Raw genomic sequence first — 42,013 nt, 5'->3', positions numbered from 1 at the left:
CCCACACCACAAAACAACTCAAATAAAGACCAACACCACAAGCAAATCAAGAAAAGGCCAACACCCCAAGAAACCCACCCAAAGCGCCGCGCAAGCAAAAAAAAACCCTACCCCAAATTGGAGTCTCCACCGTGATAGACAGAATAACCGCCATGCGCACATTCATCCGAATCGTGGACACCAACAGCTTCACCCGCGCAGCGGAATCCCTGAACATTCCCCGCGCGACGGCGACCACCATCGTCCAGAATCTGGAAGCGCTGCTAGGCACGGCACTCCTCGCCCGCACCACGCGGCGTCTGAGCGTCACGCCGGAAGGCGCCGCCTACTACGAACGCTGCGCGCAAATTCTCGCCGATATCGACGAAATGGAAGCCAGCATCCGCCACGCCACCGACAACCTGACGGGGCGTCTGCGCATCGAAATGCCGGGCGCGGTGGCAAGCGCGATCGTCCTGCCAGCACTGGATGACTTCCACGCCCGCTATCCAAACCTCGATCTGGCGATCGGAGTAAGCAACCGCACAGTTGATTTGATCTCCGAAGCAATCGACTGCAGCATCCAACTCGGTGAATTGCCGGATTCGAACCTGGTCGCGCGACAGCTCGGCACGCTCGAACACGTGACCTGCGCAAGTCCAGCCTATCTGGCAAGGCACGGCACGCCCGTCGATCTCGACGATCTGCCGGCACACGTCGCGGTCAATTGCATGTCGCCGCATAATGGCCGCGAAGTGGACTTCGATTTCGAAGTGGACGGCGAAGCGCAAAACGTCAAGGTCAAAGGCTTCGTCAAGCTCAGCGACGAACAGGCGTATCTCACCTGCGGACTCCAGGGCCTCGGCCTGATTCAACCCGCGCGGATCGCCGCCCAGCCCTACCTCGATTTGGGTCTGCTGCGCGAAGTACTGCCGCAATGGAAACCCGTGCCCATGCCGGTCTCGGTCGCCTACGTGAAGAACCGCCGCGTATCACCGCGCGTGCGGGCCTTCGTCGACTGGCTGGCGGAGTTGTTCGAAAAAGCGGAGCACGTCGACCAGGATCTGTCGCGTGTGCGTCAGTTGCTGCGCGGCCTGCATCCCGCCTGAGGCGGGTTCGATGCAGGCGCGCGGCGAGTCGACACGTCAGTGGTCCGCGTTGCGAACGAAGGATGCATCGGATACGCGAGCGTCAGCGTACCCCGGCGCTTCGTCAGCCGAAAAATCGCTCACTGCGACTCTTCCGCCCACACAGCATTTTCGCGAACCATCAACGCGGTCGACGCCGTCGGCCCGAACGTGCCCGCCGTATAAGCGCGCGGCCGCTCGCCCGACTTGCTCCAGCCTGCCAGGATCGGCTCGGCCCACGCCCAGGCAGCCTCCAGTTCGTCGCGGCGCATGAAGTGCGTCAGACGTCCGCGAATCACGTCGATCAACAAACGCTCGTACGCTTCCGCGCGACGCTCGGTGAAGGCCTGCTGCAGATCCAGATTCAGGTTCACCGGCAGCATGTGCATGCCGCTGCCCGGCTCCTTCGCAAGCATCTGCAACTGGATCGATTCTTCCGGCTGCAACTGGATCACGAGACGGTTGCCGTAGTTGCGCCCACCGCTCGGAATGATCGAAAACGGCAGCTCGGAGAACTCGATGACGATCTCCGACAGCTTCTTCTGCATCCGCTTGCCGGTGCGCAGGAAAAACGGCACGTTGGCCCAGCGCCAGTTGTTGATTTGCGCGCGCAACGCCACGAACGTCTCGGCGCGGCTGCCAGCCGGCACGTTGTCTTCCTCCAGGTAGCCCTTCACCGCCTCGCCGTCCACCGCGCCGGCGGTGTACTGGCCGCGCACGGTATCGCGGGCGATGTCCTCGGGCGTCATCGGGCGCAGCGAACGCAGCACCTTGAGCTTTTCGTCGCGCACCGCATCCGGGTCGAGCGATACCGGCGGTTCCATCGCGACGATGCACAGCAATTGCAGCAGATGGTTCTGCACCATGTCGCGCAGTGCGCCGGTCTTGTCGTAAAAGCCTGCGCGGCTGCCCACACCGACCGTTTCCGCGACCGTGATCTGCACCCTCTTGATAAACGGCGCCTGCCACAGCGGACCGAAAATCGGATTGCCAAAGCGCAGCACCATCAGGTTCTGCACGGTTTCCTTGCCGAGGTAGTGGTCGATCCGGTAGATCTGCGCTTCGCTGAAGTGCTTGCCGACCGCCGTATTGATCTCCTGCGCGGACGCCAGATCGTGGCCGAGCGGCTTTTCCAGCACGACGCGCGAATTGCCGTCGACCAGCCCCGCCGACGCAAGGTGATCGCAGATGTGCGTGAACAGGTCCGGCGACGTCGCGAGATAGAACACGCGGTGCGCGCCGTCGCGCGATGCTTCCTTCAGACGCTGGTAGTCGTCGGCCGAGTCGACGTCCATCCGCACGTACTCGAAGATCGCGAGAAATTTGTCCCAGGCGGCGGCATCGAATGCCTTCTTTTCGATGAACGGCTTGGCCTTCTGCTCCATGAACTCGCTGATGTATTCGTCACGCGACCAGGGCTTGCGGCCGATCGTGACAATGCGGGTGTCGGGCGGCAGATTGCAGTGCAGGTGCGCCATGTAGAGCGCGGGCAGCAGCTTGCGAAACGACAGGTCGCCGGTGCCGCCGAAGATGATCATGTCGAGCGGCAGGTCGGGAGTGGCTAAAGCATGTTGGTTCGTCATAGCGCGGTCGCAGCGGTGTAATGGAGAAGGCGTCGATCAAAGGGCCAGAAAAGATCCGGGAGAACCCGCGCTGGCGGTGCCGGTACTTTTACTGGCGAACGCTTATGGTGCAACGTTTTGAGATTGTTTGCACGGCTACATCTGCCACAGGTTCGCGCAAGATGCCAAGCCGAGGCGGCGGGCGCGTTGCCTTTTTGAGGTTTATGCGGTTCAAGCGGGTGCTTTTTGTGAACCGCTATTTTTCCGGGTCAGTGTTGCGGGCCGTGGCCGCCCGCCTTTCCCGCAAGCTCGGCCCGCAAACCCGCTCTCCCAGCTTCACGGCAAGCGATTCGCCGACGCTTCAGCCGCCGACCAGCGCCGCGCGTGCCACCCGGCACGCCGCCAGATCCCACGCCGCGCAGCCGACGCTCTTGAAAACCACCGGCCTGTCCGACGGCCACGGCGCGGCATTCTCCAGCACCCCGGCAATCCCGCCGACTTCCGCCCAATCGACGCCGGCCTGAATGAAGTCGCCGGCCTCGTGTTGCGCGCCGGCCAGATCGTCGACGAACAGCGCGCTGCCCGCGATGGTGCGTGCGCCGATCTCGACCATCGCCGGCGTGAATGCGCCGACGCCGATCACGAGCCGCCCGGGTCGCGCCGCTTCGTCATAGACGGCCTGCTTGCTGGTGGTCAGCGCAACCACGACGTCGATCGATTCGGGAATTGCGGCGTCGGCTTGCGCCAGCGGCTGCAGATCGTGCGCGTGGCCGCGATGCGCGGCGCAGAACGCTTCGGCACGCGCGGGCGCACTGCCCTTGACCCGTATGCGCGCGTCGGGAAACAGTTCGCCGATCGCCTCCAGATGGTTGAGCGCCTGCGTGCCCGTGCCGATCAGCAGGAATTCGCGCGGTGCACGCGCGGCGAAGGTGCCGACCGCCAGCATCGACATGGCCGCGGTACGGCGACCCGTCACGGTCGGGCCGTCGAGGATGAAGAGCGGCTCGCCGGTATCGGCGTCGAAGGCCATCACCAGGCCATGGATCGTCGGCAGATCGCGCGGGCCATTGCTCGCGCATACGTTGACGAGCTTGTGGATCGCGAGATCGGGCGCGGTGGCCGGCATCGACAGCATGATGCCGCCAGCGTTGAGTGGCACGACGAGGCGCTCGGGACTCGCAATGCGCTGGCGCGCATAGTCGATGCTCGCGCGCTTCAGCGCATCGACGAGCGTCGTATACGGAATCAGCCGCGCGGTCGCGGCGGCATCGAAAATCGGCGTGGTCGGGTGGGTCATGAGCGGGGTCGTTCCAATCCTGATGACGGGTTGAGGTCCAATTCGGCGCGCGGCGCAAACGCCCAGCCGCGCAGCATGTTCGCGCAAGATGTCGGTGAACCGTGTGCGAGCCCTCGCGCGCACGACGTCACCGTAACCGACTGTGGCCACGATGACCAGCCGGACCGGCAATGCCGGGAACGCCGAACGCGCTGGCCACCCAGACGGCAAACGGTCGGTAGATCAAACCGTCGACGCCGCCGTCCTCGCGCATCCGGTACACGCCATGTCGCAGTGCTTCGTCGAGCAGCGCGGCACGCGGCGCGTGGCCAATGCGCCAGTAGTCCAGCGCGGATTCGAGGCACGTCAGACCGCACAGACGTTGCGCCCAGAAGCGGTAATGCTCCGGGTCCGCGAAGCCGCTGCGCTGCCAATGCGGATCGTCGCACGGGTCGCGCTGCTGCTCGACGATCGCGCGCACCCATGCGGGGCTGCCCCATTGCGTGTAGTACGGTACGCCGGCGTGGCGCAGTATTGGCTCGTTCGTCGGCTCGTTCATCGGTCGGACGTGGCGGTGGCAGGTGTCATTACAACATGCTGCGCGGTCGCTGCATCGTGCCGTCGAAGAAGCGCTGCAAACGGAACGCCGACAGATCGAGCGACGCCTGGCCGCCGTCGTTCATTTCCGCAAGCAGCTTGCCGACGATCGGCCCCATCGCGAAACCGTGACCGCAAAAACCGGTGGCGATGGTCAGTCCGCTGACCTGCGGCGGCGCGTCGATCACCGGAATGCCGTCGGGCAGCACGTCGATCAGACCGGCCCACGATTCGACCACCTGGGCGTCTTTCAACGCGGGGAACAGCGCGCGCAGCTTGTTCAGCGCTCGCGGCGCGTGACTCGCGTTCGGCTGCGGATGCGAATCGCGCGGATACAACCCGCGCTCGCCTGCGGGCACGCCGCCCGGCAAGCGCTCGCGCAGATCGCGCAAGCACGCGCCATTCAGATGGAAGCTGAACTTTCCGCGCTGCTTCCACAGCTCGGGCAAAAACCACTTGAGCGCGCGGAAATGGCCGAGCGTCATGTCGACGTCGACCTGCATATCGTCGGCGAGATTGATCGCGCCGTTCGCGCGTTGCCGCACGCCGAGGCCGTGGCCCCAGAACGTCGACGCGGTGATGCGCGGTAGCGGGTTGGTGCGCATGCAGGTGCCGCGCACGGCTTGCTGCGGCAGTGCCAGGCCGAGCGTGGCGAGCAGCCGCCAGCTGCTCGCACCGGCCGCGCAGATCAAACGCGAGGTGCGCAGCGTGCCGCGCTCGGTGATCACGCCGGCAATCGCGCCGCCCGCGCGCTCGACGCCGAGCACGCCGCAGCCTTCGAAAAACAGCGCGCCGGCTTGCGCGGCCCGCGCCGCGAAGGCGGCTGCGACACGGCGCGGTTCGGCCTGGCCGTCGCTCGGGGTATAGAGGCCGCCGGGCGCCGGGCCTTGCATGCCCATCACGACCGAGTCGATCTGCTTGCGATCGAGCGTGCGGGTGTCGAGCCCATATTGGCGCGCGACGTCCATCCATTGCTGGAACGAGGCCCAGTCCGCTTCGTCGGAAGCCACGTAGAGGCAGCCGCCCTGACGCCACTCCAGGTCGAAGTTCAGCTCGCGTTCGAGTTCTTTCCACAGTGGGATGCTCGCCATCATCAGCGGCACCTCGGCGGCTTCGCGCCCTTGCTGGCGCACGAAACCCCAGGCTCGCGACGACTGCTGCCCGGCTATCCGCGATTTATCGAGCACCACCACCGCGAGACCACGGCGCGCCAGATAGTAGGCGGCCGCGCAGCCCATGATGCCGGCGCCGGCGATCACTACGTCGGCCTGGGTCGGGAACGGTTGGTCGGCGGCGGTGAAGCTCGCGTGCAGCGGGTAAGTCGTGGTCATCGGTCAGGCGGTTTCAGGTGTGGGCGTCATCTTCGCAGGCAGGCGAGCTATCCGCAATGCCGCCATGCCTGCCGGCCGTAACGCGGACGATCAGGCCGCGCTGGCGTGCGGAAAAGCCCGCTCGGGCGCGCGGATCGAAGGGTGCAACTCGACGGATGCAACTCGACGAACGCGGCTAACGACCTGGCAAGGGACTGGCAAGCGACTGGCAAGGACAAGCGCGGACCGTCCCGGATCTGCGAGCACTGGCACCATTTATTCGTCTGGGAGATATTTGCAAATTATTCGCCACACAGATATTTGCAGATTATGCGTGACACGAATATTTGACAAATATTCGTGTCACGCATAAATTACGTTTATTCGTCTCACGGATAATCCGTCATGCTCCATCTCATCGCCACGTCCGACCAGACGGCTCAGTTGCTCGCGGCTAGCCGACGGCAAGCGGGCCTCACGCAGGCCGAGGCCGCGGCGCGCATTGGCGTCAGCCAAAGCCGCATTTCCGCCTTCGAGACCGATGCGGGCGCCCTCACCCTCACGCAATTGCTGGCGCTGTGCGGCATCTACGGCCTGCAATTGCAACTGCGCGACAAGAACCAGCCGGTGCGTGAACCGGCACCGATCGTCGAGTGGTGACCATGGCCCGGCAAACGCATTCACGGGCGCTGTCGGTATGGGCCAACGGCGAGCGCGTCGGCGCCTGGCGCCTGCCCGCCCGCGGCCCGATGGAGTTCGCCTACGATCCCGCGTGGGTCGGCTCGCCCGCGGGTCGGCCGCTGTCGCTGTCGCTGCCGTTCACGCCGGGCAACATGGCGCACAAAGGGCAGCGAGTGCTGAACTACTTCGACAACCTGCTGCCCGACAGCGAGTCGATCAGAAAGCGCATCGCGCAACGCTACCAGACCGACACGCTCGATGCGTTCGACCTGCTGCAGGCGATCGGCCGCGATTGCGTAGGCGCGGTCCAGTTGCTAGCCGCGGACGACGTGCCGACCGGTGTCGACCGGATCGAAGGCACGCCGCTCGCGGACGACGAGATCGAGACGACGCTGGCCCGCACGGTCAGCAATCCACCGCTCGGCACGCCCGACGAAACAGATGACTTCCGCATCTCGCTCGCCGGCGCGCAGGAAAAAACCGCACTGCTGTGGCACGACGGCAAATGGCAGCGGCCGCACGGCGCGACGCCCACTTCGCACATCTTCAAGCTGCCGCTCGGACTGGTCGGCAACAGGCTCGCCGACCTCAGCACCTCGGTCGAAAACGAGTGGCTGTGTCTGCGAATCCTGCGCGCCTATGGGCTGCCGACCGCGAACGCGCAGATTATGACGTTCGGCAAGCAGCGGGTATTGAGCGTCGAGCGCTTCGACCGGCGCTTGCATTCAAGCGGGCAATGGCTGTTGCGGCTGCCGCAGGAAGATTTCTGTCAGGTGTACGGCGTGCCGTCGCATCGCAAATACGAAAACGAAGGCGGCCCGGGCGTGCGCGATCTCGCGCGAATTCTCCAGCAATCGGTGACGGCCCGCGAGGACCTCGAAACCTTGCTGGCGAGCCAGATCCTGTTCTGGATGCTGGCGGCGCCGGACGGCCACGCGAAGAACTTCAGCATCCGCCTGCTGGCCGGCGGCCAGTTTCGTCTGACGCCGCTTTACGACGTGATGTCGATCTGGCCAGTGGAAGGCAACGGCCCCAACCAGTGGTCATGGTTCAAGGCCAGACTTGCGATGGGCATGTGGTCGCGCAGCAAACACGACGCGTTTCGCGATGTGCAGCGGCGCCACTTCAACACGATGGCGCTGAAGTGCGGGTATGGAGCGGACGCCGAGCCGCTGATCCAGCGGCTGATCGAACAGACGCCCGCGGTGATCGAGCGGGTCTCCGCGGAATTGCCCGGGCGGTTTCCGGGCAAGGTCGCCGAACGGATCTTCAAAGGACTGAAAAGCTCGGCGGCCAAGCTCGACAAGATGCCAGCGGCGTAGGCCGGCGTACGCCGGCGTTGGGCTGGCTGCAGGCTGCAGGCTGCTGGCTGCGGGCGGGCGGCGGACGGCGGCAGGCGGCGACCGCTATGGCATGCGCCTCATACAGGAGTGCGCCGCCACGTCGAGCGCGCCGAACGGTCGCCGCCCCGCCGATACATTTCCCTACAGACGCGGCCCGGTTCATCGGTAAAATACGCTTTATGCTAAATAGATAAAAAATCACCGAATGTCCATTGCCTACCTCGCACCGACGGGCCCCACAACGGTCCAACCAAAATCACATCCGCGATATATTTTTACAGTAAGTTTGCTGTCCTCCTGCGTAGCCGCTCAACGCGCATCGAATGCGCATGACCGTGCTGCGCCTGACGTATCGCGCTCCTCCAGCACCCTTTAAGACGGCGGATTCTCACGCAGTATGGCCAACGAAACGAACTCACCTGACTCCATTGCAGTCGCCGAACGCGTGCGCGAGTTGATGAGCCGGCATGGAATCGGCAAGCGCCAGCAAACCACGGAACTGTGCCGCATCCTCGATCTGAGTTTTTCACAGGGGCACCGCAAGCTGCGCGGCAACAGCCCGTGGAGCCTGTCGCAAATCAAAAAGGTCGCCGAGGTGTTCGGCGAACCGGCCGCCCAGCTGTTCGGCGCGCAATCGCTCGATCCCGGCATGGTCGGGGCAATCGCCCAGGAGGCCGTTTTCTGCGTCGGCCCGGTCGAGCTGGCCTGCACCGCGTGGGTCGGCGCCGCACTCGAGCCGGGCAGCCGCCCGGAATTCGTCGCCTATTCGAAGCTGGGTCAATGGCGCGTGACACGTCATGACGGCACGCTGTATCAAAGCGCGTACGAGGTCCACAAGATCGAAATTTATCCGCGCCGCGCGGAGACTGACAAGCCGACCATCGCAGTGGTCGACGACGATCGGGCCAGCGCCGACAATCTGCGCGACTATCTGGAGCGCAGCGGCTTCGCCGCCGTGGCAATCTACGGACTCGCGGCCTTCGCTGAACAGTTGCAGACGCAAGTGTTCGACGGCATCGTGATCGACTGGCTGTTCGGCGCGCAGACCTCGGCGGCCGCGATTCGCGCGGTTCGCGCGTCGGAGAATCCGGACGCGCCGATCTTCGTGCTGACTGGGGAACTGCTGACCGGCAAGGCCAGCGAATCTGAGATCAGCCAGGTGATCCGCGATTACGACGTCGCATGCTATGAAAAGCCTGCGCGCATGGCGATCCTGGTCGCCGATCTGTCCAAGCGGCTCAACCGACCCTGACACGCCGACCCTGACGCGCCGACCCTGACGCGCCGACCCTGACGCGCCGGCCCTGACACGCCTACCCTGACGCGCCGACCCTGACGCGCCGGCCAGCGGCTGGCGGTGCGTGCCCAGCCTGGTGCCCACCGCCCGTCAGGTTCCGTCCGCGATCCGCGCGCCGCGATCCGCGTCATACCCCGCGTTTCACACTCTGCGTCACACGGTATGCCGCGAAGCCAGCGCCCGCTGCAACGCGTTGCGCAACTCCTCGTAATGAACCGGCTTTAACAACGCCTCGAAGAACGGCTGCGCGCCACTCTCCGCGTCCGCTGCCGCTTCGTGCTCCGGCGCATACGCGCTGACCACGATCACCGGCACCCCGGCCGATGGCCCGCCATGCTTTGCGAAGTCGGCGAGAAAGGTATAACCGTCTCGCCCGGGCATGTGCAGGTCGAGCAGAACCACGTCGCAACGGTGCGTGTCGAGCCACGCGAGCGCATCGTCGGCATCGGTGACGGTGTGTGCGCTGAAGTCCATATGGGCGACCATTTCACTGAACGATTCGCGAATCAGCCGGTTGTCGTCGACGATCAGCACGCACGGCCGCGCGCCGCCAGGCTCGGCCGCCGCTGTGACGCCGGGCGGCGCGGCGGCGGCGACCGGCGCAACCGGAATCGTCACGGTGAAGGTGGTGCCCTCGCCCACCGTGCTCGCCACATCGACCGTGCCACCGAACAGTTTCAACAGCCCCTGCACAATGGTCAGCCCCATCCCCGCGCCTTCGAAGCGGCGCGTGCGCGACGCGTCGAGTTGCGTGAACTCCTGGAAGATCAGCGGGATCTGCGCATGCGGCACGCCCGGCCCCGTATCGCTGACCACGAAGATCAGCGCTGCCGGCCGCTGCCGCAACTGCACCCGCACCGTGCCGGTCTCGGTGTAGCGGATCGCGTTGGTGACGAGGTTATTGACGATCTGGCGGATCCGGTGCGGATCGGAATCGACCGGCCCGCCCATGCCGCTCGCCTCGCTTTCCAGCTTGAGACCGCGCGCCGCGGCCGACATCGCGTGTTCATCGACGATCGACGCCAGCAACTCGCGCGGCTCGAATCGCTCGTGACGCAGCTCGAGCTTGCCGGCGCCCAAACGCGCGTAGTCGGTCAGGTCTTTCATCTGCGCTTCGAGATGCCGCGCCGCGGTTTCGAGCCGCTGGATCACCTTGCGGTCCGCCTCGGAGTGATAGTTGAAGCCCAGCAACTCGATCGACGACACGATCGCATGCAGCGGCGTGCGCAGCTCGTGGCTGATCATGCCGAGAAACGCGTCCTTGGCGAGACTCGCCTCGCGCGCCGCACGGCTCGCCTGGTGCTCGGCGGCGAGCGCCGCGTGCTGCTGATCCATCAGCCGCGCACGGCGCCGGCCGTTGAGCACCAGCAGCAGGGTCGCCGCCGCTGACAGCAACAGCAGCAACAGACCGCCCGCGAACAGCATGCGCCGCTTGTTGATGAAATCGCGGTTCATCGCTTCGCGGTCGGCGACGTCGGCGAAACGGCGGCTCAGCGCGAGATCGTTGATCTCGTTCCAATGCTCGCGCATTTGCCCGACGATCTGACCGGCGCGGCTGCGGTCCTGCCGCAATGCATCGACCTCAGGCTGAATTTCAACCAGCAGATGATCGAGCGAGCGGATCTCGTCCAGTTGCCGTTGTAGCAACGCGAGCTGCGCGGTCAGTTGATGCGTCGAACCGGCCATCACATGCAGCTTCGATTGCAGCAGCTGGAAGCGCAGCATCAGCCGCTGATAGTCGTCGTCGCCACCCGACTGGTACAGCAGCAACTGGTTCTCGAAGCGTGCAAAGGCGATCTGGAGTTGCGCGGCGTCCCAATAGAAGCCGTCGTACGTGCCGGTCAACTGCTCGGTGGCGCGCGGGTTCAGCAGGTTCGCATACAGCAGATAGCCGATCGCGCCGGCCGGCGCCGCGAGCGCGGTCAGCCAGATCAGCACGTAGAAGACACGACGCCACGGACGACGCGCTATTTGATGATGAGGGCCTTGATCTGCCATACGAATTTCGAATCGCCCGACGCGCCCGTCAGTTCGTCGGGGTACGCGTCGCGCGGGTAGATAAGGAACAGCGGCCCGAAGTCGCTGATCTTCAGGCGCCGGCCGTTCATGCTATACGCAACCACCACGCCGTAGCGATCGCAGTCCGACACCGGCACGCTGTACGTGTAGTCGTCGAGCGTATGGAATTCGACCTCGGTGCCGTATGCGCCGACCGCCTTCAGAATATCTGCGAGCAGCGGTCCTGTGAAGGTCGAGCGTGGCGTCCAGGTGGTGGATGTCGTGATCGAATGGACCGGCAGGGCCAGCAGTTGGGCCTCGGTGAAATGATACAAATGGTGCGCCGCATCGGTGGTCTTGCCGATCTTGCCCTGCACGTCGAGCTCCAGCGACGCAGCCTCCGACTGCGCCTGCGCGGCGCACGCGGCCACCGCCAGGATCAGGCCGGCGGCCCAGCGTGCGCGCCTGAGCGCGCCGTTTGTGCGATGCAGTGTTGCGATCAGCCAGGTCATCTGTTTTTTATCCTTGTGTGTTTTCCTGCGGGCAGCCCGGGACTGCGTCGATGCAGCCTGTGCGGCGCTATCGACCGTCTGTCCCCCCTGCCTGTCTCCACCCGGCGACGATGGCGCGCTCAATCAAGACTCGCCCCCGCCGACGACGCGCGCCACCCCGACACGCGATATCTGAACCGCATGCATAATATCGCCAAAAATTCCTTATCTCAAAATTGAGGAGGCCGCCGCACGCCCGCCCCGGACAGATCGCCCGACAAGCGCCACGCGACGCCCACAAGAGTCATGAACAAGCCGGTTTTGCCCCTGACGTACGAACAACTCGACCACTGGATCGAGTCGCTGCAACCCGCCTTGCTCGCCGAGCGCTTCGCGATGGCAATCGGTATTCTGCGCGGCGGCGCACCGCTCGCGCTGATGGTTTCGCATGCGGTCGGTACGCCGGTTGCGTTCCTGCGCTATGACCGGCACTCGCGTGCGGTCGCATGGGACTCGACGCTGCCGATCCCGCCCGCGGGCTCGACCGTGTTGCTGTGCGAGGACATTGCGGGACGCGGCTTCACGCTGACCGATTGCATCGCGTTCCTGCAGCGGCACGGACTTGCAGTCAGGACGCTGACCGCCGCGGTGGACGACCTGAGCCGCACGCAACCCGACTACGCGATCGACGCACGCGGCTACTTCGCGCTGTTCCCATGGGAGCGCCAGGCCTATACCGAGCGTTATCGGGAAGATTGGGAGCGCGTCGCAGCCGGCACCGCGCCCGCAATGGCAAACGATCACGAATACGCGACGTATGCGATCGACCTCGACGGCATTCTGCTGCCCGACGTGCCGCTCGCGCGCTACGACGAGGATCTTGCCGCCGCGCTCGCCGAGCGCGATGCACTGCTGCCGTTTGACGTGCTGCCGGGCATCGATCTGCAGCGGGTTCGCATGATCATCACCGGCCGCCCGGAACTGGATCGTGCGCGCACCGAAGCATGGCTCGCACGGCACGGCTTCGGCCATATGCAACTGACGATGCGCAGCCCCGACGCGCACGATGAAAGTCCCGCCGGCGCCGCCGCGCACAAGGCCACCGCCGCCTTGCGCGGCGGCGTCACGCATTTTGTCGAGAGCGATCCGGTGCAGGCGCTGCTGATTGCACAGCAGGCGCCGCTGTTGCGCGTGATCTGGTGGGACGCGCTCACACGAACCGGGATGCTGGTCGGCGCACGCGCCTGGCGCTGATGCGCCGCGAACGCGACGCCGCGAACGTCAGGTTTCTCGCGCGTCCCGCACTTGCTTGCTATCGCGCAAATGCAGATGCCGTGCGGCCCGTTGTGAGGCGACGACGATCAGCTTCATCGTCGCGCGTGTGGCGCCGACAAACAGCTTGCGTGCGATGCGCTCGTCGAAGGCATCGAAGTCGATCTCGGTGAAAATCACGCACGGCGCCGCCTGGCCCTTGAAGCGATAGATCGACTCGAACAGCACGTCTCCTTCGCGATACTCCGGGTTGCCGAACAGATCGTACTTACCGGTGAAGCTGCGCAGCCGATGCGGCCCGAGGTGATCCTGTGCCGTCATCGCCGAGCCTTCGCGGCCGCGAAACGACAGCACCACGATGTCCTGCTTGCGAAAGCCGAGCGACAGCGCCTGCGTGATCGCGCGCTTGGTGGCCTCGATGCTGCCTTCGGCGGCGTTCGCTTCGTCGTAGACCGACAGAGAGATATCGGAGCCGTCGAACGGACTGCCCGACGCGAGCGCCGCGGCGAGCGGCACCGACGCGCCGACCACGTCGCGCACATAGTCGAGAATGTCGCGCGGACTGCGATAGTTGGTGGTTTCCTTCAGCGTGGTCCAGCCTGGCAGCGCGACCGGTTCGCGCATGTACAGATTCTGCAGCGGGTCTTCGAGCCACCACCACGCGGCGCCGGGACGCAACAGCCGCTCGAGCGCGGCGACCCACGGCTGCTGAAAGTCCTGGCCTTCGTCGACGATCAGCACGTCGAACTGCCAGCGCGGTCCGATCGGCGTGTCGGCGAACCGGGTTTCCAGTTCCTCGAACACCTGAGCGGACCGGAAATCGGGCTCACGGCCCGCATCGCGCGCAATCCAGTCGCACAACTGGTGATAGTTCGCCACCTTCGCCTCGGGCGGCGCGACCCGTGCGATGTGATCGGCCAGCGGCCGGTTGAAGCACACATAAAGAGGCCGCTGGCCGCGCGCCGCCGCGTCCTTCATCACTTGCACCGCGAGCTGGGTCTTGCCAGACCCGGCCGTGCCGATCACCCGCAGCCGAAACGGCGTGAATTCGAGCCGCCGCGCCCAGCTGGCGAGACCGCCCGCGAGCCGGGTGACGAGCGTGCCCGCCTGGCCGACCAGCGCACTCGCGTCGGGTGTGAGCGCGAGTTCGTCGGCGAGAAAGTGATGGATCTTCGACGCACAGGCAAGGCGCGGCTCGTCGGCCGGCAGCGCTGCGCGGATCACCGCCGCGAGCCGGTCGCGCCGCGTCGCGTCGACGATGCGCGCAGGATTCACACCGGCAATCGCCGCATCCTTGACGATATGGTCGGGACAGTACAGCAGTTCCTCGATGAAGTAGGTGCCCGCGCCAAACGCCGCGGTGAAGCGCCGGTGCAAACCTTCGATGGTATGCGCGAGCGCGATCGCCACATTGCGCTCGGTCTGCAGGTAGACCTTGACGAGTCCCTTCGGCGTTTCGCGCAGAAAACCGGTTTTCTGTTCGACGATCATCAAGCGCCCGGCCGGGCTGACGATCACGAAGTCAGCCTCGCCGAATACCGAGAAGTTCTGGTTCAGGCGCGTCCAGTGCACGCCGTGATAGACCGTGTAGTCGGCGGGCAGCGCCTCTTCCAGCAACGCCAGCGTTTCGCGTTCGCGTGCCGCCGCGCCGGTGGCGGCGAGGCTCTTCCAGTCGTCGGGAACTATGCGGGCCATGCGGTGCCTCGTCGAATTCGGGTGCGGACATTGTACGCAACGCCATCGCATTGGCGTGGCGCGTCGGCGCCGGTTCGCCGGTTCGCCGGTTCGCCGGTTCGCCGGTTCGCACGTTCGCACGTTCGCCGTTTCGGTTGGCGCAACGCGCCCTGCGCGGCACGCAGCCCGCGCGCATCGTGTATCGTTGTTGGCTGAACGCCGCGCGCCGTGCCCGGCTTGCCAACCGTACAACTGTAAGGAAGGATTGACTGGATGATTACAATCTGGGGACGTGCCAATTCGGTTAATGTCCAGAAAGTCTTGTGGTGTTGCGACGAACTGGTGCTGCCGTACGAACGCATCGACGCCGGCTTGCAATTCGGCCGCAACAACGAACCCGACTATCTCGCGATGAATCCGACCGGCAAGATTCCGACGCTGGTCGACGACGATTTCGTGCTGTGGGAATCCAACTCGATCCTGCGTTATCTGGCGCTGCAATATGGCGAATCGAGTCCGCTGTATCCCGCCGAGCCGAAGCTGCGCGCCTCGATCGATCGCTGGATGGACTGGTCGCTCTCGACGCTGCAACCCACCGAACGTCCAGTGTTCTGGGCTCTCGTGCGCACGCCGCACGCGCAGCGCGATGCCGCGAAGCTCGCCGTCGATCTCAGCGCGGTCAGCCTGCTGTGGCGCTTGCTCGACACGCATCTGCAGGGACGCTTCTTTTTCGAAGGCGAGCACTTCACGCTGGCCGATATCGTGATCGGCTCATACGCGAAACGCTGGTTCGGACTGGACGGCGTGGAGCGCGCGCCGCTGCCGAATCTGGAGCGCTGGTATATGCGCATTGGGGCGCGCTCGGGTTTCAGGAAGTACGTCGATTTCCCGCTGACCTGAGAGCCGCCCAGTCCAGCTTTGCGACGCAAGCACGCGGCGCTTTCTGCCAAGCCGCGTGCGATCCGTCCTGCCGCGACTTGAGCGCGGCGCGTGCTGGTTCGTCACAGCACATACTCACGGCGGCCACACGCCTCGTGCGCTGGCGCGGCGCGCACCCCGCGCCGTGCACCCCTTTATAATCGACGCATGAAGACCGCCAAGCCCACCGCGACCACCGCGACCACCGACCAGGCCACTTCCGCCCATCCCGCTCATGCCGGGGAGCCGGTGCATACGCACGGCGATTCGCAGGAAGCCGCGCTGATGCTCGCGGAAGAATATTGCCGGGAACGCGGGGAGAAGCTCACGCCGATTCGACGCAAGGTGCTTGAATTGCTGCTGAATTCCGGGCGCGCGACCAAGGCGTATTCGCTGCTCGACGAGATGCGCCAGATTCACCCTGGCTCCGCGCCGCCCACGGTGTACCGGGCGCTGGACTTTCTGCTCTCGGCGGGGCTCGTGCACCGGATCGAATCGATCAATGCGTTTACCGTCTGCCACGATCTGACGCAATGCCAGCACGGAATCCTGGTGGTCTGCCAGCAATGCGGCAGCGTCACCGAGCTGCATCAGCCCAAGCTGCGACAGGCGCTCGTCGCACAAATCGAAGATGCGGGCTACCGCCTCGCCAGCGACGAAATCGAATTGAAGGGCTTATGTTCAGCCTGTCAGGCGGCCGAAGCGGCAACTGACGGATCACGCGCGTCGACCCCGGCGGTAGTGGCAAAGTGACGGCGAAGTAACCGCGAAGTAGAGGCGGCCCCGCCGACCCGGGTTGCGGGCCGCAGGAATTCCGGCGCGCGTCAAAGCGCCGAATGCTTGCGACTTTACGCCGGAGCACGCGGCTCACTATGTGGCGGCTACCGCCACCGCCCGGCTGTGACGCCGGTCAGCGCGCCGCGCGGGCGTCGATCGCGTCGTGCAGCAACGTTACGAGGTCGTCGGGCAAAGCCGGTTTGGTCATGAAGTGCTGAAAGCCTTCGCCGATGCTGCGCAAACGGTAGGCGTCCTCCGTGTGACCGGTGAGCGCCACCGCGACCGACGGCAAGTGATCGCTGCGAATTTCATGCTCGCGCAGCCGCTGGATCAGATAGAAGCCATCCATGGCCGGCAAATCCAGATCACAGACGACCGCGTCGGGCAACAACCGCACCGCCACTTCGACGCCCTCCTCCGCATCCGCGACGGCGCAGACCTTTGCGCCTTCCGCCTCGAGTAACAAGGTCAGCGATTCCCGGCTATCCGGGTCGTCTTCTACAAGCACGATCGTTGCCTGATCCAGTCTCAATGCTGCGTTCATTTCCTGTTGTTGCTCTAGAAAACCGGTTAGGCCGTCAGAGGTGGCCAACGTTTCTTCCCGCTGCTTGCCGCGGACTTGCGCGGCTGCGATGTTGCTGTTCATGGTTCCGACTCGATTTCATGCACCGAGTTGCACACTGGCCCAAGATTGTAAAACATGGCCCGGACGCAACACGTGCGCAGAGTAACGTAACGCGCCCAAATTGCGCGCCGATGAAAAACCGGCCACCGGCGCCCACCCCTGGTCGACCGATGCCGACACAGCATCCGCCACGGCGGCATGTGCAAACCCCGTTCACACGGTCTTTTTCCGCCCAGCGTCATGCGTGTTTTGCAATGTTCTGCGACAGCGGCAAGCTGGGTCAGCTTGCGTGGCGTTCGCGTTCATCCCGTTGGGTAGCACGTCACGTGCCTCGTCGGCCTGGTATTGCGCGGGTGTGGGGCCGGGTGCGGAGCGCGTGCGACAGCGTTGCCGTGTCGGCGGGCGATGTCATCGTGGGCGACGCAGGCGGTGCCGTGGTAATTCCGTTCGAGAGGGCCGCCGCTGTCGCGCCGGGCCGCCGCCGGGTTGCGAGCGCAGCGTCGGCCAGCCGCGCCCGGCGAGTCGAGGCGTCGGCCAACGTCCGCATAGGTCGACGCACACGCGGCCTCAGTCTGTTTTGTTCGGTCCGATTCCCTGAACCAGCAAAGCGACCGCATGCCGCGCGATTTCCGCGCCGCCGATCTTGCATCGTAGCGGATCGTTGCGCCACAGCTTCAGCGTGGCGAGCGGCAGAATCGTCAGCCCGAGCAAGGTGACGAACACCAGCGCGGGCTCCAACCCCGCGTTCAGACGCCCTTCCCGTTGCCAGCGCTCGATGTACGACAGCGACGCCTTCTGATGCGCGTCGCCGAACCGTTCATACATACGCTGACGCAGCAGGCCGCCGTCGCTGATGACTTCGCGCACCCACAGCGACGGAAACCACGGATGCTCGCTCGCCACCTGCACCAGCCGCTGCGTGAGCTGCGTGATCGCCGCCACCGGATCGTCGGGGTGCTCCTCAAACGGCGCGCCGAGGCCCGCGCGCAGCGGCGCGAAGCGCTCATCGATCAGTACATCGAGCAGCTGGTCGCGCGTCTTGAAGTAGTAGTGCATCATCGCCGGCGTGAAACCCGCCTCGCGGGCAATCTCGCCAAGCGTGGTATCGACGATTCCCTGCCGCGCGAACAGCGCGAGCGCAGCGTCGAGCAGACGGCTGCGCTGCTGTGGACCACGCGCTGCGCCCGTCGGCCTGCCCGGGCGGCGGGCTGGCGCGGTGGTCGCGGACGCGGTGGTCGCGGAACCAGCCTTCTGCGACGCGGCCTGGACAACGCGCTTCGGCGCGTCGCCTGCTTTTGCGGACGTCGCGACCGATGTCGCCTGTTTCGCCGCGGGTTCACCTGACGGAATCCTTGCCATAGCATTCAGTTTGACGAGTGAAGCGATGTCGAATATATTAATCTTCGAATTAATTAATTTCAATGCACTGGCGCCATGAAACATCCGACCACGACTCAATCCGCCGAGCCTGTCCAGGCGGACTCACGGGCAGACTCGCCAACCGCCGGCCACCCGCCTATCCGTCTGCTGTTTCCGGCGCTGCTGTTGGTCATGCTGCTCGCGGCACTCGATCAGACGATCGTTTCAACCGCGCTGCCGACCATCGTCGGCGAACTTGGCGGGCTCAACAATCTGTCCTGGGTGGTGACTGCCTACCTGCTCAGCTCGACCATCGTCGTGCCGCTATACGGCAAATTCGGCGACCTGTTCGGCCGCAAGATCGTGCTGCAGACGGCGATCATCGTGTTCCTGGTCGGCTCCGCATTGTGCGGAGCCGCGCAGAACATGACCCAGCTGATCGTGCTGCGCGCGCTGCAGGGGCTCGGCGGCGGCGGGCTGCTGGTCGTGACGATGGCCGCGATCGCCGACGTGATTCCGCCTGCCGAGCGTGGCCGCTACCAGGGCGTGTTCGGCGGCGTGTTTGGTCTCGCCACGGTGATCGGGCCGCTGCTCGGCGGCTTTCTCGTCGAACACCTCACGTGGCGCTGGATCTTCTACATCAACCTGCCGCTCGGCATCGTTTCGCTCGTCGTGATCGGCGCGGTCTTCAGGCCGCACGTTCGTCACGTGAAGCACACCATCGACTACATGGGCGCCGCGTTTCTCGCGGGCGCGCTCACCTGCATCATCCTGTTTACGAGCCAGGGCGGCACGATCCTGCCGTGGTCGTCGCCGCAACTGTGGTTCACGCTGGGCATGGGGCTGGTGTCGATCTGGGGTTTCATTCATGAAGAGCGCAGCGCGGTCGAACCGATCATGCCGCTCGAACTCTTCCGGCAACGCACGTTTTTGCTGAGCAGTCTGATCGGCTTCATCATCGGCGTGTCGCTGTTCGGCTCGGTCACGTTCGTGCCGCTCTATTTGCAGGTGGTGAAAAGCTCCACGCCAACGCAAGCCGGCATGCAGATGCTGCCGATGATGGGCGGTCTGTTCATGATGTCGATGGTGACCGGCCGTTTGATCAGCAAGATCGGCAGGTACCGCATGTTCCCGATCATGGGCACCTTCCTCGTGGCGGTCGCGATGCTGCTGCTCTCGCGTCTGCAGCTCAACACGCCGATTCATGTGATGTACCTATACATGGGTCTGCTCGGTTGCGGCCTCGGCATGGTGATGCAGGTGCTGATCCTCGCTGTGCAGAACACGGTCGAATTCAAATACGTGGGTGTGGCCACTTCGGGCGCGACGCTGTTCCGTTCGATCGGCGGCTCCATCGGCGTGGCCGGCTTCGGCGCGGTGTTTTCGAACGGGCTCGCGAGCCGCCTCGAGAAACTGCTCCCACCCGACACCGAGCTGCCGCACGCGCTGGGCCCCGCCGCGATCCATCAGTTACCCGAAGCATTGCGCGACGACTATCTGCACGCGTTCGCCGGCGCGCTGCACACGGTGTATCTCGCGGCCGCCTGCGTGGTGGTGCTGGCCTTCGTGCTCGCATGGTTGTTGAAAGATCATCCGCTGCGCAAGCACTGAGCGCCTGTGTGCTCACGAGGCGCTTGATGCAAGTGCTTAACGACGAGGTCGAACGCCGCATGCGTCGACCTCGTGTTGTTTCGATGCTCGCCCGATCGCGTGGCGCACCGCCGCCGCAACCTGTTCACGTTTCGCCGCTACATGAAGCGCGCGTGAAAAAATCTCGCACCGATTCGTCTTGCCGACATAGACCGCGTTTCGTCATACCGGTTTATGTGTGGTAGCGCACATAGAAATGGAGCGAATATCGTTCGACGTTGCGATTGGTAGGAACGTTGATTGACGTTGCGAACGAAACGCCACATATTGGAACCGACGCAAGCGTGGCTTGCGTCTCAAGACTCTCCGGCGCATGTGGATCGTGATTCCGCGGACAATGCTCCAGCATCAACGCGATCCGGAGCATGCCTTAACGGCATCGTTTTCCACAGGTGGGTCCACGACATGTCCACCCAGAACGCACTCGGGCATAGCTTTCCGATGCCCTGCAAACGGTGTGGCGGTGCGCTGTACCGACAAGTCGACTACTGTCCGTATTGCGGCGCGGTGCACCCGCTCGATACCGGATCGCACAAACACAGCGCGATTCCCGTCAGCCGCGCGAGCGCCACGAACAAGTCCGCGCGAAAGTCCGACGACGAGCCGAACCCGCCACACGAAAACGATTCCACGGCTCACGCAGTGCAAGCCGATGACGCTGCGCTTGCCGAACCCGCAATGCGTACGGCGCTCGTGTCGCCCCATGCGCCGATGTCACCCCTCGACGCCCCGCCGGTTGCGCCGCGCCCGGTACTGACGGTTCGCACAGTGCTGTTCGCAATGCTGGCTGGCGTCGCAATCGTGCTGGCCTATGTCGGTTATGCACTATGGAGCGACAACAACGATTCGGCGGACGTGAGTCTCGAACAGCCCACCAACACTAATCAGGACGCCAGAACAACGACCGGCACGATCGCACCGTTCGCAGCGACTCAATCGACTCGATCGACTCAATCGCAGCCTCCATCTGCCGCAGTCAGGCCCGCCGTTCCGGCTACCGCGCCGAAGCCCGCGCCCGTCACGCCGCCGCCGGTAGCCGCCGCGCCGGCCAAACCCGCAACGCAATTCCACGATGCCGCGCAAGCGTTGCAGGCCGCACGCCTCGCGTTTCACGCCAACGATCTGTCCACCGCGCAAGTCGCGCTCGGCGCCGCGCAAACATTGCAACCGGGCAACGCCGACGCGCAGAATCTCGCCGCCGAGCTGCGGCCGCTGACCGCGCGTCGCGACGCCGCGTTGCAGGCTGCGCAACTGTGCGTCGCTCAGCAAGCGTGGCCCTGCGCGCGCCAGCATGCCAACGAGGCGCTCACGCTCGACACCGGCAACGACACGGCGAAGAGCATTCTCGCACGCGTGATTCGTGAGACCGGCTGGGCGCCACTCAGCCCGCACGCCTCGAACGTCGATCCAGCGCAAGACAAGCCGCTTGCGCAAGCGCAGCCTGTACCGGCATCGCAACAGGCGCAACTGCAAGCGCCCTTGCCCGCAGTGATGCCGGCCACCGCCGAACTCGTCCCGGCCGCGCCGCCCGCCGACGCAAAAGGCACCGCGGGCACGGCCGGGCGCGGCGCGAATGGTCGCACAGCGCACGCACATGCGTTGAGGCACACCGGTTGGAAGCACGCGGCACCGAACAGCACCAGTGGTTCCACCGAGACATCGCCCGACGAGTAGATAATTTGTTTGGATACCGAATTAGTTCGCCGCTATCCGCACTAATCGCACGCGCTATTGCGTATCCTTTGAGCGGCAACACACGGACATAGCCGTGAAAGCGCATCGAACATGACATGGCAACCGGCTCACTGGTGCTTCACGCCCATCGACGCGTGAAGCTGGACAAATCCGACCGATAGGTAGATAGACCATGCTGAAGAGACTTCTGACGGGATGGCTGGGGCTGGTGCTGATAGTCGTATCTTCGCTGGCCGGCGCGGAACCGGCGCACTACAAGATCGTCACGGGTCCGGAGCGCGGCACTTACATCCAGATCGGCCAGGATCTGTCGAAATGGGTCGCGCAGCCGGCGGGCATCGACCTTGAAGTGGTGGCCTCCAAGGGCTCGGCTGAAAACGTGCAGCGCATGCGCTTCGAGCCTGGCGTGAAGCTCGCGCTGGTGCAGTCCGACGTGTACCAGGCCTACATCGACATGGCCAATGCGGGCAACCCCGACGCGGGCACGACGATCCGGCCGCTACGGCTCATCATGCCGCTCTATGACGAGGAAATTAACGTCGTGGTGCGCGCGGACTCGCCGATGAAGACCCTCGCCGACATCAAGGACAAGAACATCAGCATCGGCCTGTTCGGCAGTGGCACGGCACAGTCGGCCACGACGCTGTATCACCTGATGTTCGGCCAGCCGATTCCCGAGCAGAACGTCCAGCACCTGAGCAACGAAGACGCGCTGGCCGCGCTGATCGTGAAGAAGGTGGACGTGGCGATCATCGTTGTCGGGCAACCCGCGAAACTATTCAATGACATGAATCCCGATCTGCAGCAGCAGATCCGCCTTTTGCGGGCCGATCCGGCCGCGCCCGAAACCACGCGCGCCAAACAGATCTACTTCCCGGCAACGATTCGCGCGAGCAGCTACCCGAACTGGCTGAAAGAGGATGTTCCCACGCTGACCGTGAAGGCCTTTCTGGTCACCTACGATTATGGCCTGCGCGACACCGTCGGCAATCTGAATCACTTCGCCGACTCGCTGTGCGCCAACTTCGACAATCTGCAGGAACACGGGCATCCGAAGTGGAAGCAGGTGAAGCTCGAATTGCCGACACTCGTGCGCGGCTGGAAATATTATGGGCCGATGGAAAAGCATCTGCGCCAATGCCTCGCCAACCGCAGCGCGGCGGTCAGCGCGACCGCCACGCAAGCCACGCCGAAACCCCGCTCCACCTGTACGGATCAGGAGCGCCTGCTCCTGCTGTGCAAATAGCGTCGCCCGGATAGCGGGACGCACGCGGTCACGCGCGCTCCCGCTGCGTTGCGCTCGATGCGGCCGCCAGCTCCATCGCCCGTTGAAGCGCCTCGTACACCTTCGGGCGATTGGATTGCGATACGTTAAAGCGCAGAAAGCCAGCGGGCGATTGCGACGCGCTGAACACATTGCCCGGCGCGAACACCACGTTCGCAGCGAGTGCGTGACGTGCGACGTCGGCGGCATCGAGCGAATCCGGCAGACTTGCCCACACGAACATGCCAGCACGCGGCCGCGTCCAGATGTCGAGGCCCGCATGGCCGAGACGTCTTATCGTGTCGCCCATCGCGTCGGCGAGCTTCGAGCGCATCGTTTCCAGATGCCGCCGGTAAGTGCCGTCCACCAACATTCGATGCACGACGCTCGCCGCGAGCTGGCCATTGCCGAACGACGTGGCCAGCTTCAGATCGATTAGCGGCTCGATCCACTCCGCTCGCGCGGCGATGTAGCCGCAGCGCACCGCCGCCGATAGCGTCTTCGAGAAGCTGCCGATCGACACCACCCGCGCGAGGCCGTCGAACGCGGCGAGACGCGGCGCGGCCTCGTCTTCGAAGTCGGCGAAGATATCGTCCTCGACGATCAGCAGATCGTGTTCGCCCGCGAGCTTCAGCAGCCGATGCGCGACGGCCGGCGCCAGCGTCGCGCCAGTCGGGTTGTGGAGCGTCGAATTGGTCACGTAAAGGCGCGGACGATGCTCGATCAGCACCCGTTCGAAGGCCGCCAGATCCGGCCCGCTGCGCGTGTAGGGCACGCTCACGATGCGCGCACGATGCGCGCGCAGCAGCGCCTGGAAGTTGAAGTAGCACGGATCGTCGATCAGCACCGTATCGCCCGGCTCGAGCAGAAAACGGCACACCAGATCGAGCGCGTGCGTGCCGCCGTCGGTCAACACGATCTGCTCGGGCGGCGCTTGCACACCGTGCTGCGCGAGCCGCCATGCGAGCTGCTGGCGCAGCGCCGGCAATCCACTCGGGCTCGCGTAGTCGGCAAGCGGCGCCTGCGCATCGCGCGCCACCGCGCGCAATGCGCGGCGCACGCCGTCTTCGGGCAGCCAGGATGCAGGCATCCAGCCGCAGCCAGGTTTTAAAACTTTCGCGCCCGCCTCCAGCGACTGACGCGTCAACCACAGCGGATCGACCTCACGATCGAGACGCGGTCCGAGGTCAGCGAGCGCGAGCGGCGGTGCATGACCCGACACGAAAAACCCGGAGCCGCGGCGCGCAACGATCGTCCCTTCCGCGACCAGCCGGTCGTACGCTTCCACCACGGTCGATTTGGATACGCCCAAGGTGTCGGTCATCGCGCGAATCGATGGCACGCGCGCACCCGGCATCAGCGAGCGGCTCGCGATGCGCTCGCGCAGACTGTCCATCACGGCGCCGACGCGCGTGCCCGAGCTCATCCGACTGCTGTCACCTTCCGCCATCTGTACTGCTCCATGTTCGGTACAGTTCGTGTGAATTGTACTGGACTGTAGCTTACCGTTTACGGCCAGAACACGGATGCTAGACGTTCCCCTTGATAAGCATGGACTCTTCCGATGGACAAGACGACCAACGGCTGGCTTAGCGGCCTCGCCGGCGTATTGATTTTCAGCGGTTCGCTGCCGGCCACGCGTCTTGCCGTGCAGGGCCTCGACCCGGTATTCCTGACCGTCGCCCGGGCGACGATCGCCGGCACGCTCGGTCTGTTGCTGTTGCTGCTGTTTCGCCAGACACGTCCTGCCCGGCGCGATCTGACTCCGCTGCTCGTGGTTGCACTCGGCGTGGTCGTCGGCTTTCCGCTTCTAACGGCGCTGGCGCTGCGCCATGTGAGCGCGGCGCATGCGGTGGTGTTTGTCGGCCTCCTGCCGCTCGCCACCGCGATCTTCGGCGTGCTGCGCGGCGGCGAGCGTCCGCAACCGGCGTTCTGGCTCTTCTCGGCGCTCGGCAGCGGCGCGGTGGTCGGCTTTGCATTGCGGCACGGGATCGACGCATCGCCAGTCGGCGACGCGTTGATGCTGGCCGCGATCGTCGCATGTGGTCTGGGCTATGCGGAAGGCGCGCGCCTGTCGCGGCATCTGGGCGGCTGGCAGGTGATTTCGTGGGCTCTCGTGCTGTCGCTGCCGGTGATGCTCCCGCTCGCATGGTGGACCCGGCCCGCTTCTTTCGACGGTGTCAGTCATGCCGCGCTTTGGGGGCTCGCCTACGTGTCGCTGTTCAGCATGCTGATCGGCTTCGTGTTCTGGTATCGCGGGCTGGCGCTCGGCGGCATTGCCGCAGTCGGGCAACTGCAGTTGCTGCAGCCTTTTTTCGGACTGCTACTCGCCGGGCTGCTGCTGCATGAACAGGTGCCACCCGCGATGATTCTGGTCACTGTCGTGGTAGTCGCCTGCGTGGCGGGTGCACGGCACTTTTCGCGAGCCGCGCCGGTGCGCCGGGCCGCATGACCGGTGCGCGGGTCGCATGACCGGCGCGCGGGTCGCGGGCACGCTGGCGGCAACTGCAATGCGAATTAGATCAATTTGACCCTTGACGCGCGCACCAGCGGTGACCGCACGCGGCGCCGATTTTTTGACTCACTTCAAATCGGCGCGCGTGGCAGGCATAGTGAAACTCTCGCCAGATTCACAGGCCATCACAGGACCACCTATGAGCACCGCCCGCCCCGCGCCTTCCGCCTCCCAGCCGGCCGATCCTGCCAGCAGCGCCCCACTCGGCGCCCCACTGATCCGCGACGCCACTGAAGCCGACCTCCCGGCGATCCAGTCGATCTATGCGCACCACGTATTGACCGGCGTCGCCTCGTTCGAAGAAACGCCACCTTCGGTCGACGATCTGCGCGTGCGGCTCGCATCGGTACGCAGTCACGGCCTGCCGTACATGGTCGCGGAGATCGACGGCGCGGTCGCCGGTTATTGCTACGCGACGCTTTATCGCCCGCGCGCCGCGTATCGCAACACCATCGAAGATTCGATCTACGTGGGCGATGCCTATCGCGGACGAGGCCTGGGGCGCGTGTTGCTGCAGGCCCTGATCGAGCGCTGCGAGATCGGGCCGTGGCGCCAGATGGTCGCCGTGATCGCCGATGGCGGCAGCGGCGGGTCGCTGTCGCTGCATAAGCAGCTGGGCTTCGAGTTGACCGGCACATTGAAGGCGGTAGGCTTCAAGCACGGCCGCTGGATCGACACGACGCTGATGCAGCGCACGCTGGGTGCCGGGGACTCGGCCGCACCTGACTATGTGACCGAGGATCATGACGAGGGACCTGACTAAGCGACATCACTGAGGCACGCGAGCAGGCGCCGCGACCGCGGAATGCGGCTGCGGCACGCAGGAATTCCGCCATGCCCAAGCTGCCGCCCGCCATTGCGTCCGCAATCGCTCTGACCAACGAACCGGCACGCGCCGCGCCTTGCAACGGACACGGCGCCGGCATGCGTGCATACCCACGTGGCGTAAGTCGCGCGCCGATACGGCGCTCTGCGCACTGTCCACTCGCACGTCATATCCAAATCTGCATTGCTTCGTTTGAGAGGCGGGACGTCCATGCGACGATCCCCGAACGTCGCCGCAACCTGTTTCCAGCCACGTCCGCCCCAATACACGCCGCGCATCTCGCCGACGTGTGCGGACCCCACGCTGGACACAGACGGCCCACACCTCGAACGACCGCAATGGAGATCGCCGGATGGCCCTTCACCCTCGCTTGCCACTGCACATCGCCGCCGCTGTGCTGGCGACTTTCACGACGCTGAGCGCCACCGCGCAGAGCAGCGGCAACCACGACAGCAGCGCCGGCAAGCAGACGGCCAACGTGCTGCGCATCGGCTATCAGAAGTCGGGCCTGCTCGCGGTGCTCAAAGCGCAAGGCTCACTTGACGACAGGCTCAAGCCGCTCGGCTACAGCATCAAGTGGTTCGAATTCCCGGCTGGACCGCAACTGCTCGAAGCGCTGAACGCGAACAGCATCGACTTCGGCTATACCGGCGCACCACCGGCGGTGTTCGCGCAAGCGGGCGGGGTGCGCTTCGTGTATGTGGGCGCAGAGCCTGCGGGGCGTCATGCGGAAGCCATCCTGGTCCGAAGCGATTCGACGCTGCGCAACGTGGCCGACCTGAAGGGCAAGCGCGTCGCGTTACAGAAGGGATCGAGCGCGAACTATCTGCTGCTCGAAACGCTGAAGAAAGCGGGTCTGCGCTACGAGGACGTGCAACCGGTGTATCTGGCGCCCGCCGACGCCCGCGCCGCCTTCGAAAGCGGCACCGTCGACGCATGGGTGATCTGGGACCCGTACTACGCGTCGGCGCAACAGGCGCTGAAGGCGCGTGCGTTGGCCGACTACTCGGAACTCGACGCTCCGTACAACTTCTATGAAGCGACACGCGACTTCGCCCAGCAGCACGCCGACGTGGTCGGTGCGATTCTCGCGCAGTTGCGCCGCGCCGGAGCGTGGGTCAATGCGCATCCGGTGGAAACCGCCGCGCTGATCGCGCCGAAGGTCGGCCTCGACCAGAAGCTCGTCGAGACATGGGTACGCCGCTATCCGTACGGCACCACCGCTGTCACCGACGAGATCGTGCGCTCGCAGCAGGTCGTCGCCGACGCGTTCTACGGCGCCCGCCTGATCCCGCAGAAAATTACCGTGAACGACAACGTCTGGCAGAGCCCTGTGGTCGGGGCGGCGCTGGCGGCACGGTAGTTCGCGGTGCTTCGCCGGGCAGCGCAGCGGGCAGCAATGCGGGAAGCGCAGCGGGAAGCGCAGCGGGAAGCGCAGCGGGCGTGACGCTCCGGGTGCGGCGACGCTCAATACGCCCGCGGTAGCCGCCTGAACAGTGTCGGGTAGTCGATCACGAGGCCGTCGTCGTCTATTCGCAGGTTCGCGGTGAAGTTGCGGAAGATGCCCTCGTAGCGATACTCGCGATTCAGCTCGATGCACAAATACGCCTGCTCGGCGCGCGTGACCTGCAAATCCGGCGTCGAGATATAGGCGACTGAAATCGGCTGACGCTCGCCTTCAGCCAGTGGCAGCCGACGGATCGGCAGCGTGTTGGTGTAGGGTGTGGCGGCGATGTCGATGTCGATGCATCCTTCGATCGAGCTCAGCACGAGGCCATGACCGTCGCGCCAATGGCCCGCGCCGTCGCCGTGCAATTCCAGCTCGCCGCCGCCGACGATCTTCAGCCACGCATACCGCGTGCGCCATTGCGTGTCGCAGCGAACCGCGTAGTGCAATCCGTAGGCGTGGCCATAGCGCTGGCCAACCACCACGCTCTCCGCCTCGAAACCGTCTTCGCGGGCGTCGAACGTCAGATGCTCGATGCCGTCGCCCTCTTCCGATGTCCACCGTAGCTCACGCATTGATCTCTCTCCTCGCGAAACGGCGCGGCCGGTGTTGCAGGCTAACGCCGGTGTCATATCGTAGCGCGAAAACTTGCGGATCGGCGAGCATCGCGTCGGGCATGCTTTCGCATCGCAAATCAGCTCTATCGACGCGCGATGCGCTCGCGAGCGAACCGGCGGCACGCGAGCCAAGCGGACGCACCGTCACGACATCGGCCAGTCAAACAGGCTGACAATGTGCGGTAGCATCGCACGCCAGTGCGCTGATGCTGACGATCCCGCGATTCGAGGAGGTAGACATGTCGTTCACCCACACACCAGCCGGCCGCATCGCCGAGACCGGGCCGCTCTCCGACGCGGAGCAGCAGGTCCGCGTCGACCTCGCCGCCGCCTATCGCCTCGCGGCGCTCAACGGCTGGGACGATCTGATCTATACGCATATCTCGGCCAGCGTGCCCGGCGAACCCGGCCACTTCCTGATCAATCCGTTCGGCCTCGCATTCGACGAAGTACGCGCGTCGAACCTCGTGAAGATCGATATTGCGGGCAACATCGTCGGCGCAAGCGAGCATCCGGTGAACGCGACCGGCTTCGCGCTGCACGCCGCCGTCCACACGGCGCGCGCCGACGCGTTCTGCGTAATGCACCTGCACAATACGGCCGGCGTCGCGGTGTCCGCGCAACCGGCCGGCTTGCTGCCGGCATCGCAACATGCGTTGCGCTTTTACGGCCAGCTCGCCTATCACGACTACGAAGGCCTCGCGTTCACGCCGGCGGAAGGCGAGCGCCTCGTCGCGCATCTCGCCGACAAACCCGCGATGCTGTTGCGCAATCACGGTACGCTGACGGTCGGCCGCACGGTCGCCGAAGCCTATGTGCTGATGGCCACGCTGCTCAAGGCCTGCGAGATCCAGCTGCAAGCGCAGGCATGCGGCACGGCCCTCGTGGTGCCGAACGACGGGGTCGCCGCACGCGCGGCACAGCAGCTGTACGACGGTGGCGCCATTGAAGGCGCGCTCGAATGGCCCGCGCTGCTGCGCAAGCTCGACCGGCTGGATCGCGGCTATCGTGATTGAACGCGTGATTGAATGTGTTACTGAACGAGTGATTGAATGTGAGACTGAACGCGTGACCGGATTCGCACCACGCCTGCTTCACTCTGATTGCTCAAGGAGCCATGCCATGCCCACGTTCCATATCGAACTCTTCGAAGGCCGCACGCTGGAACAGAAGCGCCAGTTCGTCGAAGCCATCACCAAAGCGACCTGCGATTCGCTCGGCGTCGAGCCGAACTCGGTCGACATCATCCTGACCGACGTGAAGCGCGAAAACTGGGCAACGGGTGGGCGATTGTGGTCTGAGCCGCAGGCTTGAATGAGCTGAGCGCGATGTCATCGAACTGACGTCGCGCTGACATTGCGCGGGCATTGAATCAAGCGCCGCCGACGGGACCAGCGCTCGCGATGCTCAGGAATGGTGCATCGCTCGGAAGAAGGCTGCGCGCGTTGCGCGCGCAGCGAATATTGCCGGCGACGCCGCCCGGCAACGAGTACGTATTTAAACGCATGGCTGTGGCGGCATTACAACACGCCGCCACCTTCACACAGTCCGATCAGAACTTGTGGATGATACCCACGCCAACAGCAACCTGGCTGCGCGACGACGCCGGCGAGCCGTTCTGAGCGTCGCCGATGCTTGCCGTTGCGTTGATGATGGTCTTGCCGTCGCCGGCGAGCGTCTGGCCGTTAGCACGCTGATAGGCTTCCAGCGCATACAGGCCGGTACGCTTGGACAGCGAGTAATACTGCGACAGGTTGAACTGGTTGTAGCTAGCCCCGCTCGTGATGCCGTTCGATTTCGTCGCACGGGTGTAGCTATAGCCAGCGGCCAGGTCCAGCGTCGTGATCGGCTTCCAGTGCAGCACGGTACCAGCCGTGTTCCAGATCTGCGTGTCGTGGAAGAACGAGTTCACGCCGGCCGCGTATTGCACGTTCGAATACGCGAACGAAATGTCCCACTGCGAGTTGAACGCGTAGCCGCCCGTCACCGCAACACGCTGCTGCTTGGCTGCCGTCTGGAAGCCGTTGTTGATCGCCGAGACAGCCGGCTGCGCGCCGTTGTTCGACGTCGCGGAGTTCCAGTTGATGCCGCCGTTGTTCGCGTTGTCGATACGCTGGATACCTGCTGCGATACCGAACGGGCCGTTCAGGTACTGTGCTGCCACGCTCCAGGTCTGACCCGCGGCGAAGCTGCCCGGGTTGCCGCCCAGCGAGTACGAACCGCTGACCGTCAGACCGTAGATGCTCGGCGTCGTGTAGACCAGCGAGTTGTTGACGCGATACAGCGTATCCAGCGAGTCGATATCACCCGGGTGTGCGCCGTATGCACCGGTCAGCCACGTGGTCGGGCTGTACGGCGACAGCAGCGTGTAGTACGACGTGTACTGGCGGCCAGCCGTCAGCGTACCGTACGTGCCGTTCGTCATACCCACCCATGCCTGACGGCTGAAGCCCAGACCCGACACGCTTTGCGCACCGTTTGCGCTGTTGAAGCCCTGCTCCAGCGTGAAAATCGCCTTGGTGCCGCCACCCAGATCTTCCGCCCCCTTCAGGCCGAAACGGCTGCCAGCCCAGATGCCGTTGATCATCTTGACTTGCGAACGGCCACCCGGGGACGGCTTCGACGAGTTTGCGCCCGATGTCGGGCTCAACGTCGTCGAGCTATTTTGCCAGCCCAACCCCGTATCGGCGATACCGTACAACGTCACGCTGCTTTGCGCATGAGCGCCCAGGGCGATCAACCCCAAAGCCGAGGTTGCAATTGCCTTTTTCATTTCTACTCCTCTGTTGAAAACTTTTTTTGATGTGCGACCTGGGCCAAGCGCCGCAGAGTGTGGACTCGTGATTTCGGATCAAAACACCGGGTGCCCATTGATCAGGCTCGGCAACCAGGTCGAGAACATCGGTACATAGGTCACGATATTGATCGCGGAGAAGATAGCCAGGTAATATGGCCACGCCACCTTAGTAGTTTCCCCAATCGACACATTGCCAATCGCGCAACCAATGAACTGCACCGAACCGATCGGCGGATGCACCAGACCCAAGGCGCAGTTCAGCAGGATCATGATGCCGAACTGCACGGGGCCCACGCCGTTGTGCATTGCCATCGGCAGGAACAGCGGCGTGGTGATCAGGATGTGCGCCGCCATGTCGACGAAGGTACCGAGGAAAATCTGGATCAGGTTGATATACAACAGCATCAGCCAGGGCAGACTCGTTGCGCCGTCGAGCATGCGTTCGATCGCGTCGGGAATCTCCAGATAGGCCATCTGGAAGCGCAGCATGTTCGACACGCCGATCAGCAGCAGCACCACGCCGGTGGTCTTGGCCGCCTTCGCCAGCGCGAAGCCGAGCTTCTTGAGGGTCATCGAGCGATACACGATGATCGTCAGGATCAGCGAGTAAGCCACGGCGATCGCGGCCGCTTCCGTGGCGGTGGCAATGCCGCGCGCCACGCACACCAGGATGATCGCGATAACCATCAGGCCCGGCACCGCGCCGATGAACGTGCGGCACACCGCCATCCAGCCCGGGAAGCGCGGCAGTTCGGTCGAACCGTCGGGACGGCGCGGATAACCGAACTTGACCGCTTGCCAGTAGGCGGCGATCAGCACCAGGCCCATCACCCATAGCACCGGCAGCAATCCGGAGAACAGCAGGTCGCCGATCGACACGCCGCGCATCTGCACGCCGTTCAACGTGCCGGAAATGCCCTGCGCCGCGAACGCGTAGATGATCATGTTGGTCGATGTCGGCATCAACGCGCCCGCCAGCGACGAGTGCGTCGTGACGTTGACCGCGTAGGCCGCGCTATAGCCTTCGCGCTTCATGAGCGGAATGACCACGCCGCCCATCGCCGAGGTGTCCGCGGTCGGCGAACCCGACACGCCGCCGAACAGCGTGCACGCGACCACATTGGCCATGCCGAGGCCGCCGCGGAAATGACCCACCGTGGACTGCGCGAAACGCAGGATGCGATCCGCGATGCCACCGTGCAGCATCAGCTCGCCGGAGAAAATGAAGAACGGGACCGCGAGGAACGAAAACGCGTTCATCCCCGAGATCATCGACTGCATCGCGGTGGCCGCCGGCAAGCCCTCGTACAGATACGTCAGAACGCAGGACAGTCCCAACGCGAATGAAACAGGAACCCCGAGAAAAAGGAAGACAAGGAAACTAAGGGTAAGGATGGTAAGTTCCATGATCGTTCAATTTTTGTTTCTGTGCGAAGAGCCCGAGCAGGTGCTCCAACGAGAACATCGCGATACACACGCTGGCGACGACCGGAATGAAGTAGCGCAACGCTTCAGGCAAACCGAGAATCGGAATCCGGTCGTGCAGCGTGGTTTGCGCCATCTCCATGCAACCGAAGAAAACCGCCACGGCAAACACAATCAGGCAAATGTGCTGAATCGCCGTCGCGATCGTTTGGCCTTTCGGCGGCAATTTCTTGACGAGCGAGTCCAGGCCGATATGGCCGCCTTCGCGAACCTTGAGCGCTGCGCCGAACATGGCGATCACGATCACCAGCAGCAAGGCGATGGGCTCGACGAAGTCCGGGGCGTCGCTGAAGACATAGCGCATCACGACGCCATAAATCACGAGCAGGCAGAGCGCGGCGAGGCTCAGCGACGCCACGACGGCCAGCACGCGAAAGAGAAAATCATTGGGGCGTTTCAGGAAACTCATTGACCTGTCCTCGCTTACGACAGTCCTGTCCTTAATAGTCAGCAATCCGGTCCGTTCGCACCGGCGCGACGTGCCGCACGGCGGAAAAGCCCGCAGGGCTTCCTGCCGGGCTATTGCCGCCGCGTTTTGCCGCGCATGCGGTACGCCAACCTTATTTGACGGCCTGGATCTCGTCGACCAGCTGCTTCATTTGCGGGGTCTTTTCGTACTTCGCCCACACCGGCTGCATCGCCTTCACGAAAGCCGCGCGATCGATCTGCGACGCAGCGACGATGGTCGCGCCGCCCTTGGCGACCGTCTTGGCCGCGTCGTTTTCGCGCGCCGTCCACAGCTTCGTGTAGTAAGGCACCGAGTCAGCCGCAGCCTTCTTGATGATGGTCTGCTCCTGCGGCGTCAGCGTGTCCCAGATCTTCTTCGAGAACACCAGCACTTCCGGCGTCATCGAATGCTGGGTTTCGGAATACACCTGAGCCACTTCGAAGTGCTTGGTCTCTTCGTACGACGGCAGGTTGTTTTCCGCTGCGTCCACCAGACCCGTCTTCAGGCCCGTGTAGACTTCGGCGAACGGCATCGGCGTGGGTGTGCCGCCCATTGCCCTGATCTCGTCGACCATCAGGTCCGACGGCTGCACGCGTACCTTCAGGCCCTTCATGTCCGACGGCGTGTGGATCGGCTTCTTCGTGTAGATGGAACGTGCGCCGCTCTCATAGAACGTCAGCGCGATCATGCCCTTCGCCGCGAACGCGTCGAGAATCTTCTGGCCTTCCGGGCCGTACATCACCTTGCGGAAATGGTCGACGTCGCGAAACAGGAACGGCAGCGACGGGATCATCGATTCGGGAACGATCTCGTTGAACGCGGCACCGTTGGCGCGCGCCATGTCCAGTGCGCCGATGCGCACCTGATCGATGGTGTCGTTTTCGGAACCCAGCGCGCTGTTGCCGAATACCTTCACGGAATCCTTGCCGCCGGTTGCCTTGTTGATCTCTTCACCCATGTACTTCACCGCCATGTTGGTCGGATAGGTGTCGCCATGCACGTCCGAAACACGGAACACGCGTGCTTCAGCCGACAGGGTGCTGAACGCCAGCACCGAGGCCGCGACGATCATCGAAACACGGGAAGAGGCGAACTTCTTGTTCATCGTGACATTCCTTGAAAAATAAACCATCCAATCGATTGCGGATGCGACATGGTTTTGATGCGTCTCCTGGCAACGGCCCGCGGGCTCCTTGCGGGTAGCGGGCGCATTGCCGTACTGATCCGCGCAACGTCCCCGGCACAGATGATCAGTACTCCTGTCAGACAACTCGACTTCTTTTACTTCGATTACGTCGGCGTGAATCCCGTGCACGTATCCGGCGCACGAAAAAACCGCCGTGGTTGCTCTGCTATCCCAAATATTTCAAAGAAAGGAATTTGTTTGGGCTTATATGTTGTACGACGACATACGAAGTCTATAAAACGCTTTTTGAATTGTACAGACAGTATTTACCCGCACAATTCGCGGGTCCGGCAGGGATGGCGGGCAGCGGCCAAGCGGAAGCCCGAGGCCAGTGGGAAGCGCGATAGACAGATGTGATCGGCGTGTCGCGGCGACTTTATTTTTCGTAGTGGATTACAGTCGAACCGTGGTCTAAATGCGACAGTGTTGTACGACGAGTGATGAATTAATCGCCGAAAAACAACAAACGCCGGGACCTGGCCGCGTCCCGGCGCCTGCTTTTTGCGAGGCTGGCTTACAGTTCGCCCGCGAATTCAGGCTCGGGCAGCCCGGTCACGCTGGGACGCACGGCAAACAGATGGCCGTCATGCTCGCTCGCGCCCGTTGCGGGGCGAATCGATGTCACGAACAAGGTGTCCAGATTGCGGCCGCCGAACGCGCACATCGACGGCTTGGTCGGCGGCACCGCGAGTTGCCGGTCGAGCTTGCCTTGCGGCGTGAAGCGCAGCAACAGGCCGGCGTCGTTCGCGCAGATCCAGTAGCAGCCGTCGGCGTCCACCGCCGCGCCATCGGGACGACCCGCGTAGTGATGCAGATCGGCGAACACGCGCCGGTTGCGCGGCTGGCCCGAGTCGATGTCGTAGTCGAAGGCCCAGATCAGCCGGCGCGACGGATGCGAGTCAGACAGATACATGGTCGTGCCGTCCGGCGACCAGCCGAGGCCGTTCTGCGTGATCAGCGCATCGACGACCGGCGCCGACAACACGCCATGTTCGTCGAACCGGTACAGCGCACCGGCCGGCTTGGCCGCCGCCATGTCCTGCACCATCGTGCCGGCCCAGAAGCGCCCTTGCCGATCGCAGCGGCCGTCGTTAAAGCGCATGTCGTCGGCTTCGAACACTGGCGCGGCGAGCTTGCGCACCGCCGCCCTGCCCGGCTCGCCGCTCGACGCCTGCGCCGCGTCGGGCAGCGTGAAGGCGAAGAGTCCGGTCTCGCAGCCGGCGAGCACCGTGCCTCGGCGGTCGAACGCGATACACGCGACCTTCTCCGGCAAACGCCACTCGGCGCGCTCACCCGAGTCGACCCGCAGCCGCACAATCTTCTGCGCCGGAATGTCGACCCAGTACAGCGCCTGTTCGGCCGCGCGCCACACCGGGCTTTCACCCACCGACGCGGGCGCCTGCCCCGCCCCCTCTACCCGTTCTACGCGTTCGACCCGCAGATTCACAATGCCGCTCACCGCTTCGGCTCCATCGGACCAGCGAGCACGAACGGGCCGCCCTGGAACTGCTGGGTCGGATCGTCGAACTTCGGGTCGGGCGCGCCGGCCGGGAACAGATGCTCGAACTGAACCGAACTGTCCTGCGGACGGAAGCCGAGGAACGCCGCCTTGGTGTTGTCGACCCACGAGATGCGGTTATTCGACACGCCGTACACGATCGCATGCCCGACGCGATTGGTGAACAGCGAACAGCGCACCAGCTCGATGAAGTCGCGAAAGCTCAGATAGGTGACGAGCATGCGCGCGGTCTTCGGCTGCTCGAACGACGAGCCGATCCGCAGACACACGGTCTCCAGACCGAAGCGGTCGAAGTAATAGCGCGACAGCGATTCGCCGAAACACTTGGTCACGCCGTACAGACTGTCCGGACGCAGCGGCGCGTCGCTATCCAGCACCGACGTCACCGGATGGAAACCCACCGCGTGATTCGAACTCGCATAGACGATGCGCCTGACGCCCTGCTTCTGCGCGGCCGAGTAGAGGTTGTACAGGCCACGGATATTCGCTTCGAGCAGATCTTCGAATGGCGCCTCGACGGAAATGCCGCCAAGATGAATCACGGCGTCCACGCCTTCGAGCAGCGCGTGCACCGCCGCCTCATTGGCGAGGTCGACGATCGACGCTTCTTCGTGCGCCGCCACTTCGCCGAGCGACGCGATGTCGGTGACGCGCACGACATCGGCCCACGCGGCGAGCGCGCCGCGCAATTGCTTGCCGAGGTTACCCGCGGCGCCGGTGAGCAGCAGCCGGCGAAAAGGTTTCTGTGCCGCGGGGCGGTCAAGGTTCGAGTCGGTCATATCTCTTTGTTGGTTTGATTGCGATCGGATCAGCTTGAGCAACGGGCCAGCCGGACCGATCAGGTCACCGGCGCCGGATTGAACAGCGTCAACGCGTTGTGGAGCTTGAGCTTTTCCGCACAGGTTTGTTTGCGGCCGCTCGCCACGTCGAGCATCAGGCGGAACAGCTCCCAGCCCACCTCTTCGATGGTCGCCGCGCCGGTCGCGATCGTGCCGGCGTTGACGTCCATCAGGTCATGCCAGCGGCGCGCCAGATCCGAGCGCGTCGCGACCTTGATGACGGGCACTTCCGCGAGGCTGTAGGGCGTGCCGCGACCGGTCGTGAACACGTGCAGGTTGATCCCCGCTGCTAGCTGCAGCGTGCCGCAGATGAAATCGCTCGCCGGCGTGGCCGCGTAGATCAGGCCTTTCTGGCGCACCTTCTCGCCCGGCGACAACACGCCCGAGATCGCCGAGTTGCCCGACTTGATGATCGACCCCATCGCCTTTTCGACGATGTTCGACAGGCCGCCCTTCTTGTTGCCCGGCGTGGTGTTGGCGCTGCGGTCCGCGCCGCCGCGCTTCAGATAATCGTCGTACCACTGCATCTCGCGGATGATCGCCGCGGCGACGTCCGCGTTGGCCGCACGCGCGGTCAGCTGATCGACGCCGTCGCGCACTTCGGTGACTTCCGAGAACATCACCGTCGCGCCGGCACGCACCAGCAGGTCGGTCGCGAAGCCCACGGCGGGATTCGCGGTCAAGCCGGAGAATGCGTCGCTGCCGCCGCATTGCACGCCGATCACCAGATCGGACGCAGGACAGGTTTCGCGTCGACGGTTGTTCAGGCGCTTCAGATGAGCGTCGGCCATCTTCATGATCGACTCGATCATCGACTGGAAGCCGACGTGCGCATCGTCCTGCAGCACCACCACGTCGCCGTTCAGGTCGGCGGCCACGTCGCCGATGTCGGCGATTTCAGCCACGTTCGCGGCCGCGGCGATCGGAATCGTGCCGGGCGGCATCAGGCGCTCGGGCTGCAGCTTCTCACAGCCGAGGCTGACCATCATCACCTCGCCGCCGAAGTTCGGATTCAGTGCGATGTTGCGCACGGTGCGGATCGGCACCATCGCGTCGGGCGCGTCGATCGCGACGCCGCAGCCATACGTATGGCCGAGGCTCACCACGTCGTCGACGTTCGGATAGTTCGGCAGCAGTTCGGCCTTGATGCGCGTGACCGCATGCTGCACGACGTCGGCCACGCATTGCACCGTGGTCGTGATCGCGAGGATGTTGCGCGAGCCGACCGAGCCGTCGGCATTGCGGTAGCCCTCGAACGTGTAGCCTTCGAGCGGCGGCATGTCCGGCGGAGTGATCGTCGCGATCGGCAGATCTTCGAGCCCCGGCGGGCTCGGCATGCGGATCACGTGTTCGTTGATCCAGCTGCCCTTCGCCAACGCCTTGAGCGCGTAACCGATCACCACGTTATAGCGGATCACTTCATCGCCTTCGGCCAGATCGGCCAACGCGACCTTGTGTCCTTGCGGCACGCGCTCGCGCAGCGTCAGACCATCGGGAAATACCGCGCCCTCACCCAGACCGCCGTCGTTGACGACGATCGCGACGTTGTCGTTGGGGTGAACGCGAATATAGAGCGGAGATTGTTCCATTGCATCGATCCTTATGGCGCCATGCGCCTGCTACGCCAGCCATTCATACGTCATCCTACAACATGAAAGATTGCACGGATGTTCCGTATTTACCCTATGACGTGCATTATGCCGCGAAAACCCCGTTGAGTTCGCCGAATTGTTGTTGTACGATGACGTATAAGAAATCACAGTTTTCACTTAATTTCCACCTAACTTCGATCATCGAACCACACCGACGCCTGGATATTCTCACCATGACGACACCGCAGGAACTCAAGCAGATCGTTTCAGAAGGCCTCCTGTCCTTCCCCGTCACCGACTTCGACGCAAACGGCGACTTTCGCGCCAACACCTATGCTGAGCGCCTCGAATGGCTCGCGCCTTATGGCGCGTCGGCGCTGTTCGTCGCTGGCGGCACGGGCGAATTCTTCTCGCTGACGCACGACGACTATTCGAAAGTCGTGCGCACCGCGACCGAAGTCTGCAAAGGCAAGGTGCCGATCCTCGCCGGCGCCGGCGGTCCGACCCGCGTGGCGATCGCTTACGCGAAGGAAGCCGAGCGCCACGGCGCGAACGGCATTCTGCTGATGCCGCACTACCTCACCGAAGCCTGCCAGGAAGGCATCGCCGCGCACGCCGAAGAAGTCTGCAAGGCCGTGCCGAACATGGGCGTGATCATCTACAACCGCGCCAACTCCAAGCTTAACGCCGACATGCTCGAAGGTCTGGCGCAACGCTGCCCGAACCTGATCGGCTTCAAGGACGGCGTGGGCGAGATCGAGAACATGGTGACGATCCGCCGGCGCCTGGGCGAGCGCTTCTCGTACCTCGGCGGCCTGCCGACCGCGGAAGTCTATGCCGCCGCCTATAAGGCGCTGGGCGTGCCGGTGTATTCGTCGGCGGTGTTCAACTTCATTCCGAAGACCGCGATGCAGTTCTACCGCGCGATCGCTGCGGACGACCACGCCACGGTCGGCAAGCTGATCGACGAATTCTTCCTGCCGTACCTGAAGATCCGCAACCGCCGGGCGGGCTACGCGGTCAGCATCGTCAAGGCTGGCGCGAAGCTGGTCGGTCGCGACGCAGGTCCGGTGCGCGCGCCGCTGACCGATCTGACCGAAGAAGAACTGGCGCAGCTCGACGCGCTGATCAGGAAGCTCGGACCGCAGTAACGCAGCCGGCGTGACACGCCGTCGCGACCGACACCCGACGGCCGCACGACGAGAGCCGCATAGATGGCCTCGCAATAACCGCCCGGGACGGCAACGTCGCCGGGCGTTTTCGTGCCACGACAGGCGGCGCCTGCGCGCCACCTGCCGATCAACGATCGACCAGGCCACGACGGCTGCTTGCGCCACCGGACCGGGGAGCGTGCTCCCCCGTATTACACACAGCAACCATTTGCATGGGACCAGAGTAGGCGCTAAAGCGCCAACTCTGGTCGACACAGGAGATAACCATGGACATGAGCCGCCCGGCAAGTGCCGCCGACGCCGCGAAGCGCACCAAAGTCCGCTACGCGATCCTGCTGCTGATCTTTCTGATCACCACGCTCAACTACGCGGACCGCGCGACGCTTTCAGTGACCGGCTCGGCGATGCGCAACGAGTTCAGCCTCGACGCGATTCGCATGGGCTACATTTTCTCCGCGTTCAGCTGGGCCTACGTGCTCGCGCAGTTGCCGGCCGGCTGGCTGCTGGATCGCTTCGGCGCGCGACGCGTGTACGCGGCGAGCATTTTCCTCTGGTCGCTGTTCACGCTGCTGCAAAGCTCGATTGGCCTGCTCGGCAGCGCGGGTGCGGCGGTCATCGCATTGTTCGCGTTGCGCTTTGCGATGGGCGCGGCGGAATCGCCGGCGTTTCCGGCCAACGCGAAAGTCGTGGCGAGCTGGTTCCCGACCAACGAACGCGGCACTGCATCCGCCATTTTCAATTCGGCTCAATACTTCGCCGCGGTCGTGTTCACGCCGCTGATGGCGTGGCTCACCCATATGTTCGGCTGGCAGACCGTCTACGTGGTGATGGGTGCGGGCGGGCTGCTGCTCGCGCTCACCTGGCTGAAGATGATGAAGAACCCGGCCGACCACCCGCGCGTGTCGCCCGCCGAACTCGACTACATCCAGCAAGGCGGCGGCGTCGTGACCGGGCACCAGCAAGCACGGCCGGGTGGGATCGAGCGCACCGGCGGCTGGTCGCTCGTGCGTCAGCTGCTCAGCAACCGGATGCTGCTCGGCGTCTATCTCGCGCAGTACTGCATCAACGTGCTCACGTACTTCTTCCTGACGTGGTTTCCGATCTACCTCGTGCAGGCGCGCGGCATGACGATCCTGCACGCGGGTCTGGTCGCGTCGCTACCGGCGATCTGCGGCTTCTCCGGCGGCGTGCTCGGCGGCATCCTGTCCGACGGGCTGATCCGGCGCGGCCATTCGCTGACGGTCGCGCGTAAGGTGCCGATCGTCGGCGGCATGCTGCTGTCGGTGTCGATCATCGGCTGCAACTATGTGTCGACCGACTGGATCGTGGTCGCGCTGATGTCGCTCGCGTTCTTCGGCAAGGGCATCGGCGCGCTCGGCTGGGCCGTGGTGGCCGACACGTCACCGAAGGAAGCGCTCGGTCTGTCGGGCGGGATCTTCAACATGTTCGGTAATGTAGCCGGCATCGTGACGCCGATCGTGATCGGCTACCTCGTCGCGCAGAGCGGCTCGTTCAACGGCGCGCTGGTGTTCGTGGGCGCCAACGCGCTGCTGACGGTGTTCAGCTACCTCGTGATCGTCAAGGACATCAAGCGGGTGGAACTGCGCCAGGCCTGAGCGGCGGACGGTTATCGTACTTCCGGGGCGCCTGCGCAAGCACTACGACGGTTTGCCAGGCGCTCAATCGCATGCGCTGACGCCGCATAGGCCGCCAGTGCTCAAAATGAGCTGTCGTTTATATAATCAGTCGTCAGACGACGGTATAATGAATCGCAGCAGGTATCTGCGACTATCTGATCCGAGGGGCGTTTTCGATGGCTACACCACTGGCTTCCGCGGCACCGCCACGACGCGCTCGCAATCTTGCCGAGTTCGTCGTCAATTACGTTACCGACCAGATTGCGACCAACGCACTCAAGCCCGGCGACAAACTGCCGACCGAATCGCAGCTGATGGTCACGCTGAGCGTGAGCCGCACGGTGATTCGCGAGGCGATTTCGCGCTTGCAGGCAGGCAAGATCATCGAAACGCGGCACGGCATCGGCAGCTTCGTGCTAGAGCCGCAGCGCGAAAAGCTCGGCATCGACATGGTGCCGGCCACCACCCTGCGCGACGTTCTGTCCATCCTCGAACTGCGCATCAGCCTCGAAACGGAGTGCGCCGGCCTCGCCGCGCAACGCGCGAAGCCGGACGACCTCGCGCACATGCGCAGCGCGCTCGACGCGATCGAAGCCACCCGCCACAACGGGCTGGATAGCGTCGACGCCGATCTGCAGTTTCATATCTCGGTCGCCCGCGCCACGGGCAATCGCTATTTCGTCGATATCCTCACGCAAATGGGCAGCGCGCTGATTCCGCGCAACCGGCTCGATTCGGCGGGCATCGCGCACGCGGAACCGGACGCGTATCTGACGCTCGTCAACCTCGAGCACGAGAGCATTCTCGAAGCGATCACGCGGCACGACGCGGAAGGCGCGCGCGCGGCCATGCGCATGCACCTGTCGAATAGCCGCGAACGGCTGCGGCGCGCCAACGAGAGCAGCGAGACGAACAGCTAAGGAAGCGCTGATTAATGGACCAACTGACCGAGTTGCAGCCGAGAGGGCGTCGAATTTTCCGGATGACGAAGCGACTCGAAGCTGAACTCGGTGAATTGGCCGCGTAAACGGGCCTCCC

General features: G+C 64.2%; 35 protein-coding genes and 1 pseudogene. 18 read left to right on the top strand and 18 right to left on the bottom strand.

Annotated elements, in window-relative coordinates:
- The first annotated feature begins 131 nt into the window (after window positions 1-131).
- A complete protein-coding gene (locus tag BN2475_RS29250; RefSeq protein ID WP_143325960.1) occupies window positions 132-1,088 on the top strand; it encodes a LysR family transcriptional regulator in 957 nt (318 codons plus the stop codon).
- Window positions 1,089-1,207: 119 nt separating this feature from the next.
- Here BN2475_RS29250 and zwf read toward each other — a convergent pair whose 3' ends face one another.
- The 4 genes and pseudogenes from zwf to BN2475_RS29230 all read right to left on the bottom strand — a co-directional run bounded on the left by zwf (window position 1,208) and on the right by BN2475_RS29230 (window position 5,872).
- Window positions 1,208-2,689: a glucose-6-phosphate dehydrogenase gene (gene zwf, locus BN2475_RS29245; RefSeq protein WP_094782911.1), complete on the bottom strand. Its 1,482-nt coding sequence runs from the start codon at window positions 2,687-2,689 to the stop codon at window positions 1,208-1,210.
- A gap of 340 nt (window positions 2,690-3,029) precedes the next feature.
- Entirely contained in the window at window positions 3,030-3,965 is a 936-nt protein-coding gene (lhpI, locus tag BN2475_RS29240) for a bifunctional Delta(1)-pyrroline-2-carboxylate/Delta(1)-piperideine-2-carboxylate reductase (RefSeq protein WP_094782910.1), read from the bottom strand.
- A 178-nt stretch (window positions 3,966-4,143) separates the two neighbouring features.
- Window positions 4,144-4,503 (bottom strand): annotated as a pseudogene (locus BN2475_RS29235) (C39 family peptidase); the annotation flags it as partial.
- Window positions 4,504-4,531: 28 nt separating this feature from the next.
- Window positions 4,532-5,872 (bottom strand): NAD(P)/FAD-dependent oxidoreductase, encoded by a 1,341-nt coding sequence (locus BN2475_RS29230; protein ID WP_094782909.1) that lies wholly within the window; start codon window positions 5,870-5,872, stop codon window positions 4,532-4,534.
- A 384-nt stretch (window positions 5,873-6,256) separates the two neighbouring features.
- Here BN2475_RS29230 and BN2475_RS29225 point away from each other — a divergent pair, with 384 nt between their 5' ends.
- The 3 genes from BN2475_RS29225 (at window position 6,257) to BN2475_RS29215 (ending at window position 9,127) form a co-directional block, all read left to right on the top strand.
- Window positions 6,257-6,511, top strand: coding sequence for a helix-turn-helix domain-containing protein (locus tag BN2475_RS29225; protein WP_094782908.1), 255 nt, complete (start codon window positions 6,257-6,259; stop codon window positions 6,509-6,511).
- Between the two features lie 2 nt (window positions 6,512-6,513).
- Window positions 6,514-7,854, top strand: a complete 1,341-nt coding sequence (locus tag BN2475_RS29220; RefSeq protein WP_094782907.1) for a type II toxin-antitoxin system HipA family toxin — start codon at window positions 6,514-6,516, stop codon at window positions 7,852-7,854.
- A 418-nt stretch (window positions 7,855-8,272) separates the two neighbouring features.
- Window positions 8,273-9,127, top strand: a complete 855-nt coding sequence (locus tag BN2475_RS29215; RefSeq protein ID WP_094782906.1) for a helix-turn-helix domain-containing protein — start codon at window positions 8,273-8,275, stop codon at window positions 9,125-9,127.
- 198 nt (window positions 9,128-9,325) lie between these two features.
- Here BN2475_RS29215 and BN2475_RS29210 read toward each other — a convergent pair whose 3' ends face one another.
- On the bottom strand, window positions 9,326-11,170 hold the full coding sequence (locus BN2475_RS29210) for an ATP-binding response regulator (protein WP_094782905.1): 1,845 nt from the start codon (window positions 11,168-11,170) through the stop codon (window positions 9,326-9,328).
- Entirely contained in the window at window positions 11,140-11,682 is a 543-nt protein-coding gene (locus tag BN2475_RS29205; protein WP_094782904.1) for a putative pterin-binding protein, read from the bottom strand. The genes BN2475_RS29210 and BN2475_RS29205 overlap by 31 nt, the downstream gene beginning before the upstream one ends.
- Before the next feature lie 285 nt (window positions 11,683-11,967).
- Here BN2475_RS29205 and BN2475_RS29200 point away from each other — a divergent pair, with 285 nt between their 5' ends.
- Window positions 11,968-12,915 (top strand): phosphoribosyltransferase, encoded by a 948-nt coding sequence (locus tag BN2475_RS29200; protein ID WP_094782903.1) that lies wholly within the window; start codon window positions 11,968-11,970, stop codon window positions 12,913-12,915.
- 27 nt (window positions 12,916-12,942) lie between these two features.
- Here BN2475_RS29200 and BN2475_RS29195 read toward each other — a convergent pair whose 3' ends face one another.
- Window positions 12,943-14,628: an ATP-binding domain-containing protein gene (locus tag BN2475_RS29195; RefSeq protein ID WP_094782902.1), complete on the bottom strand. Its 1,686-nt coding sequence runs from the start codon at window positions 14,626-14,628 to the stop codon at window positions 12,943-12,945.
- Window positions 14,629-14,880: 252 nt separating this feature from the next.
- Between BN2475_RS29195 and BN2475_RS29185 the strand changes: the two genes are divergently transcribed.
- Entirely contained in the window at window positions 14,881-15,507 is a 627-nt protein-coding gene (locus BN2475_RS29185) for a glutathione S-transferase family protein (RefSeq protein ID WP_094782900.1), read from the top strand.
- Between the two features lie 186 nt (window positions 15,508-15,693).
- Complete coding sequence (locus tag BN2475_RS29180; RefSeq protein ID WP_094782899.1) at window positions 15,694-16,278, top strand: Fur family transcriptional regulator; 585 nt, start codon at window positions 15,694-15,696, stop codon at window positions 16,276-16,278.
- Window positions 16,279-16,435: 157 nt separating this feature from the next.
- Here the strand turns inward: BN2475_RS29180 and BN2475_RS29175 are convergent, their stop codons facing one another.
- The gene (locus BN2475_RS29175) at window positions 16,436-16,948 is read right to left on the bottom strand and encodes a response regulator (protein WP_094782898.1); all 513 of its coding nucleotides are present in this window, start codon (window positions 16,946-16,948) and stop codon (window positions 16,436-16,438) included.
- Window positions 16,949-17,494: 546 nt separating this feature from the next.
- The gene (locus tag BN2475_RS29170) at window positions 17,495-18,286 is read right to left on the bottom strand and encodes a TetR/AcrR family transcriptional regulator (RefSeq protein ID WP_094782897.1); all 792 of its coding nucleotides are present in this window, start codon (window positions 18,284-18,286) and stop codon (window positions 17,495-17,497) included.
- Between the two features lie 75 nt (window positions 18,287-18,361).
- Here BN2475_RS29170 and BN2475_RS29165 point away from each other — a divergent pair, with 75 nt between their 5' ends.
- From BN2475_RS29165 to BN2475_RS29155, 3 genes are all read left to right on the top strand, one after another.
- Complete coding sequence (locus BN2475_RS29165) at window positions 18,362-19,897, top strand: MDR family MFS transporter (protein ID WP_174642071.1); 1,536 nt, start codon at window positions 18,362-18,364, stop codon at window positions 19,895-19,897.
- Between the two features lie 444 nt (window positions 19,898-20,341).
- Window positions 20,342-21,610 (top strand): hypothetical protein, encoded by a 1,269-nt coding sequence (locus BN2475_RS29160; protein ID WP_094782896.1) that lies wholly within the window; start codon window positions 20,342-20,344, stop codon window positions 21,608-21,610.
- Between the two features lie 193 nt (window positions 21,611-21,803).
- Window positions 21,804-22,877, top strand: coding sequence for a TAXI family TRAP transporter solute-binding subunit (locus BN2475_RS29155; protein WP_094782895.1), 1,074 nt, complete (start codon window positions 21,804-21,806; stop codon window positions 22,875-22,877).
- Between the two features lie 28 nt (window positions 22,878-22,905).
- Here BN2475_RS29155 and BN2475_RS29150 read toward each other — a convergent pair whose 3' ends face one another.
- The gene (locus BN2475_RS29150; protein ID WP_094782894.1) at window positions 22,906-24,345 is read right to left on the bottom strand and encodes an aminotransferase-like domain-containing protein; all 1,440 of its coding nucleotides are present in this window, start codon (window positions 24,343-24,345) and stop codon (window positions 22,906-22,908) included.
- A gap of 114 nt (window positions 24,346-24,459) precedes the next feature.
- Here BN2475_RS29150 and BN2475_RS29145 point away from each other — a divergent pair, with 114 nt between their 5' ends.
- The 3 genes from BN2475_RS29145 (at window position 24,460) to BN2475_RS29135 (ending at window position 27,599) form a co-directional block, all read left to right on the top strand.
- Entirely contained in the window at window positions 24,460-25,347 is an 888-nt protein-coding gene (locus BN2475_RS29145) for a DMT family transporter (protein WP_094782893.1), read from the top strand.
- Window positions 25,348-25,549: 202 nt separating this feature from the next.
- A complete protein-coding gene (locus tag BN2475_RS29140; protein ID WP_094782892.1) occupies window positions 25,550-26,173 on the top strand; it encodes a GNAT family N-acetyltransferase in 624 nt (207 codons plus the stop codon).
- Between the two features lie 415 nt (window positions 26,174-26,588).
- The gene (locus BN2475_RS29135; RefSeq protein WP_094782891.1) at window positions 26,589-27,599 is read left to right on the top strand and encodes a sulfonate ABC transporter substrate-binding protein; all 1,011 of its coding nucleotides are present in this window, start codon (window positions 26,589-26,591) and stop codon (window positions 27,597-27,599) included.
- A gap of 104 nt (window positions 27,600-27,703) precedes the next feature.
- On the opposite strand, the gene BN2475_RS29130 is transcribed toward BN2475_RS29135, so the two are convergent.
- Window positions 27,704-28,258 (bottom strand): putative glycolipid-binding domain-containing protein, encoded by a 555-nt coding sequence (locus tag BN2475_RS29130; RefSeq protein ID WP_094782890.1) that lies wholly within the window; start codon window positions 28,256-28,258, stop codon window positions 27,704-27,706.
- A 281-nt stretch (window positions 28,259-28,539) separates the two neighbouring features.
- On the opposite strand from BN2475_RS29130, the gene BN2475_RS29120 reads away from it, so the two are divergent.
- Window positions 28,540-29,316, top strand: coding sequence for a class II aldolase/adducin family protein (locus tag BN2475_RS29120; protein ID WP_094782913.1), 777 nt, complete (start codon window positions 28,540-28,542; stop codon window positions 29,314-29,316).
- 73 nt (window positions 29,317-29,389) lie between these two features.
- Window positions 29,390-29,614, top strand: a complete 225-nt coding sequence (locus BN2475_RS29115) for a 4-oxalocrotonate tautomerase (protein ID WP_281254290.1) — start codon at window positions 29,390-29,392, stop codon at window positions 29,612-29,614.
- A gap of 238 nt (window positions 29,615-29,852) precedes the next feature.
- Here BN2475_RS29115 and BN2475_RS29110 read toward each other — a convergent pair whose 3' ends face one another.
- The 7 genes from BN2475_RS29110 to garD form a co-directional block, all read right to left on the bottom strand.
- Window positions 29,853-31,073, bottom strand: coding sequence for a porin (locus tag BN2475_RS29110; RefSeq protein ID WP_094782887.1), 1,221 nt, complete (start codon window positions 31,071-31,073; stop codon window positions 29,853-29,855).
- A 78-nt stretch (window positions 31,074-31,151) separates the two neighbouring features.
- Complete coding sequence (locus BN2475_RS29105; RefSeq protein ID WP_094782886.1) at window positions 31,152-32,504, bottom strand: TRAP transporter large permease; 1,353 nt, start codon at window positions 32,502-32,504, stop codon at window positions 31,152-31,154.
- Window positions 32,479-32,991 carry a TRAP transporter small permease gene (locus tag BN2475_RS29100; protein ID WP_094782885.1) on the bottom strand — a complete coding sequence of 171 codons (513 nt, stop codon included), beginning with the start codon at window positions 32,989-32,991 and terminating at the stop codon, window positions 32,479-32,481. Before BN2475_RS29100 ends, BN2475_RS29105 begins: the two co-directional genes overlap by 26 nt.
- A gap of 151 nt (window positions 32,992-33,142) precedes the next feature.
- A complete protein-coding gene (locus BN2475_RS29095) occupies window positions 33,143-34,135 on the bottom strand; it encodes a TRAP transporter substrate-binding protein (protein WP_094782884.1) in 993 nt (330 codons plus the stop codon).
- A 595-nt stretch (window positions 34,136-34,730) separates the two neighbouring features.
- Window positions 34,731-35,666, bottom strand: coding sequence for an SMP-30/gluconolactonase/LRE family protein (locus BN2475_RS29090; protein ID WP_425435580.1), 936 nt, complete (start codon window positions 35,664-35,666; stop codon window positions 34,731-34,733).
- Window positions 35,667-35,671: 5 nt separating this feature from the next.
- Entirely contained in the window at window positions 35,672-36,514 is an 843-nt protein-coding gene (locus tag BN2475_RS29085; RefSeq protein WP_094782882.1) for an NAD-dependent epimerase/dehydratase family protein, read from the bottom strand.
- A 59-nt stretch (window positions 36,515-36,573) separates the two neighbouring features.
- Window positions 36,574-38,163 carry a galactarate dehydratase gene (gene garD / locus BN2475_RS29080; RefSeq protein WP_094782881.1) on the bottom strand — a complete coding sequence of 530 codons (1,590 nt, stop codon included), beginning with the start codon at window positions 38,161-38,163 and terminating at the stop codon, window positions 36,574-36,576.
- Between the two features lie 236 nt (window positions 38,164-38,399).
- On the opposite strand from garD, the gene kdgD reads away from it, so the two are divergent.
- The 3 genes from kdgD to BN2475_RS29065 all read left to right on the top strand — a co-directional run bounded on the left by kdgD (window position 38,400) and on the right by BN2475_RS29065 (window position 41,895).
- Window positions 38,400-39,317 carry a 5-dehydro-4-deoxyglucarate dehydratase gene (gene kdgD / locus BN2475_RS29075; RefSeq protein WP_094782880.1) on the top strand — a complete coding sequence of 306 codons (918 nt, stop codon included), beginning with the start codon at window positions 38,400-38,402 and terminating at the stop codon, window positions 39,315-39,317.
- 287 nt (window positions 39,318-39,604) lie between these two features.
- On the top strand, window positions 39,605-40,954 hold the full coding sequence (locus tag BN2475_RS29070) for an MFS transporter (protein ID WP_094782879.1): 1,350 nt from the start codon (window positions 39,605-39,607) through the stop codon (window positions 40,952-40,954).
- 197 nt (window positions 40,955-41,151) lie between these two features.
- On the top strand, window positions 41,152-41,895 hold the full coding sequence (locus BN2475_RS29065; protein ID WP_094782878.1) for a FadR/GntR family transcriptional regulator: 744 nt from the start codon (window positions 41,152-41,154) through the stop codon (window positions 41,893-41,895).
- The last annotated feature ends 118 nt before the right edge of the window (window positions 41,896-42,013 follow it).

The organism is Paraburkholderia ribeironis (assembly GCF_900019265.1).
Taxonomy (GTDB): Bacteria; Pseudomonadota; Gammaproteobacteria; order Burkholderiales; family Burkholderiaceae; genus Paraburkholderia; species Paraburkholderia ribeironis.
The sequence above is the reverse complement of the archived record's forward strand: the minus strand, read 5'-3'. Positions and strand labels throughout refer to the sequence as shown.

Coding starts and splice junctions, on each gene's coding strand:
- zwf (WP_094782911.1), bottom strand. CDS start 2,689: ATGACGAACCAACATGCTTTAGCCACTCCCGACCTGCCGCTCGACATG.
- lhpI (WP_094782910.1), bottom strand. CDS start 3,965: ATGACCCACCCGACCACGCCGATTTTCGATGCCGCCGCGACCGCGCGG.
- BN2475_RS29230 (WP_094782909.1), bottom strand. CDS start 5,872: ATGACCACGACTTACCCGCTGCACGCGAGCTTCACCGCCGCCGACCAA.
- BN2475_RS29225 (WP_094782908.1), top strand. CDS start 6,257: ATGCTCCATCTCATCGCCACGTCCGACCAGACGGCTCAGTTGCTCGCG.
- BN2475_RS29220 (WP_094782907.1), top strand. CDS start 6,514: ATGGCCCGGCAAACGCATTCACGGGCGCTGTCGGTATGGGCCAACGGC.
- BN2475_RS29215 (WP_094782906.1), top strand. CDS start 8,273: ATGGCCAACGAAACGAACTCACCTGACTCCATTGCAGTCGCCGAACGC.
- BN2475_RS29210 (WP_094782905.1), bottom strand. CDS start 11,170: ATGGCAGATCAAGGCCCTCATCATCAAATAGCGCGTCGTCCGTGGCGT.
- BN2475_RS29205 (WP_094782904.1), bottom strand. CDS start 11,682: ATGACCTGGCTGATCGCAACACTGCATCGCACAAACGGCGCGCTCAGG.
- BN2475_RS29200 (WP_094782903.1), top strand. CDS start 11,968: ATGAACAAGCCGGTTTTGCCCCTGACGTACGAACAACTCGACCACTGG.
- BN2475_RS29195 (WP_094782902.1), bottom strand. CDS start 14,628: ATGGCCCGCATAGTTCCCGACGACTGGAAGAGCCTCGCCGCCACCGGC.
- BN2475_RS29185 (WP_094782900.1), top strand. CDS start 14,881: ATGATTACAATCTGGGGACGTGCCAATTCGGTTAATGTCCAGAAAGTC.
- BN2475_RS29180 (WP_094782899.1), top strand. CDS start 15,694: ATGAAGACCGCCAAGCCCACCGCGACCACCGCGACCACCGACCAGGCC.
- BN2475_RS29175 (WP_094782898.1), bottom strand. CDS start 16,948: ATGAACAGCAACATCGCAGCCGCGCAAGTCCGCGGCAAGCAGCGGGAA.
- BN2475_RS29170 (WP_094782897.1), bottom strand. CDS start 18,286: ATGGCAAGGATTCCGTCAGGTGAACCCGCGGCGAAACAGGCGACATCG.
- BN2475_RS29165 (WP_174642071.1), top strand. CDS start 18,362: ATGAAACATCCGACCACGACTCAATCCGCCGAGCCTGTCCAGGCGGAC.
- BN2475_RS29160 (WP_094782896.1), top strand. CDS start 20,342: ATGTCCACCCAGAACGCACTCGGGCATAGCTTTCCGATGCCCTGCAAA.
- BN2475_RS29155 (WP_094782895.1), top strand. CDS start 21,804: ATGCTGAAGAGACTTCTGACGGGATGGCTGGGGCTGGTGCTGATAGTC.
- BN2475_RS29150 (WP_094782894.1), bottom strand. CDS start 24,345: ATGGCGGAAGGTGACAGCAGTCGGATGAGCTCGGGCACGCGCGTCGGC.
- BN2475_RS29145 (WP_094782893.1), top strand. CDS start 24,460: ATGGACAAGACGACCAACGGCTGGCTTAGCGGCCTCGCCGGCGTATTG.
- BN2475_RS29140 (WP_094782892.1), top strand. CDS start 25,550: ATGAGCACCGCCCGCCCCGCGCCTTCCGCCTCCCAGCCGGCCGATCCT.
- BN2475_RS29135 (WP_094782891.1), top strand. CDS start 26,589: ATGGCCCTTCACCCTCGCTTGCCACTGCACATCGCCGCCGCTGTGCTG.
- BN2475_RS29130 (WP_094782890.1), bottom strand. CDS start 28,258: ATGCGTGAGCTACGGTGGACATCGGAAGAGGGCGACGGCATCGAGCAT.
- BN2475_RS29120 (WP_094782913.1), top strand. CDS start 28,540: ATGTCGTTCACCCACACACCAGCCGGCCGCATCGCCGAGACCGGGCCG.
- BN2475_RS29110 (WP_094782887.1), bottom strand. CDS start 31,073: ATGAAAAAGGCAATTGCAACCTCGGCTTTGGGGTTGATCGCCCTGGGC.
- BN2475_RS29105 (WP_094782886.1), bottom strand. CDS start 32,504: ATGGAACTTACCATCCTTACCCTTAGTTTCCTTGTCTTCCTTTTTCTC.
- BN2475_RS29100 (WP_094782885.1), bottom strand. CDS start 32,991: ATGAGTTTCCTGAAACGCCCCAATGATTTTCTCTTTCGCGTGCTGGCC.
- BN2475_RS29095 (WP_094782884.1), bottom strand. CDS start 34,135: ATGAACAAGAAGTTCGCCTCTTCCCGTGTTTCGATGATCGTCGCGGCC.
- BN2475_RS29085 (WP_094782882.1), bottom strand. CDS start 36,514: ATGACCGACTCGAACCTTGACCGCCCCGCGGCACAGAAACCTTTTCGC.
- garD (WP_094782881.1), bottom strand. CDS start 38,163: ATGGAACAATCTCCGCTCTATATTCGCGTTCACCCCAACGACAACGTC.
- kdgD (WP_094782880.1), top strand. CDS start 38,400: ATGACGACACCGCAGGAACTCAAGCAGATCGTTTCAGAAGGCCTCCTG.
- BN2475_RS29070 (WP_094782879.1), top strand. CDS start 39,605: ATGGACATGAGCCGCCCGGCAAGTGCCGCCGACGCCGCGAAGCGCACC.
- BN2475_RS29065 (WP_094782878.1), top strand. CDS start 41,152: ATGGCTACACCACTGGCTTCCGCGGCACCGCCACGACGCGCTCGCAAT.